The organism is Amycolatopsis sp. NPDC048633 (assembly GCF_040650695.1).
Classification (GTDB): domain Bacteria; phylum Actinomycetota; class Actinomycetes; order Mycobacteriales; family Pseudonocardiaceae; genus Amycolatopsis.
The window spans coordinates 168,252-224,589 of sequence record NZ_JBEZHS010000012.1 but is presented as its reverse complement, the minus strand read 5'-3'; the positions used below and the strand labels follow the sequence as shown (position 1 = coordinate 224,589).

The following is a 56,338-nucleotide window of genomic DNA, read 5'->3' as shown; positions in this document are numbered from 1 at the left end:
GCGCATTCGAGCCACCTGGAGGCGTTTTCGTCGGCGCCGGCGGGTCCGCTCGGCATGGTCGTCGAGCGGGCGGTGCACTGGTTCCACCCGTCGCCGCCGCGGCCGCCGTCCCTGGCCGGGACGGACTTTTCGGGGCTGGTGCCCGTGGTGGAATCCGGTCTGGACGACTCGGGCTCGGTGCTCTCGTATGTGGCCTCACAGCCGGGCGTGCGCGGAGTGGTGCTGGCGGCAACGGGCGCGGGTCACGTGTCGTCCGGCACGGCCGACGTGGTGGCGGGGCTGGTGCCGTCGATGCCGGTGGTCGTCGCTTCCCGGACCGGAGCGGGGCCGACGCTGCGGTCGACGTACGGCTTCCACGGCTCGGAGTCGAGCCTGATCGCGATGGGCGCGACGATGGCCGGCTGGCTCGACGCGCGCAAGTCCCGGATCCTGCTGCACACGCTGCTGGCGGGAGGCGCGGACCGGGAGACGATCGACCGCGAGTTCCGAGCCCGCGGCGACCTGGACTAGGCAGGGCCCCCAGCGCCCCAATGTGGCCTTGGTTGCGTCTCACGCACCGAAGGCCGCCTTGGGTGCGTCTGACGCACCGAAGGCCGCCTTGGGGCGCTGGCGACCTGACAACAGCGGAAGCCTGGTTCAGTCGAGGACCGGGCCGCCCAGCGGGTCCAGGTGGTACGAGCGCATCGCGCGCTCCGCGTCGCGGTAGACGTGGACCGAGATCGCCGGGTCCGGGCCGTCGTTGCGCACCTCGTGCACGTACCCCGGGCCGAACACCCGCGACTGCCCCGCCGAGAGCGTGTGCAGCTCGGTGACCGCGCGGCCGCCCGGCGCGCGGCGGGCCACCGCCTCCGTCAGGTGGCCGCTGACCAGCGTGAACGCGCCGCTGGCGACCGCGTGGTCGTGCAGGTCGGTGCGCTGGCCGGGCAACCAGCTCATCAGCCAGACCTCCTGCTGCTCGTCCTTCTCGACGAGCGTCGCGAAACGCTCGTCGGGGTCGTAGCGCAGCAGGTGCTTCCAGCGGTCGCGGTCGGCGGCGACCTCCAGCGCGACGCGCACGGGGTGGCGCAGCGCGGGGTTCTCGGGACGCAGCAGGGTGTTGTCCGGAACGGCGAACATGAGGGTCCTCACGGAAGAGAAGGGGTGTCGAGCTGGGCCGGGGCGGGGTTCACCGACAACAGCGACACGCGCACATGACGGCGCGAAGGCCGTGACGGCCCCGCAGCTCAGTCATCTCGCACGCGAACATGGCGCTCAGCGTTCCCTACCGCCTCGACCCGGTCAAGACGTCCCACCTGCCGGGAGGGTCAGGACCACTCGTGCTTCTGCGAGCGGCCCAGCAGCTCCGCGCCGGCCTGCCGCGGGTCGACACCCTCGTGGCACACGCGGTGCATCGCGTCGGTGATCGGCATGTCGACACCGACGCTCACGGCCAGCGCCCGGATCGACGAGCACGACATGACGCCCTCGGCGACCTGCCCGCCGGCCGCGGCCTGCGCCTGTTCGAGGGTCTCGCCGCGGCCGAGGCGCTCGCCGAACGTCCGGTTGCGCGAAAGCGGCGACGAGCACGTCGCGACCAGGTCGCCGACGCCGGCGAGCCCGGCGAACGTCAGCGGGTCGGCGCCAAGCTTCGCGCCGAGGCGGGCCATCTCGGCCAGACCGCGCGTGATGAGCGTCGCCATCGTGTTGGTGCCGAGGCCGAGGCCCGCGGCCATCCCGGTGCTGAGCGCGATCACGTTCTTGCAGGCGCCGCCGAGCTCGCAGCCGACGACGTCGGTGTTCGTGTAGGGGCGGAAGTAGGAGTTGGCGCAGGCACGCTGGACCGCGACGGCCCGCTCGTGGTCGGCGCAGGCGAGCACCGCCGCGGCCGGCTGCCCGGCGGCGATCTCCTTGGACAGGTTCGGCCCGGTGACGACGACGACGTCGCCCGGGTCGATCCCGACGATCTCGCCGATCACCTCGCTCATCCGCTTGAGCGTGCCGAGCTCGACACCCTTGGCGAGGCTGACGAGGATCGCGTCAGGCGGCAACAGGGGGCGCCACTCCGAGAGGTTCACGCGCAGGCTCTGGCTGGGCACCCCGAACACGACGGCCTGGGCGCCCTCGAGGGCCTTCGCCGGATCACTGGTGGCGGTGATGTTCTCCGGCAGGCCGACGCCGGGCAGGTACGCGCTGTTGACGTGCCGCTCGCGGATGTCCTCGGCGACCTGCTCGCGGCGCGCCCACATGGTGACGTCGCGGCCGGCGTCGCCGAGCACCTTCGCGAAGGCGGTTCCCCACGAGCCGGCCCCGAGCACGGTGACCCGCTGGACGTCGGCGCGCATCAGGCGGGGTCCCCCGGCTTGGCCGACGGCGGTTCCTCGTGGCGGACCTCGCCGAGCAGGCGGGTGACCTCGTCCATCATGACCTTGGTGACCTCGCGCAGCTTCGACGCGCTGCGCGCGCTGCCTTCGCGGTAGGCCGAGAGGTCGAGCGGGTCGCCGACCTTGTGGGTGATGGTCTTGCGGGGGAACGGCGTGAACTTCTTGGTGTAGCCGTTGAAGAGCTGGCTGGTGCCCCAGCGGGCGATGGGGATCACGGGGACGTCGTTCTGCAGCGCGAGCCGGGCGGCGCCGGTGAAGGACTCCTTGGGCCAGCCGGCCGGGTCCTTGGTGATGGTGCCCTCGGGGTAGATGACGACGATCTTGCCGTCCTGCAGGGCCTGGTGCGCGGCCTTGAGACTGTCCCCGGCGGCGGCCGAGCCGCGCGAAACCGGGATCTGCCCGGAGCCGACGAAGACCTTCCCGAAGATCGGGGTCCGGGTCAGGCTCTCCTTGCCGAGGAACCGGGGCACGCGCTTCATCCGGTGCACGAACACGGCGTCGACGATGGGATCGAGGTGCGAGACGTGGTTCAGCACGAGCAGGGCAGGCCCCTCCCGCGGAATCTTTTCGTCCCCGACGTAGACCCGCCGCGCGATTCCGGTGAGCGGGTAGAACACAGCGGCGGCCAACCCCACCCAGAAGCCGCCCTTCTCACGCCGGGCCACGATCTCCTCCTCCACGTGTCACGTCCGCCCCAGATCCTGCCGCGCCGGGGTAAGAGCAGTCCAGGGAGGGTGCCTTCGGCGAGGACGAGGGGCTGATCGGCGGCACGGGTGGGTGGCGCGGGAGCCGGCGTCCGGCTGCCGCGGCAGGCTCGACCACGTCCGTGCACAGTCCCTGCGCGGCACCCTGGCCGCCGGCCGAACGTCCGGCCGGTCCTGCTGCGCAGCAGCCCGCGAACGCCTCCACGCAGGGCCCACCCGCTCTGGGCAGGGCCCCGGCGAGCCGCGCAGGGTCGCCTCCGGTGCAGTCGGTCGAGGGGACCAATGCCGATTTTGGTGCGTTGAGCGCACCAAAATCGGCCTTGGCAGACGGTCGCCGGGGTTTCGGCCGATGGTCTGGACCGAGCCGCGACCCGGCCCCGCGGCAGCCGAACAGGCGACTTCGCCGGAAACCTGCCCGGGACGGGCCGGGATTCCGGCGACGTCGCCGGACCAGGGCTCGCTGCACCACCGATGACGTGCGCGGCTTCGATGAGGTCGCGAATGACTCATTCGGGGCCCCGGATGTCCCGAATGACTCATCGGGGACACCCACCGTTGGCAAGCCGGCCCCAGCAAGCCGCCCCCAGCAAGCCGCCCCCACGCAGAGCCCACCCCCCCCCCTGGGGGCCACCCCGTCTCGAGCGTATCGGCACCCCCGGACATCACCCCGCCCCGAAAGCACCCCAGCCCCCGACTTGTCCACAACACCCGTCGCCTGTGGACAACCCGCCCCTCCGGCCGACACCCACCCGCCGTTTCGGGTAAAGATGGACACGTGGACGTGGACCTGGTCGTGCCGATGAAACACCCCCGCGACGGCAAGTCGCGGCTGCGTGGTGCCGTCGAGGCCGAACACCATCCCGGCCTCGTCCTCGCCCTCGCCGCCGACACCCTCGCCGCCGTGACCTCGGGTGCGCACGTCCGGCGCGTGCTGCTCGTCGCCGCCGATCCCGCGGCCGTCGCCGAACTCGCCGAACTCGGGGTCGAGATCGTCGGAGAGCCCGCCGAACGCACCCTCAACGCCGCCTTCCGCCACGGTGAATCCCTGCTCCGGGCCGACGATCCGAACTCCGTCGTCGGCGCCCTCCAAGCCGACCTCCCCGCCCTGCGCGCCGGCGACCTGGCCGACGCCCTCGCCGAAGCGGCGGGAAAACGAGCCTTCGTCGCCGACCGCCAGGGCACCGGCACCACCCTCCTGCTCTCGGCCCCCGGCGCCCCCCTGGACCCGCATTTCGGCCCGGGCTCGGCGCGAAAACACGCCGCCTCCGGAGCGGTCCCGCTCCGGCAACCGCTCCCCAGCCTGCGCAGCGACGTCGACACCCCGGAAGACCTCGCCCACGTGCGCGGCCTGGGTGTCGGGAAACACACCGCGGAGCTGTTCACCTGACCTTCACCGCGGCCTGCGCAATTCCGCGTGGCTTAGTGAAGAATGGAAGCCGTGAGCACAGAAGACGGCGGCACGCCCGCACCGCGGAGGCGACGGAACCCGGCGAACGAACCCTCGGAGACGGCGAAGAAGTCCACTCCGCGGGCGAACGCCACGGCCAAGAAGGTCCCGTCGAAGTCCACCGCGCGCGACACCGCCGCCCGTGCCACCGCCGGCAAGGCGAGAACCCGCAAGACGACGTCGTCCGCGACGACCCCGGCGTCGAACCGGCGTCGCAGCGCCGCGCAGGGCAACCCGCGCGGCGCCGAGGAGTTCCGCGCCGTCCCGTCGGCGCCGCCCGCGGTCACCGCCACCGCCCCGACCGCCACCGAGACGCTGCCGGACGACCGGTACTTCAACCGCGAGCTCTCGTGGCAGGACTTCAACGCCCGCGTGCTCGCGCTGGCCGAGGACGAGTCGCAGCCGCTGCTCGAACGCACGAAGTTCCTGGCGATCTTCGCGTCCAATCTGGACGAGTTCTACATGGTCCGCGTCGCCGGCCTGAAGCGCCGCGACGAGACCGGCCTGCTGGTGCGCAGCGCGGACGGGCTCACCCCGCGCGAGCAGCTCGACTACATCGCCAAGCGCAACCAGGACCTGGTCGAGCGGCAGACCGGCGCGTTCGAGAAGCACCTGCGCCCGCAGCTGGCCGAGCACGACATCCTGATCGTCGGCTGGGCCGACCTCTCCGGCGCCGACCAGCTCCGGCTGTCCAGCTACTTCTCCGAGCAGATCTTCCCGGTGCTGACGCCGCTGGCCGTCGACCCGGCGCACCCGTTCCCGTACATTTCGGGCCTTTCGCTCAACCTCGCGGTCACGGTCCGCGACCCGGAAGGCGGCACCGAGCGCTTCGCCCGGGTGAAGGTGCCGAGCAACGTCCAGCGCTTGATGCGCGTCGAGACCGAACGGACCAGCCGGACGGCGACGTTCCTGCCCCTCGAAGAGCTCATCGCGGCGCACCTCGGCGAGCTGTTCACCGGCATGGACGTCACCGAGCACCACGTCTTCCGCGTCACCCGCAACGCCGACTTCGAGGTCGACGAAGACCGCGACGAAGACCTCCTGCAGGCCCTCGAGCGCGAGCTGGCGCAGCGCCGGTTCGGCCCGCCGGTGCGCCTCGAGGTCGCGCAGGACATGAGCGAGCACATGCTCGAGCTGCTGTTGCGCGAGCTGGACGTCGACCCGGCCGACGTCGTCGAGGTGCCCGGCCTGCTCGACCTGACCTGCCTGCACCAGCTGTCCGGAGTGGACCGCAAGGAGCTGAAGGACCGGCCGTTCGTGCCGGCGACGCACCCGGCGTTCGGCGAGCGCGAGACGCCGAAGAGCGTCTTCGCGACGCTGCGCGAGGGTGACGTGCTCGTGCACCACCCGTACGACTCCTTCTCCACGAGCGTGCAGCGGTTCATCGAGCAGGCGGCGGCCGACTCGAAGGTCCTCGCGATCAAGCAGACGCTGTACCGGACGTCGGGCGACTCCCCGATCGTCGACGCGCTGATCGACGCCGCGGAGGCGGGCAAGCAGGTCGTCGCGCTGGTCGAGATCAAGGCGCGGTTCGACGAGCAGGCGAACATCACCTGGGCGCGGACGCTGGAGCGCGCGGGCGTGCACGTCGTGTACGGCCTGGTCGGGCTGAAGACACACTGCAAGGTGTCGATGATCGTGCGCCAGGAGGGCTCGACCATCCGCCGCTACTGCCACATCGGCACCGGCAACTACAACCCGAAGACCGCGCGGCTCTACGAGGACATCGGCCTGTTCACCGCCGACCCGAGCATCGGCGCGGACGTCACGGACCTGTTCAACGTGCTGACCGGCTACTCGCGGCAGGACACCTACCGCACGATCCTGACGTCGCCGCACGGCATCCGCCGCGGCATCGTCCGCGCGATCGGCGAAGAGATCGAGCTGGCGCGGGCCGGGCAGAACGCCGGCATCCGGATCAAGTGCAACTCCCTCGTCGACGAGCAGGTCATCGACGCGCTCTACCACGCGTCGCAGGCCGGCGTCCCGGTCGAGATCGTGGTGCGCGGGATCTGCACGCTGAAGCCCGGCGTCGAAGGCCTTTCCGAGAACATCCACGTCCGGTCGATCCTCGGCCGGTTCCTGGAGCACTCGCGGATCTTCAACTTCCGCGCCGGCGGCACGCACTGGATCGGCAGCGCCGACATGATGCACCGCAACCTGGACCGGCGGATCGAAGCGCTGGTGCGCGTCAAGGACCCGAAGCTGACCGCGCAGCTCGACAACATCTTCGACTCGGCGCTCGACCCGGCGACGCGGTGCTGGGTGCTGACCGCGAGCGGCGAGTGGTCGCCGTTCCCGGCGGACGGCTCGCGGGTGCGCGACCACCAGCTGGAACTGGCGAAGCTGCACGGGGCCGCCGGATGACCCAGGAGGTACGGGCGGCCGGCGCGGTGCTGTGGCGCGGCGCCGGCAAGGCGACCGAGGTCGCCCTGGTGCACCGCCCGCGGTACGACGACTGGTCGTTGCCCAAGGGGAAGCTCGACCCCGGCGAGACGACCGCCGAGGCCGCCGTACGGGAAGTGAAGGAAGAGACCGGGTTCGACGCGGTCCTGGGCCGGTACCTGGCCCGGACGGCGTACCGGGTGCCCGCGCGCACCGGCTCCGGCACGGTCCCGAAGACGGTCGACTACTTCAGCGCCGAAGCGGTGTCCGGCGAGTTCGCCGCGAACGACGAGGTCGACGAGCTGCGCTGGCTCGACCCGGCGGCCGCGGAGAAGCTGCTGACACGGCCGGAGGACGTGCGGGTGTTGCGCGTTTTCTGCGAGGTGCCGGTGGGCCTGACGACGCTGGTGCTGGTGCGGCACGCGAAGGCGGGCAAGCGGGACGAGTGGACCGGCGACGACGACCTCCGGCCGTTGTCGGAGGCGGGCCTGCGGCAGGCGTCGGCGGTGCGGCGGGTGCTGGCGCTGTACGGGCCGGATCGGGTGCTGTCGGCACCGCGGCTGCGGTGCGTGCAGACGGTGCACGGGGTCGCCGACGACGTCGGGATCGAGGTGCGCCACGAGCCGCTGCTGTCGGAAGAGGGGTACTGGCCGGACCCGGTGCTGGGCGTCGCGCGGCTGCTGGCGGTCGCGGGCGACGGCGGGACACCGGTGGTGTGCAGCCAGGGCGGGGTGATCCCGGACCTGGTCAGCACCTTGGCCGACCGCGACGGCGTGGAGCTCCCGGCCGCCCGCGGCGGCGTGGTGCCGAGCAAGAAGGGCTCGTTCTGGGTGCTGTCGTTCCGCGCACCGACGGCGGAGGAAGGCCCGGTCCTGCTGGCGGCCGACTACCACCCGAGCGCCCTGCCGACCCCCTCCCCGACCCGCTCCTGACCTGGTTGTCCACACACCGGCCGTGATGTGGACAACCAGGCCTCGGCAGCGGCCTTTCCCGGCTTTTCGACCGACACCCCCGATACGCTGGACAAGGGCACGCCCCCCAGGGAGGGCGGGGGTCCGGATCGCGGTGGCGGCGGCAGCAGCCCGAACGTCATGAACGAGTCGTTCATGACGTCGGACGAGGTGAACGAGTCGTTCATGACACCGCCGAACATGCCCTCCGAACCGCGCAGGGGAACCCCACCGCCCCAAGACAGCGCCGTGACAGTCGATCTTGGTGTACTGGGTCCGGGTCCCGCTGGGCTGCGCCGGGCTAGGGGTACGGCGCATCCCGGGACGGGGGTCTGTCTGTCGGCACCGTCGCCAGCAGGGCCCGGATCTCCGGGATGCGGGGGTCGCCGAGGCGCTGGCAGACGGTCAGCGCCTCGGCCCAATGCTCCCGTGCCTCCCGGCCGCGGCCGGTGCGGAGCTTGAGGCGGCCGAGGGTGATCCGGACGTCGATGGTGCCGTAGTCGGCGTTCAGCTCCTTCAGCTCGGTGAGCGCTTCCAGGCCCGCCTTCTCCGCTTCATCCTGCCGCCCGGCCCCTTCGAGCGCTTCGGCGACGTTTCCCAGCGCCAGCGCCGCGTGGTAACGGTCGCCCAAGTCGGCGAAGGCCTGGTGCGCGGCCTGCGCGGCTTCGGCGGCGTTGTCGTAGTTGCGGAGGCCGATGCGGCTGGCGCTGACGTTCAGGAGGGCGTGCGGCACGAACGTTCGCTGGCCGTGGTCGCGGGCGAGCCGGACCGCCTGGAGGGCGTAGCGCTCGGCTTCGGCGTACTCGGCCCGGACGTAGTACGCGCCGGCGAGGTTGGAGAGGATCGCCACCGCCAGCGCGGTGCCGTCGCCGGCCTCGGACGCCGCGCGCGCTTCCTCCAGGGCTTCGAGGGCCTTGTCGGGCTGGAGGGTGCGCAGGTAGGCCGAGCCGAGGTTGTTGGCGCTGTACTGCAGGCCGGTGTTGTCGCCCGCGTCGCGGGTGGCGGTGACGGCCGTGCGGGCGGTCGTGATCCAGTCGTCGCGGTCGTGGCGTTCGGCGAAGAACCCGCGCAGCAGCCAGGCGAGCTTCCAGGCGTGGGCGATGAAGCCGTTCTCGGCGGCGACGCCGACCAGCGCGGTGAGGGCCGCGCGTTCGGTCGTGTACCAGGCGATCGTCTGTTCGTGCTGGGTGAACCGGATGGCGGGCACCGGCGCGGGGCCGAGCGTGATGTCGTCGGTGATCAGGTCGGGGCGGACGAGCTTGGTCCCTTCCGCGACGCTCGCGAGGTACCAGTCGAGGAGCCCGCGCCGCGCGCCCGCGCGTTCGGCCGCCGTCGTCTCGGTTTCGACGAGCTCGGCCGCGTAGACGCGCAGGAGGTCGTGGAACTGGTAGCGGTCGGTGCTGGGCTGGTTGAGCAGGTGCGCGGAGGCGAGCTGGTCGGCGAGCTCGCGGGCCTCCCGCAGGTCCGCGCCGGCCAGCGCGGCGGCCGAGGACAGGCTAAAGCCGTGGCCGGGGTGCAGGCCCAGCAGCCGGAAGAAGCGCGCGGCGGCCGGGCGCAACGCCTTGTACGACCACGAGAACGCGGCCCGCAGGTCGGTGCCGGCGTCCTGCGGGTCGCGCAGGGTGTCGAGCCGCAGCCGCTGGTCGCGCAGCTCTTCGACGATCCCCGCGAGCGAAACGCCGGAAAACCGCGACGCGCGTTCCCCGGCCAGCGCCAGTGCCAGCGGAAGACGGCCGCAGAGCTGGACGAGCTCGGCGACGGCGGCGGGTTCGGCGGCGAGGCGCTGCGGTCCGACGCTGCCGGCGAGCAGCGCGGTGGCGTCCTGGTCGTCGAAGGAGCGCAAGACGATCCGGCGGGCACCGTCGCGCGCGACGACGCCGCGCAGCTGGTTGCGGCTGGTCACGACGACGAGGTTGCCGGGGCCGGGCAGCAGCGGCCGGACCTGGTCGGCGTCGCGCGCGTTGTCGAGCAGCATGAGCGTGCGGCTGCCGGCCAGCCGGCTGCGCAGGAGTGCCGAGCGTTCCTCCACTGTGGAAGGCAGGGTCTCGGGCGGCTCGCCGAGGGCGCGGAGGAACCCGGCCAGGGCGGCGACCGGGGTGACGGGCGTGTCCGCGGAATGTCCGCGCAGGTCGAGGAACAGCTGACCGCCGGGGAAGCGGTCGCGGACGCGGTGCGACCAGTGCACGGCCAGCGACGTCTTCCCGACCCCGGCCGTCCCTTCGATGACGACGATGCCGGACGCGCCGCCGGGCGGCAGGCGGTCGAGTTCGGCGAGTTCGGAGCCGCGGCCGGTGAAGCCGGCGACGTCGAAGGGCAGCTGCCGCGGCACGGTGTGGCCGGTGGGTTCGGTGTCGGCGGCGAGCAGTTCGGCGTGCAGGCGGCGCAGGTCCTCCCCCGGCTCGACGCCCAGCTCGTCGGCCAGCAGCGAGCGAAGCCCGGCGTAGCGTGCGAGCGCTTCGGCGCGGCGGCCGGACCGGGCCAGGACGCGCACCAGCCGTTCCCACAACGACTCCCGCAGCGGGTGCTGGGCGACGAGGTCGGTGAGCTCGGCGACGAGCCGGGCGTCGGGGACGAGCCCGGCGTCGAGGTCGATGCGCTGCTCGACGGCGAAGAGGTACCGCTCGGTCAGCAGCGGGCCCCATTCCGCGGCCAGCGCGGGGGATCCGACGCCTTCGAGGGGCGCGCCACCCCAGGCGGCGAGCCCGGCGGTGAGCAGTCCCCGGCGACGCGCGGGTTCCGTCGCGGCGGCGGCCTGGTCGAGGGTGCGGAGGAAGCGCAGCGCGTCCACCCGGGACGGGTCGACGACCAGCCGGTACCCGTCCGGTTCGGTGACGACGGTTTCTTCGCCGCACAGCCGCCGCAGGCGCATGACGTAGGTCTGCAGGCTGCCGCGGATGTGCGCGGGTGGCTCTTCGCCCCAGACGCCGCGCGCGAGAGCGTCGATCGACACCAGGCGACCCGCGGACAAGGCCAGTGTCGCGAGCAGCGCGCGCTGCCGGGAACTGGTCAACACGACCGGCGAACCGCCGACGAGCGCCTGGAACGGGCCGAGCAGCCGGATGTCGATGGTGGTCGCCCCCAGGTTCGCACGCCGCCGGGCACCGCCGGACGCGGACCCCGAGGAGGGCAGCGTGGCATCACTCGGCCGGGCGCTCAAGCAACTTTGCGAAATTGGGCGGAACCGGTCCCGGGCCCGCCGGGTGGTCCGAGCGAGTGGTGCACGGGTCCCGTTCGGACGGCGGATCTTGGCAGCAGGTAACGCGGGTATGAGCCCGATTCCCCGGCCACACGAGCCGGATCGCGTACCTGGGAAGTCGGTTCGCGTACCTGGACAGTCGGCTCGCGTACCTGGCGGGTCGGCTCGCGTACCTGGGCAGTCGGTTCGCGAGTGCCCCTCCGAGTATTCGAAGCCGCTCCCCGAGCACGCGAGCTGGCCTTGCCGGCACACGAACCGACTCCCCGTGTACGCGAGCCGACTCCCTGGGTACGCGAGCCGACGCTCCAGGCACACAAGCCGACCCTCTGGGTACGTGAGCCGGATCGCTTCTCCCCCACCTGCCCCGGAAACGCGGTTGGGCCCCGCGAGGCACGCGGGGCCCTACCGGAAAAGTCACTGGCTCAGCGGGGGTAACCCCCTGGGGGACCCCCGATTTCACATTACCGCAGGGGTACGACAGTTTCGGGTGGTCAGCTCTTCTTCGCTGCCGTGGTCCGCCGGGCAGGAGCCTTGGCGGCCGTGGTCTTCCGGGCCGTGGTGGTCTTCGTGGCCGTCGCGGCCGGCTTCGCGGCCGTGGTCTTCCGCGTCGTCGTCGCAGGCTTGGCGGCCGTCGACCGGGCCGCGGTCGTCTTCGCCGCCGTCGTCTTCGGGGCTGCCTTGGCCCGGGTCGTGGTCGTCTTCGGGGCCGTCTTCGCCGCCGTCGCACGCGTTGTCGTCGCCGGCTTCGCCGCCGTCGCGCGAGTGCGCGTGGCCGTCGCGCGAGCGGCAGCCGGCTTGGCCGCGGCCGCGCGGGGCGTCGTCGCCCGCGCTGTCGTCGCCGCCCGGGTGCCGGCGGCGGCGCGCTTGGCGGGCGCGGCCTTGGCCAGCTTCTTCGCGCCGGAAATGACGTCCTTGAACGTGGTCCCCGCGCGGAACGCGGGCACGTTGGTCTTCTTGACCCGCACGGCCTCACCGGTGCGCGGGTTCCGGGCCGTCCGGGCCGCGCGAGCGCGCTTCTCGAACACCCCGAAGCCGGTGATGTTGACCTTTTCGCCCTTGTTGACCGTCCGGATGATGATGTCGACCAGACCGTCGACCGCCTCGGAAGCGGCCTTCTTGTCGCCCAGGCGCTCCGTCAGCGCCTCGATCAGCTGGGCCTTGTTGGCCATACCAGTCCTCCAAGAAGGAAGTACTCGTCCACGGCCGCGCAGGGCCGACTAGCGACACGGTATTACCAAGGCAGCACAAATTCCAGCCGGTCCACGGAAACTTTCCCTTGCCCGGGGGCGGGTTCCGCCGCGCGAAGCGGCCCTCGAAGGAACCGCGGGAGAGCCGTCCGGCCTAGACCGAAGAAGGCGGAATCCCTTGTTTGCAAAGGGATTCCGCCTCCGTCGGAGACTAGCTCGCGGCGACCGGCGTGGTCGTCGGCTTCCAGGACGGGCGGGCCGCCTCGAAGCCGTCGATCTCACCGGCATGGCGCAACGTCAGAGCGATGTCGTCGAGGCCTTCGAGCAGCCGCCAGCGGACGTAGTCGTCGATCTGGAACGGCGCGGTGAAGTCCTTGGCCCGCACGGTCTTGGTCTCGAGGTCGACCGTGACCTCGGTGCCGGGCTCGTTTTCGAGCAGCTTCCAGAGCAGTTCGACGTCGTGCTGCTCGCACTGCGCGGCCACCAGGCCGCCCTTGCCGGAGTTGCCGCGGAAGATGTCGGCGAACCGGGCGGAGATGACGGCCTTGAAGCCGTAGTCCATCAGCGCCCAGACGGCGTGCTCGCGGGACGAGCCGGTGCCGAAGTCCGGGCCCGCGACCAGCACGCTGCCGCTCTTGAACGGCTCGGTGTTGAGGATGAAGTCCTGGTCACCGCGCCAGGCGGCGAACAGGCCGTCCTCGAAGCCGGTCCGGGTCACCCGCTTGAGGTAGACCGCCGGGATGATCTGGTCGGTGTCCACGTTGGACCGGCGCAGCGGGACGCCGATGCCGGTGTGCTGGGTGAACGGTTCCATGGTGGGAGCTCCTCTCAGAGAGGTCGGCAGGAGGTCAGCGGGCGGCGGTCAGCAGGTCTTCCGGCGACGACAGCGTGCCCCGCACGGCCGTCGCGGCGGCCACGAGCGGCGAGACCAGGTGCGTCCGGCCGCCCTTGCCCTGCCGGCCCTCGAAGTTGCGGTTCGACGTCGACGCGCTCCGCTCGCCCGGCTTCAGCTGGTCCGGGTTCATGCCCAGGCACATCGAGCAGCCGGCCTGGCGCCACTCGGCGCCCGCGTCGGTGAAGACCGTGTCCAGGCCCTCCTCCTCGGCGGCCTTGCGGACGCGCATGGAGCCGGGAACCACCAGCATCCGGACCGAGTCCGCCACCTTCCGCCCGCGCAGCACCTCGGCGGCGGCCCGCAGGTCCTCGATCCGGCCGTTGGTGCAGGAGCCGAGGAAGACGGTGTCCACCGAGATCTCGCGCAGCGGCGTGCCGGGCTTCAGGTCCATGTAGGACAGGGCTTTTTCAGCGGCGATGCGGTCGTTCTCGTCCGGGATCTGCTCCGGGTCGGGCACGTCGGCGCCCAGCGGGAGGCCCTGGCCGGGGTTGGTGCCCCAGGTCACGAACGGCGTCAGCGCGCTCGCGTCGAGGTGCACCTCGGCATCGAACTCGGCACCGTCGTCGGTGCGCAGCTGCCGCCAGTTTTCGACCGCCGTGTCCCAGTCGGCGCCGCTCGGCGCGTGCGGGCGGCCCTTCAGGTACGCGAACGTCGTCTCGTCCGGGGCGATCATCCCGGCGCGGGCGCCGGCCTCGATCGACATGTTGCAGACGGTCATCCGGGCTTCCATCGAAAGCGCTTCGATGGCCTTGCCGCGGTACTCGAGGATGTAGCCCTGGCCGCCGCCGGTGCCGATCTTGGCGATCACCGCGAGGATGATGTCCTTCGCCGTGACGCCGGGACGCAGCTCGCCGTCGACCGTGATCGCCATCGTCTTGAAGGGACGCAGCGGCAGCGTCTGGGTGGCCATGACGTGCTCGACCTCGGACGTGCCGATGCCGAAGGCGATGCCGCCGAACGCGCCGTGCGTGGAGGTGTGGCTGTCGCCGCAGACCACGGTCATCCCGGGCTGGGTCAGGCCGAGCTGCGGGCCGATGACGTGCACGATGCCCTGCTCGGCGTCACCCATCGGGTGCAGCCGGACACCGAACTCCTTGCAGTTGCGGCGAAGGGTGTCGACCTGGGTGCGCGAGACCGGATCGGCGATGGGGAGGTCGATGTCGACGGTCGGGACGTTGTGGTCCTCGGTCGCGATGGTGAGGTCGGGGCGGCGCAGCGGCCGCCCGGCCAGCCGGAGGCCGTCGAAGGCCTGCGGGCTGGTCACTTCGTGCAGCAGGTGGAGGTCGATGTAGAGCAGATCCGGTTCGGCGCCTTCCCCTCGGCGCACGAGGTGGCTTTCCCACACCTTCTCCGCCAGTGTGCGGGCCTTGCCGGTCGGGCTGGTCATCTCCGGCTCCTTCCACGGTTCGACGTCGGAACTCGGGCGCGCACCGCAGGGGCGTGATGCGAGCCGCGAAGGAGGGGCGCAGCTCGAGTTCAGGGTTTTCCCAGATGCTGGACTTCCCAAAGTACGGGACGCTAGTATCGGGTCGTGGGACAGCATAGCGGTATCGGAGTACTGGACAAAGCAGTGGCCGTTCTGCAGGCGGTCGCGGACGACCCCTGCGGCCTCGCGGAACTGTGCACGCGGACGGGCCTGCCCCGGGCCACCGCGCACCGGCTCGCGGTCGGGCTCGAGGTGCACCGGCTGCTGCGCCGCGGTCCGGACGGCCGCTGGCGCCCCGGTACGGCACTGGCCGAACTGGCCGGCGGTTCGACGGACCCGCTGCTCGACGCGGCGGGCGTGGTGCTGCCGAAACTGCGGGACGTCACCGGGGAAAGCGTGCAGCTCTACCGCCGCGACGGCGTGCAGCGCGTGTGCGTCGCGACGGCGGAGCCGCCGAGCGGGCTGCGCGACACGGTCCCGGTGGGCTCGCGGCTGCCGATGACGGCCGGCTCGGGCGCGAAGGTGCTGGCTGCGTGGGCGGATCCGCACACGCAGCGCACGATCCTGGCGGACGCGGTCTTCGGCGAGCGGACGCTGCTGGAGGTGCGCCGCCGCGGCTGGGCGCAGAGCGTGGCCGAACGCGAACCGGGCGTGGCCAGCATTTCGGCGCCGGTCCGCGATTCGGCGGGCACGGTGGTGGCCGCGGTGTCGGTGTCGGGCCCGATCGAGCGCATCGGCCGCAAGCCGGGGGCGCGCTGGGCGGCGGACCTGCTCGCGGCGGCGGATGCGTTGCAGGAACGCCTGTAACTCCCGCCCCAGGAGTCACACGGGTGGTGCGGTGAAGTCAGGCCTGGCCGGTTTCGAAGCGCGCCACCTTGCCGTCGCGAACGGTGAACGCCCACCGCGTCCGCATCGCGCCCCACGTCGAGTTCGAGTAGTTCGCGACGAACTTCCGCCCTTCGTCCTCCGCGGTCTCCACCTCGAGGTGTCCCCGGCTGGAGAAGATCTCCCGCTCGGTCCAGTCCGCGAGGTCGCGGTCCGTCCCGTCGTCGGACATCGTCGCGTCCGGGGTGAGCGCGGCCTGGAACGCTGTGCGGTCGCCCGCGTTCAGTGCGTCGACGAACGCACGCACCGCCGGGTCGCCGATCGAATCCGTCATGAGGTCATGGTGCACCGTTCGGGGGAACCTCGCGAAAGCTGCGTATTCGGTGACGGCGGTCACGTCTCCTTCAGGACAGCACCACGGAGGGGGAAAGGCCATGTTGACCAGAAGGGCGCTGGCGATGCTGCGGGCCGTCGGCGCGGGGCGGGCCGAGCTGACCTGCAGCTGCGAGCCGGATCTACGGGTGGACGGGCTGCCGTGCTGCGACCAGGCGACGGCGCACGACCTGGCGCACGCCGGGCTGATCCGGCCGGCGCGGGGGCCGGTGGTGGCGGTCGGGCAGTGGACGCGCGCGGAGCTGACCGACGACGGCAGGCTCGCGCTGGGCGGGACGCTCGCCGCTTGAGGCAACCGCCGGGCCGCCTCGCGCGTGTATCCGCAAAGAGTCACCGCGAGGGGAAGTCATGAGGATCGTTCCGGGACTGCTCGGCGCCTGCCTGCTGCTGACCGCGTGTTCGGAGCCGGGCCCGCCCGCGCCGGCCGTGACGGTGACGGCCCCGACCACGGCGCCGTCGGTCGACCCGGCGACGCTCGACTGGCTGGACGGCTTCTGCTCCGCCATCCACGGCTACCGGAAGCGCACCAACGCGGAGGCGGCGCCGTCCGAGCCCGGTTCGGTGGTGGAAGTGCAGAAGGCGCTCAGCGAGCAGCTGGGCGGTATCGCGGACCGCACGGGCGAAGTGGTCGACCGGCTGACGGCGCTCCCGCCGGCCCCGGTGCCGCTGGCCGAAACGGTCCGGAAGGCGTTCCTCGCGAAGTACACGACGGCCCGCGACCGCGCCCGCGACGCGAAGACGGCGTTGGACCGCGCGAAGACGGGCGACGTGGCCTCGCAGGACCCGGCGATGAAGGCGCTGGAGCAGGCCCAGCAGGACGTCGACGGCACGTACGACCCGGTCGCGCCCCTGGTGGAGTCCCGGGAGCTGATGCTCGCGGCGGCGAGCGCACCGGGCTGCAAGGCCTGATCGCGGTCAGCGCCGCGCGAGCGGCGCCCGCAGCGGCAGCGACCGCGACGAGTCGCCCACCTGCACCGTGAACCCGCCCTTCACCGGCCGCCACGCGTGGCTGCCCGTGTCCCACACCGAAAAGTCGCGCGCGTCCAGCTCGATCGTCACCCGGCGGGCCTGTCCCGGCGCCAGCTCCACCCGCGAGAACCCCTTCAGCTGCCGCGGCGGCTCGCCCGCGGCCGCCGGGAAGCCCAGGTACAGCTGCGCCACCTCGGCGCCCGCCCGCTTGCCCGTGTTCCGGACCGTGAACGTCGCCGTCGCGCCGTCGCCGGTGGTGCGCACCGAAAGCCCGGAGAACGCGAACGTCGTGTACGACAAGCCGTGCCCGAAGGGGAACAGCGGCGCGCGGCCCTGCGCGTCGAACCACCGGTAGCCGACCTGCAGCCCTTCCGAGTACGCCGCGACGCCGTCGACGCCCGGGAACTGCGCGGCCGTGTTCGCCGGGGTGTCCGCATCCGCCGCGGGGAACGTGATCGGCAGCTTCGCCGACGGGTTGACGTCCCCGAACAGCACGCTCGCCACCGCGGCGCCGTCCTGCTGGCCCGGGTACCAGGCCTGCAGGATCGCCGGCACCGAAGACGCCCACGGCATCAGCACCGGCCCGCCGCTCTTCACCACGACCACGGTGTGCGGGTTCGCCGCGGCGACCGCCGCCACGAGGGCGTCCTGGTCACCGTCCAGCGCCAGGCTCGGCCGGTCCTTGCCCTCGGCCTCGTTGTCGCCGACCATCACGACGCTGACGTCCGCGGTCCGCGCCAGCTCGGCCGCGCGCGCCGGGTCGCTGCCGTCGTCGAGGGTCACCGCGGCGCCCGGAACCCGCTGCTGCAGCCCCGGCAACGGGTCCACTGTGGACGTCGGGATGACGGCGGAGCTGCCCCCGCCGCCGGTCTTGGCCTGGGGCGCGAACGGCCCGATCAGCGCGATCGACCGCACCGCACGGTCGTCGAGCGGCAGCTGGGCGTGTTCGTTGCGCAGCAGCACCATGCCGCGTTCGGCGAACTGCTTCGCGGCGGCGTCGTGCTGCGCGACCGGCAGCGGGGAGAGCACCGGCGGGTGGTCGAACTGCCCGAACGCGAACATCGTGCGGAACCGCGGCAGCAGCAGCTCGTCGACGCGCTGTTCGCTCACCTGCCCGGCGAGCACGGCCTGCTTCATCTTGTCGCCGTACCAGGTGCCGTCGATCATTTCGAGGTTCATGCCCGCGTTCGCCGACCCGACGGTGCTGTGCGCGGCACCCCAGTCGGACTGGATGAACCCCTTGAACCCCCAGTCGTCGCGCAGCTTGTCCTGCAGCAGGGCCGGGTTCTCGCACGTGAACACGCCGTTGATCTTCGGGTAGGCGCACATCACCGAGCCCGCGTGGCCTTCGGTGACCGCCTGCTCGAAGTGCGGCAGGTAGAGCTCGTTGAGGGTGCGTTCGTCGATGTGCTCGTCGATGCTCTGGCGCTGGGTCTCCTGGTTGTTCGCCGCGTAGTGCTTGACCTCGGCGATGGTCCCGTTCTCCTGGATGCCGCGGATGTCGGCGGCGCCCATGTCCCCGACGAGCACCGGGTCCTCCCCCATCCCCTCGAACGTCCGGCCGTTGCGCGGGACGCGGGCGATGTTGATGTCCGGGCCTTCGGACACGTTGTGCGCGAGCGCGCGGGTCTCGTCGCCGATCAGGCGGCCGTAGCGGCGCGCGAGGCCGGTGTCGAACGTCGACGCCAGCGCCATCGTGGCCGGCAATGCGGTCGCCGGCTTCTGCGGTTTGTCGTCGGCCGGGCCCATGCCCGCCGGGCCGTTGGCGATCCGGAAGCCGGGTACGCCCAGACGCGGGACGGGCGGCACGAACCGCTGGTGCTCGGCGTCGGGCTGCAGGTGCAGCTGGGAAATCTTCTCGTCGAGGGTCATCGCGGAGACGAGCTCCGCGGCGCGGCGGTCGGGCGACTGGCGGGCGTCGCGCCAGGGCTGCGCGTCCGCGGCCGCCGTGGCCGGCGCCGCCAGCGACAACCCCAGTACCGCAGCAAGAACGAGCCGGCCGTTGCGCATCGAGTCTCCCTCGCCACCGAACGGATCAACGGCGGCCAAGCTAACGCATACGTGACGGGGAAACATAGACTCGATAGTCGTTCACGTACTTGAACATTAGCGTGGCTCAACCGTTTTCCCGGCTCAAGCGTGGAAGAGACGAGCAGGAGAGGGGACTGATCATGCTGAAGAAAACACTGATCGGACTAATGGCCGCGGGGGCGGCGACACTCGCGCTGGCGGCACCGGCCGCGGCGGACCAAGCCGTCGTGTGGTCGCTGACCCAGCAGGTCGAGCCCGGCGGGCAGCTCCAGGCCGTCGTGTTCGCGGAGTGGGAAGTGGGCTGCACGCCGTCCGGGCCGGTCACTTCGAAGGGCTTCACCGCGCCGCTGAGCTGGACCGAGGGCGGCAACTGGGGCCGGCACGCCGGGTACACGAAGGCGGTCCGGCGGCCGGGCACGTACACGGCTTCGTTCCCGTGCACCGACGGCCGGAAGGCCACCGGTTCCTTCACCGTCACGGGCACCCCGCCGCCGACGAGCAGCTCGGCCGAGCCGAAGCCACCGACCACGACGAAGCCGAAGCCGCCGACAACGTCGAAGACCGCCAAGCCGGCGAAGCCGCAGGTCAGGGTGAAGCCGGCGGGCGCACCGCAGACGGGGGACGGCTCGCAGAGCTGATCCTCCACAAAGGACACCCCGGGACCGGCGTGGCCCCCAGGCCCGCCGCCCCGGGGCCGCCCACCCCCAGAGGGCGGATTCCGGCCCGGCGGAGCACCTCGCCCCGTCGGGCCGGTCTAAGCGAGGCAGTCGACGCGCGCTTCTTCAGGCGCGGTCGTGGAGCGTGACCTGGTAGCCGTCGGGGTCGGCGAAGGTGAACGTCCGACCGAAGGGGCCGTCGATCGGCGCGGAGACGATGGGGTGGCCGCCGGCGACGAGAGCGTCGTGAATGGCCTGGACGTCGGTGGCGTGGAGCCAGATCGCGGCGCCGATGCCGGGTTGGGCGACGGAGGCGAGGTCGGTGCCGGGAACGACGTCGCGGAGGGCGAACGCGATCGGCTTCGTCTCGAAGACGACGGCGTGCGGAGGTCCCGCCGGCGAGCGGACGAGGCCGAGGTACTGCTCGTAGAACGCCCGCGAAGCGTCGAGATCGCGCGCCTGGAGCGAGATGAAGTCGGGGCCGGTGACGGGCATGATGTTACTCCTTCATTCGTGTCAGTCTTCTGACACGGGTCAACCTATGTCAGAATACTGACATGAGTCAAGACGGTGTCGACCTGGACAAGTCCCTGGGCTATCTGCTGAAGGAGGCGTCCAGCGCCCTGCGCGCGGCCATGGAGGAGGTGCTGCGGCCGCTCGGGATGACCGTGACGCACTACTCCTGCCTCGAGCTGCTGGCTCAACGACCGGGCTTGTCGAACTCCGAGCTCGCGCGGGGCGCGTTCGTGACCCGGCAGTCGATGAACGTGCTGCTCCAGGCCCTGGAACGAGAGGGCGACGTGACCAGGCCCGCGGCGGCACCCGTCGGGAAGGTGCTTCCCACGCGGCTCACGCCTCGCGGACGGCGGAAGCTCGAGAAGGCGACCGCGGCGGTCCGGTCCGTCGAGGTCAGAATGCTGGCCGGCCTGACCGGGGCCGAGCAGTCAGGCGCGTTCCGGATCCTGCGGAGCATGGTCGATTCCCTGCGCGAGAGCGACGACAGTGCCTAGCGGGCCGCGGCCACCCGCAGCGCCCGGTACACGAACTGCTGATCCCCCAGCCGATGCCGCAGGTCACGCTCCAGCCCCGCGATCGGGTACAGGTTCTGCGGTGCCCGCGAGTCCTTGTACTCCACCGACGCGAACCGGCCCAGCAGCGACTGCGTGAGGTTCGCCAGCCCGGCCACCTCGTCGCGTCCGAGGTGCGGTGCCGCCTCCACGCGCACCACCCCCGACCACGGCGGCCCGCCGACCGACGGCAGGCGCAGGTACCAGGAGTGCCGGACCCACGTCGTGCCCATCAGGAACACCGGCGTGCGCTGGTGCGGGTCCAGCCGGCCGACCATCGCGTTGAGCTCGCCCGGCAGGTACGTCGTCTGGTGGCTCTTGATGAACCCGACGGCCCGGGGCAGGTGCGTGCGGCCGCTCAGCGGGCCGTCGACGACGAGCAGGTCACTGCGGACGTGGCCCGAGATCGCCTCCCGCGCGTCCATCGCCGTCTTCAGCTCGGTCTCGGCCAGCTGCTCCTGCAGCGCGGACGAGAGCACCACCGCCAGCGGCTTGTCGTCCTTGGCCGTCGCGCGGAACGCCTCGTACAGCCCGGCCGAGGTCGAGATCCCGGCGGCCTCCGAGGCGACCGTGAACAAGCCTCGCCGGACGTCGTTCGCGACGACGTGCGCGCGTCCCTCGCAGCAGCACACCACTCCGGCCGCGTAGGACGCGCAGAGCCCGATGGACGCCGAGTTCATCCCCGCGGCGTCGTCGATCCAGACGCGGGCGTCGATCCGGCGGACGCCGTCGACGAACAGCACCGCCTCGGGCGGCGACACCGGCGACGGGTCGATCGGCGCCCATTCTTCCGCCGGCACCTCGACGTCGAGCTCGACCTCGGCCCCGGACCGCGCCAGCTCCTCGGCCTCCATCGAGCTGCCGTAGCCCGGGTCCCACGAGTCGACGCTGAAGTTCATCCCGGCCACGGCGGTCATGCGCCCTCCCTGCTGATGTGCGAGCCGGTGCCGTCGCGGGTGACCTGGAACCGCACCGGCACGCGCTCGGCGAGCGCCGGCACGTGCGTGATCACCCCGACCATCCGCGAGCCGGTGGCCGACAGGTTCTCCAAAGTGGAAGCCACGACGTCGAGGGTGGCTTCGTCCAGCGTCCCGAAGCCCTCGTCGAGGAAGATCGACTCGAGCTTGGTCGCGCCGTCCGCCGCCATCGCCCCGAGCTGGGACGACAACGCGAGGGCCAGCGAAAGCGACGCCTGGAACGTCTCCCCGCCGGACAGCGTCTTCACCGGGCGGCGGGCGTCGGCCTCGTTGTGGTCCACCACCAGGAAGTCGCCCTTGTCGTGGGTCAGCTCGAACTGGCCGCCGGAAAGTTCGAGCAGCGACGCCGACGCCTCGGCGACGAGCGTGTCGAGCGCCCCGGCGATCAGCCAGCGCGGGAATTTGTCCGAGCGCAGGAGATCCGCGAGCAGCCGCGCGACCTGCGCTTCGGACTCCGCGGCCGTGATGTCGCCGTGCAGGCCCGCCACGCGCGCCACGCGCCGCTTCATCTCCGTGTGGTCGCCCTCGGCCCGCGCCCGCGCGGCGGCGACGGCCACCGGGACGCGGTCGCGCACCGCGCCGGTTTCGTCCAGGGAAACCCCGAGCGCGGTGACCTCGTCGACGACCGCGCGTTCGGCCACCCGCAGCCCTTCGGCGGCTTCGCCCTCGGCGGTGGCGGCGGCGGCCAGCCGGTCCCGGTGCTCGTTCGCCTGCCCGGCCGCCCAGTCCGTGAGTGCGGTCCAGGCACCGAGAAGACTGTCGCCGTCGATCGGCGGGGCGCCCAGGCCGACCAGCGGGTCGCGGGCCCGGGACAGCCGCTGCCGTTCGGCGGCGACCTGTTCGGCGATGCGCGCCTGGGCTTCCGCGGCTTGTTTCGCGGCCGCGCGGGCGGTCCGCAGGTCCGCGTCGGCCGTCTTCGCGGCTTGTTCGAGTTCAGTCACCTTCGCGAGCTGCTCGGCGACCACCTCGGCGGAGGGCGCTCCATCGAGAGTGTCGACCAGTTCGCCGTGCCGGCGCCGGGTGGTCGTCAGCGCGGTACTCGCCGACTGCTCGGCCAGTGCCGCCTCCGAAGCCCGCTTCCGCCGTTGCTCGGCGTTCCCCTCGGCGGTCTTGAGGTCCTCCGCCGCGACGACGGCATCCTTGCCCGCGGCTTCGGCGGCCGCTTCCAGCGAAGCCAAGGCCGTCCGACGCTCTTCCACCTCGGAAGCCGCCCACGCGGTGAGGCGTTGCCAGCCCGCCGGGACGTCGCCGTCGTCGACCGCGGGCGCGCCCAGCTCCACCAGGGGATCGCGGGCCGCCCGCAGCGCTTCCCGGGCCGCCGCGAAGGACTTCTCGACGACGTCGGCTTCGTGCTGCGCCGCCGTGCGGTCGGCGCGGGCCGCCGCCAGTTCCTTGTCCGCGGCCTTCGCGACCTCGGCGACGCGGGTGCGGCCATCGATGGTCGCGGACAGCCACTCGCCCCGCGCGCGCACGGCCGCGACGAGGTCCGCGAAGTCCTGCTCGGTGAAGGAAGCCTCGACCGGGCGCAACAGCACCGCCGACTCGGGCGGACCTTCGACGTCGGCCAGCACCGCGCGCAGTTCTTCCGCCTGCGCGGCCGCCGACGCGGCCGAGTCGGCGTCGCGGTCCGCGGCCCGCTCCAGCTTGCGCAGCGCGGACTCGGCGGTGGCGCGGCCCCGTTCGACCGCCTCGAGGCGTTCCCGCGCCTCGGCCAGGTGCGCGTGGCCGCCCGCATCGGGCAGCGTCGCGACTTCCTGCTCGCACACCGGGCACGGGTGCCCGACGGCGAGCCCGGCCCGGAGGCTCAGCGCCTGCCCGGCCCGTTCGGCTTCGGTCACCGCCGACTTCGCCGCGACGACGTCGGCATCCGCGCCGGCGAAGGCGGTTCGCGCCGCTTCCAGTTCTTTCCGGCGAGCCGACTGCTCCGGCGCGGCTTTCCGTTGCGCCTCGCACAACGCGTAGAGCGTGCGGGCGTCGGACCGTGCCGACGCCAACGGGGCGACGTCCGGCTGCGCGGCCAGCGCCGCGCGCGCTTCGGCGTCCGCGGCCTCGGCCGCACGCAGGCGCGCGTCGGTGTCCGCGGCACGCTTCGCCACGCGGGCCGAATCCGCCGACAGGTCCCCGAGATCCGCCGGCGGCTTCAGCCCGGCCAGCCGGTCGCGGTCCTGCCGGGCTCGCGCGGCTTCGGCGGCGGCGTCCTCGGCAGCCCTCGCCGTGGTGTCCCGGATCTTGCGGGCCGCGTCGACGGCGGACACCGCTTCGGCCACCGCCGCGGTCGCGGCCTCCTTCGCTTGCGACGCCGTCTTCGCGGCCTCTTCCAGGCTGGGGAGTGCCTTCTCGGCCTCGGCCAGCTCCGTGCGGGCAGAACGGATCCGTTCCAGTTCTCCGCGGGCGGGAGCGGCGGCGAGCGCGGCACGAGCCGCTTCGTCCGCGGTTTCGGCCGTCTCCAGCCCCGCGCGTGCCGTCGTGCCCGCGTCCGCCGCGGTGCGGCGCCGGGTCTCGAGGTCTTCGACGCCGTCCGGGCGTTCCAGCGCGTCGAGGACGCCCAGCTCCCGCGTCAGCGTCGCGACGAGCTGCCGCGCTTCGTCGTGCGCGCGAGTCGCTCCGGACAATCCCGGCAGCGCCGCGGTGACTCGGGAGTCCAGGTCCGCGAGCGCCGTCATCCGCGCGGAAAGCTCTTCGACGGCCTCTTCCGTCGCGTCGGCGTAGCTGCCGAGCTGTTCGGCGAGGACGGCGGCGCGCTGCTTCTGCTGCTCCGCCGTGAGGCCGGCCCGGCGGCCGATCCGCTCGTAGACCTCCAGGCCCAGCAGCTTGATGAGGATCTTCTGCCGGTCGGCGGCCTTGGCGTGCAGGAACTCCGCGAAGTCGCCCTGGGGCAGCGCCACGCAGGTGCAGAAGTGCTTGAACGTCAACCCGAGCAGGCGTTCGACGGCCGGGGTGACCTCGGAGTCCGCGGCGACCGGGTCGGCGTCGTCCTCGGCGCCGCCGAGCGCGGTGGGGTCGGCGAGCCGTTCCAGGCGGACGTTCTTCACGCTGACCGTGGGTTTCTTCCCGCCGCTGCGCCGGACTTCGCGCACGACGTGGTAGCGCGTGCCGCCGGCGTCGAAGACCAGCCGCACGGTGGCGCGGTTCGCCGTCGGGGCGAGCGCGGGCGCGACGAGCCCTTCGTGGTCCCAGCGCGCGACAGAGCCGTAGAGGGCGAAGGTGAGCGCGTCGATCACAGTGCTCTTGCCGGCGCCGGTCGGCCCGACGAGCGCGAAGTAGTCCGTGTCCTCGAAGCTGACTTCGGTCTTGTCGCGGAACGACGCGAAGCCGGTCATCTCCAGCAGCACAGGCCGCATGTCACACCCCGCTCGTCTCTTCGTCGTGCAGCCGCGCGAAGAGCGACTGGACACGCTTGTCCTCGACCGTCCGCTCCTCGCAGTAGGACGCGAACAGCTCCCCCGGCGAACGGTCCGCGATCGCGCGGTCGCCGCCCGCCGTCGTCACCGGTGCGGCGAACTCCGGGTCGATGCGGATTTCCAGGGCGTTCGGCAGGGCTTCCTGGATCTCCTCGCGCAGCCCGGCCCTGGTCGCTTCGCGGACATAGACGCGCAGGTAGTCCTCGCCGAACTCCGCCGCCCGGGCGACGAGCTCGGCCACCGTGCCGTGGACGGTCCGCAGCCGCCGTCCGGCCGTGATCGGGATTTCCGTGATCTTCGCCGGCGTCGTCGGCGTCACCTCCACGGCCAGGACCACGCTCTTGTTGTCCTGCTCGCCGAAGTCCACGGCGAACGGCGAACCGCTGTAGTGCACCGGGCAGGCGGCGGGCAGGGACTGGCGCCGGTGCAGGTGGCCGAGGGCGACGTAGTGCGGATCGGCGCCGAACGCCGTCGCGGGCACGTGGTACTCGAAGATGGACTGCGCCGCGCGCTCGCCGCCGCCCATCGTCCCGCCGGTCACCGTCAGGTGCGCCATGACGAGGTTCACCGCGCCGGCGGAGAACCCGGACTTGAGGTGCTCCAGGATGTCGCGCACGCGCTGGTCGTACTCGCCGACGTTGTCCGCCGGGGTCCCGGCGAGCAGCTCGGCCGCGCGGACCGCGTAGCGCTGGGAAAGGAAGGGCAGGACGGCGACGTTGACGCGCTCGCCGGTCGAGCGCGCGTCGAACGACACGACCCCGCCGTCGGCGACCGGCCGCGGGTTCCCGGTGAGGTGGATGCCCGCTTTCCGCAGGAGCGGCCGGTACGCCTCGAACGTCGCCGCGTGGTCGTGGTTCCCGGCGATCGCGACGACCTCGGCGCCGGTGTCGCGCAACGCCATCAGCGCCTGGACCACGAGCTCCTGCGCGGCGGCCGACGGCGCCGACGTCTCGTAGAGGTCACCCGCGACGAGGATCGCGTCGAAGGCCTCGTCGCGCGCGATCCGGACGATCTCGCCGAGCACGGCGCGCTGTTCGTCCAGGCGGTTGCGGCCCTTGAGCGTCTTGCCGACGTGCCAGTCGGAGGTGTGCAGGAACTTCACGCGGCGTCCTTGCTTCCGTGCGGACAGGAGTCGGTCAGAACGGCGGCGGGTCGTCGCCGAACGGGTCGCTGCTTCCCGTCGGCAGACCCGCGAAGGGATCGGACTTCTTCGACGCCACCGTGGTCGTCGGCACCTTCCCGGCCTCGGAAAGCCGCGTGGCCCAGGCCGGGAACGGGAAGCCGACGGCGATCGGCACCGGGATCTCCGGCTGGCTCACGAACATCGTGCCCGGGGTGGCGAGCGTCGCGCGGACCCGCTGGCTGGCCGGGAGGAAGCCGTACTCGGGGCGCGAAGCCTCCGCGGCGTCGAGGCGCCCGACGATCCGCACCGAGCTGTTGCTGACGATGCGGCGCTCGACCTCGCTGGCCGTCTGCTGCGCGCCGATGAGGATGACGCCGAGGGAGCGGCCGCGCTCGGCGATGTCCAGCAGCACCTCCTTGATGGGGCTGCTGCCTTCGCGCGGCGCGTACTTGTTCAGCTCGTCCAGCATGGTGAACAGGAGGCCGCCGGGGCCGGCCGCCTCCTTGCGCGCGGTCTCCGCGGCGAGCGTGACACCGACGACGAACCGCTGCGCGCGCTCGACGAGGTTGTGGATGTCCACGACGGTCACCTGCTGGTTCTCCGTCGACAGCTGACGTGCGGGGTGATCGGTGAGGTCGCCGCGGATGAGGCCGTTGAGCGCGCGCTGGCTGGAGCGCAGGCGCCGGATGAACGCGTTGACCGTGCCCGCACCGGTGACCGCACCCGCCCAGCTCGCGCGGGTTTCCTCGTCGGTGACGCGCTCGCAGATGACGTCGACGAGTTCGGCGTAGGTGCGGCAGAGCACGCCGTCGACGTTGGCGGCGCCGTCCTTGCCCGCCGGGGTGCTGTCCAGGCGCAGGCGGTTCGCGACCTGGTGGATGACCATCGTGTACTGGTTGCGCTCGTCCTCGGCGTCGGCGAAGACGTAGGGCAGCAGGTCCTTCGCGCAGAACTCGGCGATGGTCCACCAGAAGGCGCCGACGCCCGAGGTCCGCCCGGTGACGTAAGGCTTCCCCGTGGTGTCCGACGGCGTCGGCGGCGCGAAGAACCCGGTCGACGCGAAGGGCTCCGCGGGCAGGCCGAGCTTGGCGTACTCGGCCTTGAGCTTCTCGTCGAGGTGGATGTTCGGGGTGTCGAGGAACAGCAGGTCCTCGCCCTTCACGGAGAACACCAGGGCCTTGGCGTTGTGGGCGTTGGGCAGGGCGCCGCCGCGGAAGATCGAGTGCAGCAGGAACAACGCGAACGACGTCTTGGTGGCGACGCCCGAGACGCCGCTGATGCTGACGTGCGCGCCGCGCGTGCCGTCGAGGAAGTCCATGTTGAGGTAGACGGGTTCGCCGTCCCGGCCCAGGCCGACCGCCACCTGGCGGGTCATGTTGTCGAAGTACAGCGCCTGCGCGCGATCCTCCCCCACGGCGCGCTGGACGACGGCCCCCGGCCGCGGCGGCACGTAGCACTCGGGCTCGACGCGGGTGGTGGCGATCTCGGCGATCTCCTGCACCTGCGCGGGCAGGACGCCGTCGGAGATCAGGAAGACGTCGCTGCCGAAGCTAGCGCCCTCGTGCCTCGCGCTCACCTGCGTCACGACGCCGAAGGACGTGACTTCGCCCAGGCCGGGGAGTTCCCGCCGGGTGACCACGACGTCGTCGAGCTGCAGGTAGGCCTCGGGATCGATGGCCACGTGGAACTGAAGCGGCGTCGAGTCCTCGGTCCCGGCCACCCGGCCGACCACGGTCGTGAGCGTCTCCTGGTCCACGGTTCTCCCTGTCCGCCCGGCGCTTCCTCCGGCCGCAGACTAGCTCGCCGGGCCGACAGTCCCGCGCCCAACACGGCGTTGTGGCGGTGCCGTCCGGGGCCGGGCCCCTGGCGCGCCGACACGGAACGGAGTGGTCACGGCTGGGCCGAACGAGTGAGTTCACCCTACGGGGAAGATCTTTTCGGCACTGCCGGTGTTCCCGGCGCGGGCACACCGGTTGCGCCGCAACGGGCCTCGCCGCACCCCCGGGAGGTCGCTCGGGGCGGCCGGGGCGTTACTGCCTTGGCCCCACTGCGAAGCGGCGTCGCCGGGCCCCTCCCGGACGCCCCGGCGACCCCGGCGGCGGGCTCGCCGGCGGGCCCGGGATCCCCCGCCGCTGCGCGGGATCGGGCTCGGGTGGCCCCCGTCACCCGCCGGAAGGCCCCCCACCCGGCGTGTCGCGAAAAAAAGTCTCCGGAGGGGCCCTGGTCCTATATGGACGACCACTGTGGACGGCACTGTCACAGGGTTTTGCCTGCTCAGGGCCATGGTCGAGATCCGGGTCGCATTCCGGTGCGCTTCCGGAGAAGGTCGTTCAGGAGCCGGAACCAGCGGTCTCGCAAGGAAATATTTCGACCCCCGGTTGGATTTTGTGCGGTATTGGTAATACCGTGTGCAGTGTCGGCCGAGATGGGCCGTGACTAGTAGTTCCACTATGGAGGACTGGAATGACGAACAAGGCCCAGCTGATCGAGGCGCTGTCGGAGCGTCTGGGCGACAAGAAGGTGGCTTCGCAGGCCGTTGACGGTCTGGTGGACATCATCATCCGGACGGTCAACAAGGGCGAAAAGGTCAACATCACCGGCTTCGGGGTGTTCGAGAAGCGGGCCCGTGCGGCGCGTACCGCTCGTAACCCGCGCACCGGTGAGGCCGTCCGCGTCAAGAAGACGAACGTGCCCGCGTTCCGCGCCGGCACCACCTTCAAGGACGTCATCTCCGGCTCCAAGAAGCTGCCGAAGGCCACCCCGGTCAAGCGCGCCACCGCGGCGAGCACGACCACCCGTGCGGCCGTGGCCAAGGCGTCCGCGCCGGCCAAGACCACCAGCACGCGGGCCACCACGCCCCGCGCGGCCGCGGCCAAGCCGGCCACCGCCCGCGCGACGGCCACCCGGACCCGCGCCACCGCGGCGAAGCCGGCCGCCAAGGCCACCGCCACCAAGGCGGCCCCGAAGACCGCGGCCAAGGCTCCGGCCAAGGCGACCGCGGCCAAGGCCACCACCACGCGGGCGAAGGCCGCCGCCAAGCCGGCCGCGACCAAGACCGCCGCGGCGAAGAAGCCGGCCGCTGCCAAGGCCCCGGCCAAGCGCACGTCGGCTGCCAAGAAGAAGTAACCGGATTTCATCCCGGAAGGGCCCCGCACCAGCAGGTGCGGGGCCCTTCGGCATTTCCGGGCAAGCGCGAGGAAACAGCGTTCGCGCCGGGAGGGCACCACACCGGCAGGTGCGGTGCCCTCGGCGTTCCCAGGCAAGCGAGCGGAAACAGCATTGGCGCCAGGAGCACGGCAGGGCCTCACACCCGCCGACGCGGTGCCCTCCGCGTTTTCGTGGCGGCGCCGAGGTAAACAGCGTTCGCGCCAGGAGCGCGGAACCGGTCCCGGCCAGCCGTTCACCAACACCGCCGCGCCGGGAGAATTCGGGCACGGAGGACCGGGCGCCCGAGACCTTTCCGGCGCCGGGCATACGGACCACCCGGCCGGGTGGGCTGCCCCTGGGACCGCGTCACGCGCTTCAAGCCCGCGTGGGCGTGAGATCACCGCGGCAGCGGCGGTACGGCCGTCTGCGCCGCCCTCAGCGCCGGCCTCGGAATCGGTTTCCGGAATGCCGCACGAAAGAAACGATCACCGCCCCGACGGTTGCGCTCCCACCCCGGCGGGTAGCCGCAAGTGAGGAATTGTCCGAAGACCCCCGGCAAGGAGTGGTGATGGCCGCGAACGAGAAGCACGACGACCCCGACGCGGAGCTCGCCCGCTCCCGGCAGCACATCGAAGAGGCCAAGGAAGCCGCCGCGAAAGTGGACCTCGCGGACCCCGCCGATGAGGCGCCGGAGACGGATCCGCCCCACCACCAAGGCGAGCAGGGCTCGACGCCGTCCGGGACGTAGTCCGGGAAATGCCGGAAGGCTCCACAGTGGAGCCGCCGTGAAGCGTCCTTTCAGGACTACCGAATCGCGGGATGTGCCGGGGAAATTGCCGTACCGATCTCCGGGTGGATACACTCCACCCAAGAACGTCGGCCATTGTGCAACTTGTCACACGTCACGTTCCCCGGACGCACATCCAGCTTGAGGAGCATTCCCGTGGCCCAGAAAGTCCTCGTCGAGATCCTGGACGACATCGACGGCAGCACCGCCGCCCAGACCGTTCAGTTCGGCCTCGACGGCGTCACCTACGAAATCGACCTTTCGGACGGCAACGCCTCGGCCCTGCGCGACGAGCTCGCCCGCTACATCGCGGCCGGCCGGCGCATCGGCGGCCGCAAGGTGCGCGTCGCGACGGGCCAGTCGACCACGACGAGCACGACCGACCGCGAACGCAACCAGCAGATCCGCGCCTGGGCCAACGCGAACGGCTACGAGGTCTCCGAGCGCGGCCGCCTTTCGTCCGAGGTGATCTCGGCCTACGAGCAGGCCCAGGTGGCCGAGACCGAAGCCCCGGCGGCGCCGCGCAAGCGCACCCCGCGCAAGAAGGTCGCCGCCGCCAGGAAGTGACGGCGGTGGCGGGCAGATCACTGGGGAGAGATCGCGGCGCCCGGCCCGTCGGCGGCAAGGACGAACCGTCCTCGCCGCCGACGGAAGCCATTTCCCGCGGGTCCCTGTCCCGCGAAACATGAATCACCGGCGCGACCATTCGGGATCGCGCCCCACCGGGCGGTGCGCCCGATTCCGGGCCCCTCTGAGCTCAGCCCAGGCGGAAGCTGCCCACGCAGGGGTAACCCGGCAGGCCGGCCTTCGACGGCTTGCCCTCGTGCGGGTAGCCCAGCAACCACAGCTGCCCGGTCGCCGCCACGTTCGCGGACAACGAGATGTCGGCGACGAGCCGGAACCGCGTCTGCCGGCCGTCCGGGTGCAGCGCCCAGCCGCTCAGCCGGGCCACCCCGCGAGTACGCGGCACGAACGGCGCGTCGAGCGCGACCCGCAGCTCCACCCACGTGTCCTCGGTGATCGGCCGGCGGACCCGCAGGATGCTCACGCCCATCAGCAACCCCAGCAACAGGAACACCCCGCTCCCGCCGGCGATGCCGCCCACCGCGCCCGGGCCCGTGAAGCCGTCGGGGTCGAACTCCACGGTCGGCAGGACGGCGAACCCCGCCACGCCCAGCACCAGGAACGTCACCCCGGAGACGGCCATCCGCCGGACCTGGTACGCCCGGTGCGCGGCGAGCACCGGATCCTGCCGCGGCGGCGTCGGACGGCGCGAGATGAGCTCCACGGGCGTCGCCCCGGACGTCGCCGTGTCCTCGATCCGCCCGGCCCGCAACCACATCGCGCCGGGCGCGCGGACGAACACCTGCCGTCCGCCGCCGAGCACCCACAGCCGCCGCTCACCGGCCAGCTGCACCCTCGGCCCATCGGGGAGCCGGGTCCGCAGCCAGCGCCCGTCCGGCAGCCGCACGGACACCCGCGACCCCTTCGCGAGCAGCCCGTCCGGGGCGACGTCCAGCCGGCGGTACGGCTCCCCGGCCAGGCGCCGGACCCGCCGGTAGACGGTCAGGACGTAACTCCACAGCACGAATGAGCTGCCGAAGACGACGAAGTAGAAGTAGGGCAGCGTGCTCCCCAGCTGTTCGGTCAGCGCGAGCAGGACACCGAAGGCGAGGAGCAAGCCACTGAGCCCCATACGGAGGACGGTCGCCGAGGTCAGCTGCCGGATGTAACCGGCGAACAGCGGCTCGGCCCCCGACGGCAGGTTCGGCACGGGTTCTTGGACGCGGACTCTGCCCGCGTCGGAAGCGATGTCCATGGTTCGTCGTCCCCAGTCGGTGCGTGTGCTCGGCCGGAAGCGTACCCGGCCGTGGCGAAGGGAAAGTCCCGGAGACATCGGCGACCTGCTAGTACGCGACCGTTCCCGTCGCGGCGGGCTTCCGCGCGATCCTTTGGCGGGTCATGGTGATCGGCGCGCCCTGCAGGTGACGGAACGCCGAAGGGCCCCGCACCTGCTGGTGCGGGGCCCTTCCGGGATGAACTCGAGTTACTTCTTCTTGGCGGCCGACGTGCGCTTGGCCGGGGCCTTGGCAGCAGCGGTGGTCGTCTTCTTCGCCGCGGCGGTCTTGGTCGCGGCCGGCTTGGCGGCAACGGCCTTCGCCCGCGTGGTGGTGGCCTTGGCCGCGGTCGCCTTGGCCGGAGCCTTGGCGGCGGTCTTCGGGGCCGCCTTGGTGGCGGTGGCCTTCGTGGCCGGCTTCGCCGCGGCCGCACGGGTCCGCGTGGTCGTCGCCCGCGTGGTGGCCGGCTTCGCGGCGGCGGCCCGCGTGGTGCGGGTCGTCGTCGCCTTGGCCGGAGCGGCCGCAGCCGCGGTCTTGGTGGCGGTCGCGCGGGTCGCCGTGGCGGTCGCGCGCTTGACCGGGGTGGCCTTCGGCAGCTTCTTCGAGCCGGAGATGACGTCCTTGAAGGTGGTGCCGGCGCGGAAGGCGGGCACGTTGGTCTTCTTGACCTTCACGGCCTCACCGGTGCGCGGGTTGCGCGCGGTGCGAGCGGCGCGGGCGCGCTTCTCGAAGACACCGAAGCCGGTGATGTTGACCTTTTCGCCCTTGTTGACCGTCCGGATGATGATGTCCACCAGACCGTCGACGGCCTGCGAAGCCACCTTCTTGTCATCGCCCAGGCGCTCCGACAGCGCCTCGATCAGCTGGGCCTTGTTCGTCATTCCAGTCCTCCATAGTGGAACTAGCAGTCAGGCCCATCTCGGCCGACATCACACAGAGTATTACCAGGACGGCCGAAAAACCAAACAGGGGTGTCCGAGAACTCTGTTGTGTCGCCGAAGAAGTCTGGTCCCGACGGCGCCCGGCCAAGCCCGCCCGCTCAGCACGGACAGTCAATGATCGGACGCTGACCTGCGAACATGCCGGAAAAGCGAGCGCCTTGTCCATATAGGACATGGTCCCCACGGGGCCGCGCAGTCGCTCAGCTGTTCGACCCGAAGTCGCGAGAAAACCCAAACGGCTCAACGAGTCCGGATAGGACACTTCACCGGCAGGCGGCCCCGCGGGATCGCGGCGAAGGCCGGGTCGGCGCCGTAGGAGGCCTTGCGCGTCCCACCCGGCCGTCGAGGTCAGGAGTGTGAAGACGGCGAAGCGGTGCAGGTTCTCCCCACCGGGTCGCCGGGACGTAGGAGATGTGCCCGTCGCAGTAGGGACTTCGGAAGGGCCGGAACCACAGGTTCATCAGGAACCCGAACAAGTAGGCCACCACGATCCTGTACCCGCGAGCATCGCGATCTCGGCCTGGCCCCCACCGGCGGATCCGCGTCACGAGACCGCCGCCCCGACCTCGGCGACGGTCAGCCATCCGTCGCCGAGGATCTTGGCGACCTGGGTGGCGAACGCCGGACGCTTTGGCCATGCCGCCGTCGGCGACGATCTCGCCTTCGGCCACGACCACGACCCGGTCGGCGACCGTCGCGACGAACTCGACGTCGTGCGTGGCCACGACGACCGCACATCCCTCGGCGACCAGAGCAGGTCGCTCGCGATCTGCGGAACGAGCCCGACGACCTTGCGCGCCTTCGCACTCGGCAGCTCCCCCGGCGGTGCGAACCTTCCCGCCGTGGCGCGGGCCGGAACCCTGCAGCGCCCACAGCAACGACGACTTCCCGACCCCGTTGCGGCCCATCATCGCGACTACCCGGCCCGGGTGCAGGCCGACGCCGCGGACCGCGACCACCGGCCCGTACCGCACGAGCACGCCGGACACGGTCAGCACCGGCTCACCGGGCGAAGCGGCCGGCGCGGGCATCGCGGGGCCGAGACTTTCCCGCAGCGGCCGGGCGACGCGCACGGACAACGGACATCGGCAGCGGCTCCCACCCGGCCGGCCGCCCGAGCCGGACGATCGGCGGCGCGATCGTGTGCTGTGCAGGACCTCCGCCGGGGCTCCGCGCGAGGGTGGCGAGGACCTCTTCCGCCGCGATCGGGTCGAGCGCCGAGGTCGGCGACGTGCTGCTGCCCGCCCGAAAGCGTCCTCAGTGGACGGCGGCGCAGCTCGGCGATGCCCAGCAGGTCCAGGGTCTCTTCAACGCGGCGGCGCATCACCTGCGGCGCCAGACCGAGCTGTTCCATCCCGTACACCAGCTTGTCCTCGACGACGTCGGTGACGAACCCGGTCAGGGATCCTGTGCGGCCGGTGAAGTGCGGGACGAGACCGTTGAACGTCCCGAGCAGCGTCGTCCCGGCGGTCCGGAACCCGATCAGGCCGCGCACCAGTCCGGCCACGAGGAATGGCGTGGCGAGGAACCACGGTGTCGAGCAGTGACCATCAAGATCCCGGTGAGCAGCCGGGCCCGGACGCGCACGACACCGCCCGCCCGTAGCCGTCGAGTGCGTCCTCCAGCACCGGGATGACCACGGCGTGCGCGCGGCCGTGTACTCGGCCGGGTGTAGGCGATCGCGCCAACCTGGTCCCGCAAGGTGTTCCCGGCGTCGGCTGCGGTCGTGACCTGCGCGGACTTCAGGAACGCGCGGCCACGGGCGACTTCGGCGTCCGCGAGCGCCTGCACGACCAAGCCCGTGCTGTTGGGTGCCTCGCCGCAGCCACCACTGCCGGCCTGGTGGGTTTCAGCCACGCCACGGTCTTCGCGATGGGCTGGTCGAGCCTGCTTGCCCCGGCCGTGCGGGCGACGAGCATCGTCGAGAGCGCGAGTTCGGTGGTGTCGCCGTAGTCCCGGCTGTCTGGCGTCGTAGCCGAAGAATCGCGTCGAGGGCGTTGTTGCTGACGAAGTCGGCGTAGTCCGGGTTCTTCGCATAGTCGCTGCCCCGCCCGGTGTCGCAGCCTGTGCGCCGCCGAAGGCACGGGGGTCGCGTCCGGCCGCGGTTCTGCAGGGTCCCCTCCGGCCAGCCAGCCGGCCATGGCCGTGAAACAGCTGCCGGCCAGGTTGTCCACCTTTCCCCACCGGCTTCGACGGCGAATACCGGTTCCTCCGTCGCGGACTTTGTCCGGCACCCGCGGCCGTCCGCCCGAGCGGAAAGTAATTCTCCGAGCAGATCCGGCACGGCCTGGGTTACTGCTCCGAACAGACCAGAACCGAAACCGATTCCGAGCACGAGCGCCGCACATGCAACTTGCAGATCCGCGGGTATTTGCTCCGAACCGGGGCAGATATCTCCGCAAACCGACCGGTATGGATATACTCCACAGTGGAGCACCACATTCGTACCTCGCGCACCCGCCACATAACTGGTATATACCGCTTCAAGGAGCAGGAATGGCCCAGAAGGTCCTCGTCGAGATGCTCGACGACATCGACGGCACCACCGCCGCCCACACCGTCCCGTTCTCCCTCGACGGTGTCATGTACGAGATCGACCTCTCCGACGACAACGCCGCCGCCCTGCGCGACGAGCTCGCCCGGTACATCGCCGCCGGCCGTCGCACCGGGGGCCGCAAGGTCCGCGTCGCGACCGGGCAGTCGACGACGACCAGCACGACCGACCGCGAGCGCAACCAGCAGATCCGCGCCTGGGCCAACGCGAACGGTTACGAGGTTTCCGAGCGGGGACGCCTGTCCTCCGAGGTGATCGCCGCTTACGAATCGGCTCAGGCGGCGGAGGCCGCGGCGCCGGTGGCCGCGGCGCGCAAGCGCGCTCCGCGCAAGAAGGTCGCCGCTGCCAAGAGGTAACCATGATGACGGCCGATCACTGGGGAGAGATCACCGCAGTCATTCCGTCGATTCCATCGATTCCGTCGATTCCGTCGGCGGCGAGGACACGTCACCCTCGTCGCCGACGGACGCTTCTCCCCCGGATAAGCCGGCTCGTTCCCCCGGAAAGTGCGGCTGCTGCCGGAATGAGCGTGAGACAGAAGCACGCGCGGACATTCCGTCCGGGCCTCACGCACGAATCACGACCGTCTCCGCACGAGAAGTCCACGAAGGACGAGCAAGCCGCCCCTCGGGCCGGCCGGAGTCCAGAGGCAGGCAAGGCCACCCCGGCGGGTTCTCCGGGAGCCTGAGGCTGCGACGCGAAGCCGGGACCAAGCCCGCGCGAGCTGCCGGACGAAGAGGATCTCCGAGCGCCGGCGCCGGAAACCAAAAAGCCCGCCTGACCTGGGTCAGACGAGCTTCGGGTGGTACCCCCGATGGGATTCGAACCCACGCTACCGGCGTGAGAGGCCGGCGTCCTAGGCCGCTAGACGACGGGGGCTTAGGATCTTTCCCTGGTCTCCCAGGGGCTTTTCTGTTTTTCTTGCTGGAGAGAACTTACCAGAGGCGATTTCTCGCTCTGCAGGGGGGTCACTCTCCGCAGCTGGGGTACCAGGACTCGAACCTAGACTAACTGGACCAGAACCAGTCGTGCTGCCAATTACACCATACCCCAGTGAGGTACCGCTCCGGTCAGGCCGGTTCAGCACCGCACGAAGAGAAATACTAGAGCACGCCGTTCCGGACGGTGAACGCGGGGGTGCCACTTCCGCGCGGGGCGGGGACGCCGATCGTCGCGTACTCCGAAACCAGCAGCTCAGGCAGCTCGGCGAGGCCGGCGACCGTGTGGACGCCCTCGGGGGCGCGCTCACCGATGGCGTCGCGGTCGAGCCAGACCGCGCCCAGGCCCGCGTCGCGGGCGCCGATCGCGTCCGTGTCCAGTTTGTCGCCGACGTGAACGGCCTGGGCGGGAGAACAGCCCAGGCCGAGGCACACCGTGTGGAACATCACCGGATCGGGTTTCGCCACCCCCAGCTCACCGGCGATGGCGACGTGGTCGAAGAACGGCGCCAGTCCCAGGTCGGCGATCTTCTTGCGCTGGTGGACGCCCGAGGCGTTCGTCACGGCGGCCAGCATCAGGCCGGCGGCGCGCAGCCACTCCAGGCAGTCGAGGACGTCGTCGAAGAGCTGCCACGAGTGGTCGAGCAGCTCTCTTCGGCGACGCTCGAACGAGCTCACCTGCTCGTCGTCGGCGAGGATGCCGATCTCCGCGAGGAAGCAGTCGGTGCGCCGCTGGTGCATCGTCGCGTAGTCGATCTCGCCGGCGACGACGAGCGCGACGTGCTCTTCGGTGATCAGGTCCCACAACGGCCACAGGTCGCCCCGGCCGGTCAGGATGTGGAGGCTTCGGCGGATCGCGGCGGTGCAGTCGATCAAGGTGTCATCGATGTCGAGGCACACCAACCGCAGCTCCGGCGGCGCCCAGGGCTCGGACGCCGCCTCGGCGGGGACGGTTCGCGACGGGGTCCGAGGTGCCAAAGCGAAATCCACTCAGTGAGGCTAGGGCAACCGCAGCGTTCGCGACGCTGCCAAAGAGGTGATTGCCGGTGCCCCGTTCCGGCGCACCGGCTCTACTCCCAGTTGGCGAACCGTCTTCTTTCGGTTATCCGACCAATGCGCGGCGAAGACGTCCCAGTGAGACATCACGGCCGAGCAGTTCCATCGACTCGTACAGCGGCGGGGAAACGGTCCGTCCGGTCACGGCGACGCGAACCGGCGCGAAAGCCTTGCGGGGCTTGAGACCCAGACCGTCCACAAGGGCGTCCTTGAGCGCCTGCTCGATGGCCTCGGTCTCCCAGGACGGCAGCGCCTCGAGCGCCGCAACCGCCGCGGTGAGCACCGGCTGCGCGGCTTCGCCGAGGTTCTTCGCCGCGGCGTCTTCTTCCGGCGCGAAAGCGTCCTCTTCGGTGAAGAGGAAACGCACCATCGCGGACGCGTCCGAAAGCACCGTGACGCGTTCCTGCACCAGCGGCGCGATCGCGTTCAGCCGGGACAGCTGCGCTTCGCTCGGCGATTCCGGAAGGACACCCGCGGTGACGAGGTAAGGCGTGACGCGCTTCACGAACTCGGCCGCGGGCAGGGCCCGCACGTGGGTGCCGTTGATCGCTTCGGCCTTCTTGAGGTCGAACCGCGCCGGGTTGGCGCTGACCTTGGTGACGTCGAAGGCGGCGACCATTTCTTCGACGCTGAAGACGTCGCGGTCGTCGGCGATCGACCAGCCGAGCAGGGCCAGGTAGTTGAGCAGGCCTTCGCGGATGAAGCCGCGGTCGCGGTAGTTGAAGAGGTTCGACGAAGGGTCGCGTTTGGACAGTTTCTTGTTTCCCTCGCCCATGACGTACGGCAAATGGCCGAACTGCGGCGTGAACTCCGCGACCCCGACGCGCTCCAGCGCTGCGTAAAGCGCCAGCTGGCGGGGCGTCGAAGGCAGCAGGTCCTCGCCGCGCAGCACGTGCGTGATCTTCATCAGCGCGTCGTCGACCGGGTTGGTCAGTGTGTAGAGCGGCTCGCCGTTGCCGCGCACCAGCACCGGGTCCGGGATCGTGCCGGCCGGGAAGCTGATGTCGCCGCGGACCAGGTCGGTCCACGCGAGGTCGATCTCGGGCATGCGCAGGCGCAGCACCGGCGCGCGCCCCTCGGTGCGGTAGGCGGCGCGCTGCTCCTCGGTGAGGTCGCGGTCGAAGTTGTCGTAGCCCAGCTTCGGGTCCAGGCCGGCCGCCTTGCGCCGCGCCTCGACCTCCTCGTTGGTGGAGAACGCCTCGTACAGCTCCCCCGCTTCCAGGAGCTTCGCGGCGACGTCGGCGTAGATCGCGCGACGCTCGCTCTGGCGGTACGGCCCGTACTCGCCGCCGGCCTCGGGGCCCTCGTCCCAGTCGATGCCGAGCCAGCGCAGCCCGTCGAGCAGCTGCTCGTAGGACTCCTGCGAGTCGCGGGCGGCGTCGGTGTCCTCGATCCGGAACACCAGCTGACCCTGGTTGTGCCGGGCGAAGGCCCAGTTGAACAGCGCCGTGCGGATCAGCCCGACGTGCGGGGTGCCGGTCGGCGAAGGACAGAAGCGCGCGCGAACCACCGATGTCTCACTCATAGCCCGATCAGCGTATCCGTCGCCACATCGCTTGACGCCGGGGACCGGCGGGTGCATCCTCAGTTTATTCAACAAGCGATGAATAGATGGGGAGATGGTGGAGATGACCGAGCGCACGGGCTGCGTCGTCATCGGCGGCGGACCGGCCGGGATGGTCACGGGGCTCCTGCTGGCCCGGGCCGGCGTCGAGGTGACAGTGCTGGAGAAGCACGCCGACTTCCTGCGTGACTTCCGCGGCGACACCGTCCACCCGTCGACGCTCACGCTGCTGGACGAGCTGGGCCTCGGCGAGAAGTTCCACGCGCTGCCGCACAGCGAGCTGACGGCGGCCGGGTTCCCCCAGGAAAACGGCGAGATGATGAAGCTGGCCGACTTCACCCGGTTGAAGGTCGCGCACCCCTACATCGCGATGGTGCCGCAGTGGGACTTCCTCGACCTGCTCGCCGAGAGCGCCCGCAAGGAGCCGACGTTCGTCCAGCGGATGGAGACCGAGTGCACCGGCCTGGTCCGCGAGCACGGCCGGGTCGCCGGCGTCACCTACCGCACGACGGCCGGGGAGACCGGGGAAATCCGCGCCGACCTGGTGATCGCCGCTGACGGCCGCTGGTCGCTGGCCCGCCGCGAGGCCGGCCTGGTGCCGCACGAGTACGACTGCCCGTTCGACGTCTGGTGGTTCCGGCTGTCGCGGAAGGAGGGCGACGTGGCCACGATGCTCCTGCCGAAGATGCGGGACCGCCGCTTCGCGGTGCCGCTCCCCCGGCCCGACTTCTTCCAGGTCGCCTACCTCGGCCCGAAGGGTGACGACCTGCGCGAGCAGGGCATCGAAGCGTTCCGCAACAACGTCACGCAGATCTGCCCGGAGTTCACCGACCGGGTGCACGAGCTCGAGACGATGGACGACGTCAAGTTCCTCGACGTGCGGCTCAACCTGCTGCGCAAGTGGCACGTCGACGGGCTGCTCTGCCTCGGCGACGCGGCGCACGCGATGTCCCCGATCGGCGGCGTGGGCATCAACCTCGCGGTGCAGGACGCGGTCGCGGCGGCGACGCTGCTGGCCGAGCCGCTGCGCCGGGGCCGGGTCACGCCGACGGACCTCGCGAAGGTGCGTTCCCGGCGGCTCGCGCCGACGCTGCTGGTGCAGGGGCTGCAACGCCTCCTGCACCGGGGCGTGATGCGCGCGGTGATGGCGGGCAAGCGCAACGGCCCGCCCGCGCCGATGATCAAGCTGTTCGCCCGGTTCCCGGTGCTGTCGTACATCCCGGCCCGGCTGCTGGGCCTGGGCCTGCGCCCGGAGCACGCCCCGGCCTACGCCCGCCGGCCGATGGAGCCGGTGCAGCGCTGAAAAGCCGTGAAGGCCTCCCTACCGGCCATAAGAGCCGGTAAGGAGGCCTTCACGGACTTCAGATGTTTTCGACCGGGTTGGTCAGGGTGCCGATGCCTTCGATGGTGATCGAGACGCTCTGGCCGCCCTCGATCGGGCCGACGCCCTCGGGAGTGCCGGTGAGGATGATGTCGCCGGGCAGCAGCGTCATCACGCCGGAGACGAACTCGACCAGCTCGGGGATCTTGTGGACGAGGTCGGACGTGCGGCCGTCCTGCTTGAGCTCGCCATCGACCTCGGCCCGCAGCGACAGGTCGGACGCGTCGAGCGACGTCTCGATCCACGGCCCGAGCGGGCAGAACGAGTCGAAGCCCTTGGCGCGGCCCCACTGGCCGTCGGACTTCTGCAGGTCGCGGGCGCTGACGTCGTTGGCGACGGTGTAACCGAGGATCGCGCTCGCGGCGCGGGCGGCCGGCACGTTCTTCACCGGCTGGCCGATCACGATGGCCAGCTCGCCCTCGAAGTCGACGCGGCCGACGCCGGACGGGCGGCGGATGGCCGCGTTCGGGCCGATGACCGTGGTCGACGGCTTGATGAACAACATCGGGGCGGTGGGCACCTCGTTGCCGAACTCGGCCGCGTGCTTGGCGTAGTTCCGGCCGACGGCGATCACCTTCGACGGCAGGATCGGCGCGAGCAGCCGGACGTCGGCCAGCGGCCACCGCTTGCCGGTGAAGTTGGGCTGGCCGAACGGGTGCTCGGCGATCTCCAGGACCTGGGCGTCGTCACCGTCCCCTTCGACCGAAGCGAACGCGACTCCACCGGGATGAGCAATACGGGCTAGGCGCACGTTGGTCAGTCTACGTGCGCCTAGCGCGTGACTCAGGCCACGGTCGTGGACTTGTGGACCAGCGCGTCGCAGAGGGCCAGCCAGCTGGCCTCGACGATGTTCCCGTGCACCCCGACCGTGGTCCATTCGCGTTCGCCGTCGGTGCTCTCGACCAGCACGCGTGTCACCGCGTCGGTGCCCGGGTGGCCCTGGAGGATCCGCACCTTGTAGTCGGCGAGCTCCACACTGTCCAACCAGGACAGGTGCGGCGACAGCGCCTTCCGCAGCGCGGCGTCGAGCGCGTGCACCGGGCCGATGCCCTCGGCGGTGGCGATGACGCGCTGGCCGCCGACGTGCACCTTGACCGTCGCCTCGGACACGACCTCGGCATCGGCGCGGTGGTCGAGCACGACCCGGTAGGACTCGAGCTCGAACGGCGACTCGACGGGGACGTCGGCCTCCTGGCGGAGCAGCAGCTCCAGCGAGGCGTCGGCGGCTTCGAAGGACCAGCCTTCCGCTTCGAGGCGCTTGACCTTCGTGATCGCGCTCGTCAGCGCTTCGGGCCGGCCGGCAAGGTCGACCCCGAGCTCACGTCCCTTGAGCTCGAGGCTGGCCCTGCCGGCCATCTCGGTGACCAGTACCCGCATGTCGTTGCCGACGGAAGACGGATCGATGTGGTTGTACAACAACGGATCCACCTTGATCGCGCTCGCGTGCAGTCCCGCCTTGTGAGCGAAAGCCGACGCCCCTACGTAAGCCTGGTGGGTGTAGGGGGCGAGGTTGGCGATTTCGGCAAGGGCATGGGAGACCCGGGTCAGCTCGGCCGCTCCTCCGGTCGGGAGGACGTCCATGCCGAGCTTGGTCACCAGGTTTCCCGTCACGGCGAAGAGGTCGGCGTTGCCGGCCCGCTCCCCGTAACCGTTGGCGGTGCACTGGACGTGCGTCGCGCCGGCCTGCACCGCGGCGACGGAGTTCGCCACGGCGCAGGAAGTGTCGTCCTGACAGTGGATCCCGAGCCGGAATCCCGTCTTTTCCTTGATGGTCTTGACCGTCTCCGCGAGGCCCAGCGGCAGCTGTCCGCCGTTGGTGTCGCAGAGGACGAGGACGTCGGCGCCCGCGTTCCCGGCGGCGTCGAGGATCCTCAGCGAAGTCTCGGGTGAGTACGCGTAGCCGTCGAAGAAGTGCTCGGCGTCGAGGAAGACCCTTCGGCCTTCTTTGACGAGGAATTCGACGGTGTCGCGCACCATCGCGCAGGCTTCGTCGACGTCGACCCGGAGAGCGCGTTCGATGTGCCGCAGATCGGACTTCGCGACGAGCGTGATGACCGGCGCTTCGCTGTCGAGCAGCGCGCGAACCTGCGGATCGACGTCGGCGGTGGTGCCGGCCTTGCGCGTGGCCCCGAAAGCGACGAGAGCCGCGTGCTTCAGCGCGAGTTCGCCTTTCGCGGCGCGGGCGAAGAACTCCGTGTCCTTGGGAAGAGCCCCCGGCCAGCCGCCTTCGATGAACCCGACACCGAGCTCGTCCAGCAGCCGCGCGACGGCCAGCTTGTCCTGGACGGAGTAGGAGATGCCCTCGCGCTGCGCGCCGTCGCGCAGGGTCGTGTCGTAGAGGTGGAAGGCGTCGCCGAGGGGGGTATCGGCGGGCTCCTTGCGGGTCACGGTCATCTCCTGGGGCAGCGGTTCGGGCGTTTCGGGCAACAAAAAAACCTCCCGCATGGGTGCGAGAGGTTGCGCGCCGGGAGCTCTTGTGGAGCTATCGTCCGGCGCGCTCGATGATAATGATCGCGAAGCTGGTCACGGTCGCATCATGCCACAGGGTTTCGGCGGAAGTCCACAACCTGGGTCAAGCTCCCACCATCCGGGAACGCGGGGCACGAACACCTCGCCTTTCCCTGGCGGGCTTGCAGGTCATGAAAGACCCTTTCACCTCGTCGGACGAGGTGAAAGGGTCTTTCATGACGTCCGGGCCACCGCGACCCGGCGCACGAAAAAGCCCCGCACCACCAGGGTGCGGGGCTCCTCCGTCAAGCAACAGGCAAGCCTCAGCCGGTGCGCACGTTGGACGACACGAGCGCCGCCAGCCGGTCACCGATCGCCGTCGTCGCGCCCGGGGACGCCTGGTCGCGCGTAGCCAGATCGAAAGCGACCGAAGCCTCGATGCGCCGGGCGGCTTCCTTCTTGCCCAGGTGGTCCAGCAGCAGGGCCACCGACAGCACCGCGGCCGTCGGGTCGGCGAGGCCCTGGCCCGCGATGTCCGGCGCCGAACCGTGGACCGGCTCGAACATGCTCGGGTTGCGGCGGGTCATGTCCAGGTTGCCGCTCGCCGCGAGGCCGATGCCGCCCGTCACCGCCGCCGCGAGGTCGGTGAGGATGTCGCCGAACAGGTTGTCGGTGACGATCACGTCGAACCGGGACGGGTCGGTCACCAGGTGGATGGTCGCCGCGTCCACATGGGAGTAGGCGACCGTCACGTCCGGGTGCTCCAGCGAGACCTCTTCGACGATCCGCGACCACAGCGACCCGGCGAACGAGAGCACGTTGGTCTTGTGCACCAGCGTCAGGTGCTTGCGCGGGCGGGCCTCGGCGCGGCTGAACGCGTCCGCGACCACGCGCCGGACACCGTACGCCGTGTTGGTGCTGACCTCCGTCGCGATCTCGTGCTCGGTGTCCTTGCGGATCAGGCCACCAGTGCCCGCGTACGGGCCTTCGGTCCCTTCGCGCACGACGACCATGTCGACGTCGCCGGCGTCGGCCAGCGGCCCCCGGACACCCGGGTACAGCCGCGCCGGGCGCAGGTTGACGTGGTGGTCCATTTCGAACCGCAGGCGCAGCAGCAGGCCGCGCTCGAGGATGCCGCTCGGCACCGACGGATCACCGACCGCGCCGAGCAGGATCGCGTCGTGCTGGCGGAGCTCGCCCAGCACCGACTCCGGGAGCAGCTCACCGGTCGCGTGCCACCGCGCGGCGCCGAGGTCGTAGTTCGTGATCTCCGCCGTCGGTACTACTTCGCCGAGCACCTTCAGCGCCTCGGAGACCACCTCGGGCCCGATCCCGTCTCCTGGGATCACCGCGAGCCGCATCCACACACCTCCGTCGACGAGGCCACCGGATGCACCGATGGCCCACCGCAACAAAACGCCAGCAGCCGGAAGGTTACCGGCCGTAGACAAACGGCCGTAGCCGCACCACCCTTATGCCGCATCCTCCCGCAGGGTGAGACACCCGATCGGGTGAACGAGAGCGGGGCGCCCCCGGCGGAAACCGCCGGGAACGCCCCTGCTTCCTGCATCGATCGATCTTGTCCCGGACTAGCGGTGACCAGCCCCGATCGGCTGACGGTCGCTGCCCGGCCGGGCGCCCTGGGCGGCGTCCACCTTGACCACGTTCGCCCGGTTGCCCGCGGCGTTGTGGTGCTCGATGGCGAACAAACCGAGAGCGTTGTCCGCCGCGGCCGAGGCCGCGTTCCGGTTCACGACCAGCGCCGTTCCCGGCTTCGCGACGTAGCCCAGCGCGGCGTCGCCGCCGCCCTGCACCGAGTAGCCCGGCGCGAGCGCGTCGAACGAAAGCGGCGTGCCGACGTAGTCGATCAGCCCGTTCGTCGTGCCCGGCGCGACGTAGAAACCGCTCACGCCCACCGTGTAGGAAATGCGGTGGCTGTCGGCGTCGGCGTCGATGCCCAGCGCCGCCAGGGAAACCGGCAGCGTCAGCACGTTCGTGTCGAACACGTTCGTGTCGACGTCGCCGAGCTGGCCGTTGACGGCCTGGACGTCCACCTGCGGGAAGCCCGGGGTCAGCGCGACCGTGACGGCCAGCAGGACGTCGGTCGCCGTCGCCTTGGTCACGTAGGTCTCGAAGTCCGGCGTCCCGTCCCCGGTGGTGTCGATGTCGACGAACGGCGAGGTGTTGCTGCCGATGTTCGCCCAGTCGCCCCAGGTGGACAGACCGAACGCGAGGATCGCGTTCTCCGGCTCACCCTGTTCCTTCGCCAGCGGCGCGGTGGAAGCCGCACCGATGTAGCGGAGGTCGCCGCCCTTGGCCGTCTTGTTCACCGTGCAGTCGGTGACCACGTCCGCGTCGCACTCGGGCAACTGCGGGGACTCCGCCTGCAGCTCGAGCACGCTGATCAGCGAGCGGTACTTCTGCGCGCCGGAGCCCTGGTCGACGCCCTTGCCGCTCAGGTTCAGCACGGCCTGGGTCGCGTCCGGGGCGAACTTCACCGACTGCGGCGTCGAAATCGTCGAAACCGGCTTGGGTGCCGCGTAGACCGAAACCCGCAGCGGCACCTTCGCCCCGCTCTTCGGGGTGAAGGCGACGCGGCCCGAAGCGTCGGCGACGAACTGCCGCGCCAGGCCGGCCTGGGTGGCCTGCATGGTCGGGTCCATGACCTTGCGCAGGGCCTTCGGGTCGGTGATCTTCAGCGTCACCTTGACCTTGGCGGTGCCGCGCGGCGAGAGCTTCACCGACGGCGTGTCCACTGTGTACTCGACGCCCGGCAGGGCGTTGACCGCCTGGTAGGCCACGGAGTACTCGGCGGGCGTGACGCCCTTGTTGACCAGCTTGATCGTCTTCGACAGCGTGACGGGGCCGCCGGCCTCGACCGTGCCGAAGCTGACGCTCACCGCGCCCGGGTCGTCCTGGACGTAGGCGAGCACCTGGTTGTCCAGCGCCGCCTTGGCGTCGATCCGGCCGCTGCCGACGCGCTGCGGCGCGTAGGTGTGGCCCGCGCCGTCGCCGACGTCGTGGCCGGCGGTGTCGATGACCGAGGCCTTGACCTCCTCGACCGACCAGTCCGGGTGGGACTGGCGGACCAGCGCGGTGATGCCCGCGGTGTGCGGGGCGGCCATCGACGTGCCCGAGAGGACGGTCCGGCCGTTGCCGCTGCCGCGGAACGCCGAGGTGATCGTGTCACCGGGTGCGGCGACGTCCGGCTTCAGGGCCGGGCCGCGGGTGCCGCGCGAGGTGAACGAGCTCGGGGTGTCCACGATCGTCTTGTCGTAGGTCTGGACCGAGGCGCGCCCGGCGCCGTAGAGCCGGATCTGCAGCGTGCCCGCGGTCACCGCCGCGCGCAGCGTCTTCGTCGCGGAGCCGGTGAACTGGAACATCGGGATCGCCGCGTTGCCCGCGATGCCCGCGCTGAAGTGCTCCAAAGTGGACGACAGCAGCGCCCCCTTCGCCCCGGCCGCCTGGGCGTTGTTCGCCCGGACCGCCGAACCGCAGGCGCGGGTCGAGTCGTTGTCGTCCCACTCCAGCCAGACGAACTTGCCGGCGGCCTTCGCCTTGTCCGCGGCGGAGTACGGCGCGCAGCCCGCGCTGTTGGCCGCCGACAACGCGACGACCGGCGCGGTCAGGTTCAGCGTGTCGTAGCCGGTGTAGCTCTGGCTGTACTGCCCGGTCTTCTGGCCCTTGGCCGTCGTCGGCGCGGTGGCTTCGGCGGCGTCACGCAGGATGCCCGCGTCCCGCGTGCTGGCCACGGTGAGCGCCTCGGGGGTGTTGCCCGGCGAACCGGCGATGTCGTTGATGTCCCCGCCGTTGCCCGCGGAGATCACCGGCAGCACGTTGTTCGCGGCGAGCTTGCGCACGAACAGCGAGTCCGGGTCGTCCGGCGCGCCGAAGTCGGAGCCCAGCGACAGGTTGACGATGTCGAGGTGGTCGGTGAAGTCGCCGTCGCCGTCCGGGTCGAGCGCCCAGTCGAGTGCCTGCGAGGTGACGTTCGTCGAGCCCGCGCAGCCGAACACCTTGATGGCGTAGAGGAGCGACTTCGGCGCCGTGCCCGGGCCGATCTGCATCGCGTCGACCTTCTTGGCGTCGAGCTTCTTGTAGTCGCCCTTGAAGGTCTTGCCGTCGGCGGTGACGCCGAAGCCGCCGATGGTGCCGGCGACGTGCGTGCCGTGCTCACCGCAGGCCAGCGGGTTCGGGTCCGGCGCCGGGGTGGTCTTGCCGGGCGTCGCGGCGTCGTAGTCGTTGCCGACGAGGTCGGTGCCGCCGACCACCTTGGCGCTCGGGAACAGCGGGGTCGGCTTGGTGCTGTCGACGCTCTTGTAGGCCGCCGGCGTGCCGGGGCCGCCGAAGTCGGCGTGGGTGTAGTCGATGCCGTCGTCGATGACGCCGACGCGGACGCCGTCGCCGAACTTGCCGGTCTGCTGCCACGCGGCGAGGGTGTTGGTCAGCTGCTCGGCGCTGGCGTTGGTGCGGGTCTTCGGCACGACCGTGCGCACCGAAACGACGTCCGCGCGCTTGGCGACCTCACGCAGCTTCGCGGCGTCGGCCGTGACGACCACGCCGGGGACCGCGTTGGCGGTCTGGGTGACGACCTGCGGCTTGGCGTCGGCCGAACGCAGCTGGCCGAGGACCGAGGTCACCGCGGCGGCGGTGTCGTCCTTGGCCGCGCGGGCCGCCCGCTTGGCGGATTCCTTGCCCTGGGGCTGCGCGGCGGTGAACGCGTCGACGGCCGGCTTCTTGGCCAGCTCGACGAACGCGGTGACCCGGCCCTGCGCGGCGGCCAGGCGCGGCGCGACCTTGCCCTGCAGCTTCGCGTCGTCGATCTTCGCCGGCGTCACGCCGTCGGCGAGCGGCGCGTCGGCGGCGGTGGCGACCGGCGCCCCGAGCGCGGCCGCCAGCACGATGGCGAAGAACGCCGTCGTGACGCGAGCGGGTAAGCGGGATCTGCTCATGAGTCGGCCCCTTACTCGAGGTCTGGACCCGAACCTGCCTGCCGCTCCTAGCACCCCCGACGGTGAAGCACGGCGACCGCGCCGTGCCCTCGACGGCGCGTGGTTCGACCTCGCGGAGAGAACCTAATGCCCCAAAACACCTACTTCCGTAGGCAAAGGACTCCGTTATTCGAATGTGATTGCCCGCTCCGGACGCACGAAAGCCCCTCACCGCACGGGTGAGGGGCTTTCGTGGATCGCGTCAGCTGAAGTCGACGGCGCGGATCGTGTGCGCCCCGACCGAAGCGCCGATCGGCTCCAGCAGGTGGGCGTCGATGTGGCGGTCGACGCGCAGCAGCATCACCGCGTCGGAGCCGTCCGTCGTCTGGCTGATCTGCGCGGCCTCGATGTTGATGCCGGCCTCACCGAGCAGCGTTCCGACGCGGCCCATCACGCCCGGGCGGTCGCCGTACTCGACGAGCAGGACGGTGCCTTCGGCCCGCAGGTCGAAGCCGCGGCCGTTGACCTCGACCAGCTTCTCGACCTCGTCCTTGCCGGTGACCGAACCGGACACGCTCAGCACCGCGCCGTCGGCGTGCACCGCGCGGACGGTGACCAGGCTGCGGAACTTCGGGCTCTCCGTCTCGGTCTCCAGCTCGACCTGCACGCCCAGCTTCTCCGCCAGCTGCGGCGCGTTGACGAAGGTGACCTGGTCCTCGACCACGCCGGTGAACACCCCGCGCAGCGCGGCCAGCTGCAGCACGCCGGTGTCCTCGCTGGCCACCTCGCCCTTGACCTGCACGGTCACCGAAGCCGGCGCCGTCGGGTTCAAGGCGGTGAGCAGCTGACCGAGCTTCTGCGTCAGCGTCAGGTACGGGCGGACGTGCTCGCCCACCGCGCCGCCGCCGGAGACGTTCACCGCGTCCGGCACGAAGTCGCCGCGCAGGGCCAGCAGCGTCGACTTCGCGACGTCGGTGCCCGCGCGGTCCTGCGCCTCGGCGGTGGACGCGCCCAGGTGCGGGGTGACGACGACGTTGTCCAGCTCGAACAGCGGGCTGGACGTGGTCGGCTCGGTGACGAAGACGTCGATGCCGGCGCCGCCGACGTGACCCGAGCGCAGCGCGTCGGCCAGGTCCTCCTCGACGATCAGCCCGCCGCGGGCGGCGTTCACGATGATGACGCCCGGCTTGGTCTTCTTCAGCGCCTCGGCGTCGATGAGGCCCTTGGTCTCCGGGGTCTTCGGCAGGTGGATGGAGATGGCGTCGGCGCGCGACAGGAGCTCGTCGAGGGTGACGAGCTCGATGCCGAGCTGGCCCGCGCGCGCGGCCGAGACGTAGGGGTCGTAGGCGATGATCTTGGTGTCGAACGCGGCGAGGCGCTGGGCGAACAGCTGGCCGATCTTGCCGAGGCCGACCACGCCGACGGTCTTGCCCTGCAGCTCCACACCCGAGAACGAGCTGCGCTTCCACTCGCCGCCGCGCAGGCTCTGGCTGGCGGCCGGGACCCGGCGCGCGACCGCCAGCAGCAGGGCGACGGCGTGCTCGGCGGCGGAGACGATGTTGGACGTCGGCGCGTTGACGACCAGGACCCCGCGCTCGGTGGCGGCGGGCACCTCGACGTTGTCCAGGCCGACGCCGGCGCGGGCGACGACCTTCAGCTGCGTCGTGGCGGCGAAGACCTCGGCGTCGACCTTGGTGGCGGAGCGGACCAGCAGCGCGTCGGCGCTCTTCACCGCCTCGAGCAGCGCGGATCGGTCCGTGCCGTCGACGTGCCGGACCTCCACCTCGTCACCGAAGACGCTCAGCACGGAGGGGGCGAGCTTCTCCGCGATGAGGACGACGGGTTTGCTGGGCTTGCTCACGATGCGGCTCCCACTATCTGGTCACTTCCAGGACGCTTTGGGTCGACAAAAGGTCTCAGCACGCCATTGTGCCCCGGTCGAAGCGGAGTTTAACCCGCAGGACCACCTGCTGGCTTCTCACGGTGTTAACTCGCCCGCAATCCCTCGAAAACAAGAGCCAGGAGGCGCTGCATGCCTCCCGGGCCGGGCAGGTGCCCACCCGCCCAGGATGCCGCGTGCAGCAGGAGAAGAAGCTCGTTCGTGGTGACGTCGGGGCGGAGCTCGCCTTCCCGCTGCGCACGTTCCACTAGATGGGAACCGGCCTCGCGCATTTCGTGGCACGACGCGTACAAACGGGACGATTCGTCGCTGAGCGCGTCGGCGGTGAGTTCGACCAGGCCGCGGAAGGTGCCGGTGGCGTCGCCGAGCCCGGCCAGCCAGGTCTGCAGCGCGGCCAAGGGCTCGGCGTGGGTGAGCAGGTCGCGCGCCCGGTCGGCCTGGGCGTCGAACCGGGCGCGCAGCAGCGTTTCGAGCAGCGCCTCGCGGGTCGGGAAGTGCCGGTAGAGCGTGCCGATGCCGACCCCGGCCCGGCGCGCGATGTCTTCCAGCGACGCCTCGACGCCGTGCTCGGCGAAGGCGCGCTGCGCCTCTTCCAGGAGGCGCTCGTAGTTGCGGCGGGCGTCCGCGCGCATCGGCTTGACTTCGGTCATCGCCCTTCCGACCTTACCGGGTAGCCAATCGGAGGCTACCTCCGTATATTAACCGGAGGCAGCCTCACATTACTGGAGGGAACGAGGATGACCCTGGTCGAAGACATGCGGGCCCGGCTCGGCGCGATCGGCGCCTGGTTGCCGAGCGCGCCCCTGCAACCACCCCCGGACGTCGAGCGCGCGGCCACCCGCCGGCTCGCCGACGCCGGCTACCGCTCGGTGTGGAGCGGCGAAGGACCCGGCACCCGCGAGGTGTTCGCCCACTTCGGCGACCTGCTCGCTTCGGTGCCGGACGTCGTGCTCGGCACCGGCATCGCGAACACCTGGCTGCGGCGCGGGGTGACCACCGAGAAGGGCGGCGCCACGCTCGCCCACGCCCACCCCGGCCGGTTCGTGCTCGGCGTCGGCATCGGGCACGCTTTCCAGGCCACGAAGCTCGGCGAGGAGTACCGGCCGATCGACCGCATGCGCGCGTATCTGTCCGAAATGGACGCTGCAGCCGCCGAGAACCCTTCTCCGGTCGCGTTTCCGCGCGTACTGGCCGCCGTCGGGCCACGGATGCTGGAGCTGGCCCGTGACCAGGCCGACGGTGCGCACCCGTTCGCCCAGCCGGTCTCGCACACGCCGTACGCCCGCGGAATCCTCGGGCCGGACAAGCTGCTGATCCCCCAGCAGACCGTGCTGCTCGGCAGCCGCGAGGACGCCCGGGAGAGCGTGCGGCGCCGGGTCGCGCAGTCGCGCGAATACTCCGTCACGGTCTACCTCGCGGGCTGGAAACGGCTCGGCTACACCGAGGCCGACATCGCCGGACCGAGCGACCGGTTCGTCGACGACCTCGTCCTCTGGGGTGACGCCGCGACCATCGCGAAACGCCTCGGCGAGCTGCTCGACGCGGGCGCGGACCACGTGCTGCTGACGCCGTCCGCGGCCACGTTCGAGTCCACTGTGGACCTTCTGCTGGAGCTGGCCCCGGAGGTGGTCCGATGAGCGTCGGGATCTGGCGGTTCTTCGACGGCGACCCGGTCGGCGTCCTGCGCGAGACGGCCGCCGAAGTCGAGGAGCTGGGCTTCGACGCGATCTGGTTCGGCGAATACGCCGGCCGGGAGGCGTTCACGCAGGCGGCGTTGCTGCTGGCGGCGACGTCGAAGCTGACGATCGCCACCGGGGTCGCGCGGTTCGACCAGCGTTCCCCGCTCGCGGCGGAAGGCGCCGTCCGCGCGTTGGGCGAGGCCTATCCGGGCCGGTTCATCGCCGGGCTGGGCGGGCACCGGCCGGGCGCGCGGCCGCTGACGGCGTTGCGCGAATACCTCGACGGGATGGACGAGGCCGAACTGCCGGGCCTGCCCCAGCCGGCTCCACGGCCGCTTCGCGTGCTCGCCGCGCTGGGCCCGAAGCTGCTGGACCTGGCGGCCGAACGCGCCGACGGCGCCCACCCGTACTTCGTCCCGCCGGAACACACGGCGATGGCGCGGGAACGGCTCGGGCCGGGCAAGTACCTCGCGGTCGAGCAGGCCGTGCTCCTGGACGCGGCCCCCGAGGTCGCCCGCGAGCACGTCGACGGGTACGTCCGGTTCGCCCGGCACCACCAGGAGAACCTGCGCCGGCTCGGCTTCACCGACGCCGACCTCGCCGACGGCGGCAGCGACCGCCTGGTCGACGCCATCGTCGCCAGCGGCGAACAGGCGGTGGCGGACCGGATCCAGGCCCACCTCGACGCGGGCGCGGACCACGTCTGCGTCCAGGTCCTGGCCCGCACGGAAAAGTCCTACCGCCGCCTGGCCGATCTCCTCCCGTAACTCACGTGATCAGGACCGGATCTCGTGTGATTGGGGCCGGAACTCGCGAGTTCCGGCTTCAATCACGCGAGTTCCGTCGGTGATCACGCGAGTTCCGGGTTCGAGGTAGGGTGGCGGGACGCGGTGAGGGCCGCGTCCCGTCCGCGGAAAGGGCCGAGCCCACCCCCGCAGCACCGCACCACCAGCTCCGCACCTTCTTTCCTGCCCGGTGCCGGCGGACCACGGGCGACGAGGAAGGAAGGCACCATGGGCACGTTGCCCGCCAAACCCAGCCTGGACCAGCTGCGCAAACGCGCGAAGGACCTCGCACGCGCCGAAGGCGTCAAACTCTCCGAGGCGCAGTTCCGGATCGCTCGCGACCACGGTTTCCCGAGCTGGCCGAAACTGCAGGCCTACGTCCGGCGCGTCACCGAGCACGGCGAAACGCTGCAGCACCCCTATCACCAAGACGTCCACTACTACGCCGAGCGCGCGCTCGGCCTGCTCGCGTCCGCCGAGGACGAGACGCCCGGCGCGCGCGAGCCGTTCGAGCGCTGGGAGCAGCCGCTCACCCAGGCCGGCGCCCTCATGGTCGTCGCCCGCGAGCACGGTTTTGTTTCCTGGCGCGCACTCCGCGAGCACGTCAAGTCGCTTGTGGACAGTGGAGAGCCGTTCGCGCGGGCGTACCGGGCGGTCGAAGCCCGCGATCTCGAGACGCTGGAATCGCTCCTGACGGAGTTCCCGGGGCTCGTCACCGCCCGCGGCACCAACGGCAACGACCTGCTCGGCATGGCCGGCGCGACCTGCGACGAGCGGCTCAGCCGGATCCTGCTCGACCACGGCGCCGACCCGGCGCGCGGCAACGTCCACGGCTGGACCCCGCTGCACCAAGCCGCGTACAAGAACCTGCCGCTCCTGCTCGACCAGCTGCTCGACGCCGGCGCGCCGGTCGACGTCTCCGCGCGAGGTGACGGCGGCACTCCCCTGGTCGTCGCGCTGTTCTGGGGTCACCGCGAAGCCGCGGAGAAACTGGCGCCGCACAGCCGGGCGCCGGGAAACCTGCGCGTCGCGGCCGGGCTCGGCGACGCGGACCTGCTCGACGAGCTCCTCGAACCGGGTCACCCGGCTGCCGGCGCGCACCGCGGGTTCTACCGGCCGCACAGCGGGTTCCCGGCCTGGCGACCGCAGGACGACCCCGTCGAAGTCAAGAACGAAGCCCTGGCCTGGGCCGCACGCAACAACCGCGCCGTCGCCCTGCGCACGCTGGTCGCGCGGGGCGCCGACATCGACGCCGACGTCTACCGCGGCACAGCCTTGGCCTGGGCGGCGGCGACCGGGCGCGTCGAAGCGATCCGGACGCTCCTCGACCTCGGCGCCGACGTGAACCACGTCGGCACGTTCGGTGGCCCGAACCACGGCCAAGGCATCACAGCCCTGCACATGGCCGCGCAGTCCGGGCACCTGGACGCGGTCCGCCTCCTGGTGGAGGGCGGCGCCGACCTCGACGCGCGCGACGGGATCTGGGGCAGCACCCCGGAAAGCTGGGCCGACGTGTGCGAGCAGCCGGCCGCACGGGACCTCCTCCGAACCCTGTAGACAACCGGAGTCTGTAGTCCGTATCGTCAGAGACGGACTACAGACTCCGTTTTGCCACTGGGAGGATTCATGACCACACCCCGCGACGTGTTCGCCGCTCTGTCCGACGGCATCAGCGAAGGACGCTTCGGCGAGCTTTCCGCGCTCTACGCCGAAGACGCCGTCGTCGACCACCCCCAGGCCGTGCCACGGCCGACGCGCCTGCACGGCCGCGCGGCCGTCCACGAGCGGTTCACCGGCGTCCTCGCCGGGGCAGTGCGGCTCAAGCGCAAGAACGTGGTCGTCCACGAGACCACGGACCCCGAGGTGATCGTCGCCGAATACGACTACGACGCCGAGTCGGTGGAAACCGGCAAGACCGCCGTGACGGCCAACATCCAGGTACTGCGCGTCCGCGACGGCCTGATCGTCCATTCGCGGGACTACCACGACTACCTGCGGCTCGCGGCGATCCGCGACGGCCTCGACCAGCTGCCGAAGGCCTACGAGCAGGCGCCGCCACGCGAACTCTCCCCGGTCACCCCGGAAAGCGCGGGCAGTGTGTTCGAACGGCTCGTCCACGGCGTCGCGGGCGGCCGGTGGGACGAGCTACCGGAGCTGTACGCCGAGGAAACCCACGTGACGCACCCGTTCCTGCCCGGCTCGGGCGTGGTCCGGACGCGCGACGAGCTGCGCGAGCACTTCGCGGCGGGCAAGGCGCTCAACCCCGGCTTTTCGGTGGCGGACCTGGTCACCCACCGGGGAACCGACCCGGAGGTGCTGATCGGTGAGTTCGCCTACCAGGGCGAGTACGGCGGCCATCCGGTGCGGATCGCGAACATCTTCTCGATGCGCGTGCGCGACGGCCTGATCGTCGAATCCCGCGACTACGGCGACCACCTCGGCATCGCCGGCGACACCGGGCAGATCCCCGAGCTGGCGGCGAAGCTTTAGGCCTGCGCGAGGTCCTCGGGCAGGTCGAACTCGCCGTCGCGGACGCCCTTGACGAACGCGTCCCATTCGGAGGGGGTGAAGACGAGGACCACGCCCTCCGGGTCGGTCGACTTCCGCATCGCGGTGTAGACGACGCCGTCGGTGTGCGGGATGTGCGCGTATTCGACGACCTCTTCGAGCGTGACGCCCTCCGGCTCGGCCCGGACCCACTCCGCCTTCGAGAGGTCCAGGTGGTGCCGGATGTGCGCCTTGTCATCGCTCATGCGGCCAGCGTAGCGAAACGACCACCGAACGCACTGAAGGGGACGCCCGGTGCGGGCGTCCCCTTCAGCGTCCTGGAAAAAAGACTCAGGCGGTCTCGGTGATCGGCCGGTCCACCCACGACATCAGGTCGCGCAGCTTCTTGCCGGTCGCCTCGATCGGGTGCTGGTTGCCCTGCTCCTCGAGCTTGGTGAAGTTCGGCCGGCCGGCCTCGTCCTCGGCGACCCATTCGCGGGCGAACGTGCCGTCCTGGATCTCGCCGAGGATCTTCTTCATCTCTTCCTTGACCGCCGGCGAGATGACGCGCGGGCCGCGGGTCAGGTCGCCGTACTCGGCGGTGTCGGAGATCGAGTAGCGCTGACGCGCGATGCCGCCCTCGTACATGAGGTCGACGATCAGCTTCAGCTCGTGCAGCACCTCGAAGTAGGCGATCTCCGGGGCGTAGCCGGCCTCGGTGAGCACCTCGAACCCGGTCTGCACGAGCGCGGACGCGCCACCGCAGAGCACGGCCTGCTCGCCGAAGAGGTCGGTCTCGGTCTCCTCGGTGAAGGTCGTCTTGATGACGCCCGCACGAGCGCCACCGATGGCGGCCGCGTAGGAGAGGGCGAGCGCCTGCGCGTTGCCGGTGGCGTCCTGCTCGACCGCGATGAGCGCCGGGACGCCCTTGCCGTCGACGAACTGGCGGCGCACGAGGTGGCCCGGGCCCTTCGGGGCGACCATGGCGACGTCGACGTTCGACGGCGGCTTGATCAGGTCGTAGCGGATGTTGAAGCCGTGCCCGAAGAAGATCGCGTCGCCGTCCTTGAGGTTCGGCGCGATGTCCTGCTCGTAGATGAAGCGCTGCTTCGTGTCCGGCGCCAGGATCATGATCAGGTCGGCTTCGGCCGACGCCTCGGCCGGGGTGAGCACACGCAGGCCCTGCTCCTCGGCCTTCGCCCGCGACTTGGACCCCTCGGGCAGGCCGATGCGGACGTCGACGCCGGAGTCGCGCAGGCTCAGCGAGTGGGCGTGGCCCTGGCTGCCGTAGCCGATGACAGCGACCTTGCGCCCCTGGATGATCGAGAGGTCGGCGTCGTCGTCGTAGAAGATTTCCACTGCCATGGGGGTTACTGCTTCCTTTCGAGACTTACTTCTTAACGCGGTGATGTGGCGGTGATGGAACGGGCGCCCCGCCCCACCGCGACCATGCCTGACTGCACCAGCTCGCGGATGCCATACGGCTCCAGCATCCGCAGCAGGGCACCGATCTTGTCGGACGTCCCCGTGGCTTCGACGGTGAGCGCCTCCGGGGAGACGTCCACCACCTTCGCCCGGAAGAGCTGGACGGTTTCGAGGACCTGGCTGCGCACGGTGTTGTCGGCGCGAACCTTCACGAGCAGCAGTTCGCGCTGCACGGCGGTCGACTGCTCCAGCTCGACGATCTTGATCACGTTGACCAGCTTGTTGAGCTGTTTGGTCACCTGTTCGAGCGGTAGCTCTTCGACGGCGACCACGATCGTCATGCGGGACACCTCGGGGTTCTCCGTGGGCCCGACGGCGAGGGACTCGATGTTGAAACCGCGGCGGGAGAACAGGCCCGAAACGCGCGCGAGCACACCCGGCTTGTTCTCGACCAGGACACTCAGCGTGTGGACGCTCATCTCAGC

The 56,338-nt window shown here is 71.1% G+C and carries 49 protein-coding genes and 2 tRNA genes (2 of these 51 only partly in view); 19 read left to right on the top strand and 32 right to left on the bottom strand.

The annotated features are described in order from the left end of the window. Positions 1-510 carry the 3' portion of an asparaginase gene (locus AB0C38_RS23150; protein WP_360676749.1) on the top strand. 474 nt of this gene lie to the left of the window's left edge, so 510 of the gene's 984 nt are visible here — the last part of the coding sequence; its start codon lies off the left edge, out of view; the stop codon is at positions 508-510. A gap of 126 nt (positions 511-636) precedes the next feature. Here AB0C38_RS23150 and AB0C38_RS23145 read toward each other — a convergent pair whose 3' ends face one another. The 3 genes from AB0C38_RS23145 to AB0C38_RS23135 all read right to left on the bottom strand — a co-directional run bounded on the left by AB0C38_RS23145 (position 637) and on the right by AB0C38_RS23135 (position 3,040). After that, on the bottom strand, positions 637-1,116 hold the full coding sequence (locus AB0C38_RS23145; protein ID WP_360676747.1) for a cysteine dioxygenase family protein: 480 nt from the start codon (positions 1,114-1,116) through the stop codon (positions 637-639). 188 nt (positions 1,117-1,304) lie between these two features. Further along, the gene (locus tag AB0C38_RS23140; RefSeq protein ID WP_360676745.1) at positions 1,305-2,321 is read right to left on the bottom strand and encodes an NAD(P)H-dependent glycerol-3-phosphate dehydrogenase; all 1,017 of its coding nucleotides are present in this window, start codon (positions 2,319-2,321) and stop codon (positions 1,305-1,307) included. Continuing rightward, positions 2,321-3,040, bottom strand: a complete 720-nt coding sequence (locus tag AB0C38_RS23135; protein WP_360676743.1) for a lysophospholipid acyltransferase family protein — start codon at positions 3,038-3,040, stop codon at positions 2,321-2,323. Before AB0C38_RS23135 ends, AB0C38_RS23140 begins: the two co-directional genes overlap by 1 nt. Positions 3,041-3,839: 799 nt before the next feature. Between AB0C38_RS23135 and cofC the strand changes: the two genes are divergently transcribed. The 3 genes from cofC to AB0C38_RS23120 are packed head-to-tail and all read left to right on the top strand — an operon-like array spanning position 3,840 to position 7,828. Beyond that, entirely contained in the window at positions 3,840-4,451 is a 612-nt protein-coding gene (gene cofC, locus AB0C38_RS23130) for a 2-phospho-L-lactate guanylyltransferase (protein ID WP_360676741.1), read from the top strand. A 42-nt stretch (positions 4,452-4,493) separates the two neighbouring features. Next, positions 4,494-6,878, top strand: coding sequence for an RNA degradosome polyphosphate kinase (locus AB0C38_RS23125; protein ID WP_360676739.1), 2,385 nt, complete (start codon positions 4,494-4,496; stop codon positions 6,876-6,878). Beyond that, positions 6,875-7,828, top strand: coding sequence for an NUDIX hydrolase (locus AB0C38_RS23120; RefSeq protein ID WP_360676737.1), 954 nt, complete (start codon positions 6,875-6,877; stop codon positions 7,826-7,828). Before AB0C38_RS23125 ends, AB0C38_RS23120 begins: the two co-directional genes overlap by 4 nt. Before the next feature lie 319 nt (positions 7,829-8,147). Here AB0C38_RS23120 and AB0C38_RS23115 read toward each other — a convergent pair whose 3' ends face one another. From AB0C38_RS23115 to leuC, 4 genes are all read right to left on the bottom strand, one after another. Continuing rightward, positions 8,148-11,003, bottom strand: a complete 2,856-nt coding sequence (locus tag AB0C38_RS23115; protein WP_360676735.1) for a BTAD domain-containing putative transcriptional regulator — start codon at positions 11,001-11,003, stop codon at positions 8,148-8,150. 530 nt (positions 11,004-11,533) lie between these two features. Next, on the bottom strand, positions 11,534-12,211 hold the full coding sequence (locus tag AB0C38_RS23110; RefSeq protein WP_360676733.1) for an HU family DNA-binding protein: 678 nt from the start codon (positions 12,209-12,211) through the stop codon (positions 11,534-11,536). Positions 12,212-12,440: 229 nt separating this feature from the next. Continuing rightward, entirely contained in the window at positions 12,441-13,043 is a 603-nt protein-coding gene (gene leuD, locus AB0C38_RS23105; RefSeq protein WP_360676731.1) for a 3-isopropylmalate dehydratase small subunit, read from the bottom strand. 34 nt (positions 13,044-13,077) lie between these two features. After that, positions 13,078-14,511: a 3-isopropylmalate dehydratase large subunit gene (gene leuC / locus AB0C38_RS23100; RefSeq protein ID WP_360676729.1), complete on the bottom strand. Its 1,434-nt coding sequence runs from the start codon at positions 14,509-14,511 to the stop codon at positions 13,078-13,080. A gap of 144 nt (positions 14,512-14,655) precedes the next feature. Here leuC and AB0C38_RS23095 point away from each other — a divergent pair, with 144 nt between their 5' ends. Then, positions 14,656-15,357, top strand: a complete 702-nt coding sequence (locus AB0C38_RS23095; protein ID WP_051183801.1) for an IclR family transcriptional regulator — start codon at positions 14,656-14,658, stop codon at positions 15,355-15,357. A 37-nt stretch (positions 15,358-15,394) separates the two neighbouring features. Here AB0C38_RS23095 and AB0C38_RS23090 read toward each other — a convergent pair whose 3' ends face one another. Further along, positions 15,395-15,709 (bottom strand): nuclear transport factor 2 family protein, encoded by a 315-nt coding sequence (locus AB0C38_RS23090; protein WP_360676727.1) that lies wholly within the window; start codon positions 15,707-15,709, stop codon positions 15,395-15,397. A gap of 100 nt (positions 15,710-15,809) precedes the next feature. Here AB0C38_RS23090 and AB0C38_RS23085 point away from each other — a divergent pair, with 100 nt between their 5' ends. Continuing rightward, entirely contained in the window at positions 15,810-16,058 is a 249-nt protein-coding gene (locus tag AB0C38_RS23085) for a hypothetical protein (RefSeq protein WP_360676725.1), read from the top strand. Between the two features lie 58 nt (positions 16,059-16,116). Further along, positions 16,117-16,677 (top strand): hypothetical protein, encoded by a 561-nt coding sequence (locus AB0C38_RS23080; RefSeq protein ID WP_360676723.1) that lies wholly within the window; start codon positions 16,117-16,119, stop codon positions 16,675-16,677. Between the two features lie 6 nt (positions 16,678-16,683). On the opposite strand, the gene AB0C38_RS23075 is transcribed toward AB0C38_RS23080, so the two are convergent. After that, a complete protein-coding gene (locus tag AB0C38_RS23075) occupies positions 16,684-18,747 on the bottom strand; it encodes a glycoside hydrolase family 3 C-terminal domain-containing protein (protein ID WP_360676721.1) in 2,064 nt (687 codons plus the stop codon). A gap of 161 nt (positions 18,748-18,908) precedes the next feature. Between AB0C38_RS23075 and AB0C38_RS23070 the strand changes: the two genes are divergently transcribed. Beyond that, positions 18,909-19,406 carry a hypothetical protein gene (locus AB0C38_RS23070; RefSeq protein ID WP_360676719.1) on the top strand — a complete coding sequence of 166 codons (498 nt, stop codon included), beginning with the start codon at positions 18,909-18,911 and terminating at the stop codon, positions 19,404-19,406. A 144-nt stretch (positions 19,407-19,550) separates the two neighbouring features. Here the strand turns inward: AB0C38_RS23070 and AB0C38_RS23065 are convergent, their stop codons facing one another. Continuing rightward, the gene (locus AB0C38_RS23065) at positions 19,551-19,919 is read right to left on the bottom strand and encodes a VOC family protein (RefSeq protein WP_360676717.1); all 369 of its coding nucleotides are present in this window, start codon (positions 19,917-19,919) and stop codon (positions 19,551-19,553) included. A gap of 62 nt (positions 19,920-19,981) precedes the next feature. Here AB0C38_RS23065 and AB0C38_RS23060 point away from each other — a divergent pair, with 62 nt between their 5' ends. Continuing rightward, entirely contained in the window at positions 19,982-20,434 is a 453-nt protein-coding gene (locus AB0C38_RS23060; RefSeq protein WP_360676715.1) for a MarR family transcriptional regulator, read from the top strand. Here AB0C38_RS23060 and AB0C38_RS23055 read toward each other — a convergent pair. The 4 genes from AB0C38_RS23055 to AB0C38_RS23040 are packed head-to-tail and all read right to left on the bottom strand — an operon-like array spanning position 20,431 to position 27,748. Continuing rightward, on the bottom strand, positions 20,431-21,408 hold the full coding sequence (locus tag AB0C38_RS23055; protein ID WP_360676713.1) for a hypothetical protein: 978 nt from the start codon (positions 21,406-21,408) through the stop codon (positions 20,431-20,433). The two genes, AB0C38_RS23060 and AB0C38_RS23055, sit on opposite strands and share 4 nt — an antisense overlap. Further along, positions 21,405-24,809, bottom strand: a complete 3,405-nt coding sequence (locus tag AB0C38_RS23050; RefSeq protein ID WP_360676711.1) for an SMC family ATPase — start codon at positions 24,807-24,809, stop codon at positions 21,405-21,407. Before AB0C38_RS23050 ends, AB0C38_RS23055 begins: the two co-directional genes overlap by 4 nt. 1 nt (position 24,810) lies before the next feature. After that, complete coding sequence (locus AB0C38_RS23045; RefSeq protein ID WP_360676709.1) at positions 24,811-25,971, bottom strand: exonuclease SbcCD subunit D; 1,161 nt, start codon at positions 25,969-25,971, stop codon at positions 24,811-24,813. 34 nt (positions 25,972-26,005) lie between these two features. Then, complete coding sequence (locus AB0C38_RS23040) at positions 26,006-27,748, bottom strand: ATP-binding protein (protein WP_360676707.1); 1,743 nt, start codon at positions 27,746-27,748, stop codon at positions 26,006-26,008. Between the two features lie 707 nt (positions 27,749-28,455). Here AB0C38_RS23040 and AB0C38_RS23035 point away from each other — a divergent pair. From AB0C38_RS23035 to AB0C38_RS23025, 3 genes are all read left to right on the top strand, one after another. After that, positions 28,456-29,118 (top strand): HU family DNA-binding protein, encoded by a 663-nt coding sequence (locus AB0C38_RS23035; RefSeq protein WP_360676705.1) that lies wholly within the window; start codon positions 28,456-28,458, stop codon positions 29,116-29,118. 589 nt (positions 29,119-29,707) lie between these two features. Further along, the gene (locus AB0C38_RS23030) at positions 29,708-29,887 is read left to right on the top strand and encodes a hypothetical protein (RefSeq protein ID WP_360676703.1); all 180 of its coding nucleotides are present in this window, start codon (positions 29,708-29,710) and stop codon (positions 29,885-29,887) included. Positions 29,888-30,082: 195 nt separating this feature from the next. Continuing rightward, positions 30,083-30,493 (top strand): Lsr2 family protein, encoded by a 411-nt coding sequence (locus AB0C38_RS23025; protein WP_360676701.1) that lies wholly within the window; start codon positions 30,083-30,085, stop codon positions 30,491-30,493. A 190-nt stretch (positions 30,494-30,683) separates the two neighbouring features. On the opposite strand, the gene AB0C38_RS23020 is transcribed toward AB0C38_RS23025, so the two are convergent. The 4 genes from AB0C38_RS23020 to AB0C38_RS23005 form a co-directional block, all read right to left on the bottom strand. Then, positions 30,684-31,745, bottom strand: coding sequence for a hypothetical protein (locus tag AB0C38_RS23020; protein WP_360676699.1), 1,062 nt, complete (start codon positions 31,743-31,745; stop codon positions 30,684-30,686). Between the two features lie 228 nt (positions 31,746-31,973). Then, positions 31,974-32,645, bottom strand: coding sequence for an HU family DNA-binding protein (locus AB0C38_RS23015; RefSeq protein ID WP_360676697.1), 672 nt, complete (start codon positions 32,643-32,645; stop codon positions 31,974-31,976). Positions 32,646-32,968: 323 nt separating this feature from the next. Next, a complete protein-coding gene (locus AB0C38_RS23010; RefSeq protein ID WP_360676781.1) occupies positions 32,969-33,613 on the bottom strand; it encodes a hypothetical protein in 645 nt (214 codons plus the stop codon). Positions 33,614-33,696: 83 nt separating this feature from the next. Next, entirely contained in the window at positions 33,697-34,212 is a 516-nt protein-coding gene (locus tag AB0C38_RS23005) for a hypothetical protein (RefSeq protein ID WP_360676785.1), read from the bottom strand. A 125-nt stretch (positions 34,213-34,337) separates the two neighbouring features. Here AB0C38_RS23005 and AB0C38_RS23000 point away from each other — a divergent pair, with 125 nt between their 5' ends. Together AB0C38_RS23000 and AB0C38_RS22995 are read left to right on the top strand one after the other, a co-directional pair. Next, positions 34,338-34,658 (top strand): hypothetical protein, encoded by a 321-nt coding sequence (locus AB0C38_RS23000; protein ID WP_360676695.1) that lies wholly within the window; start codon positions 34,338-34,340, stop codon positions 34,656-34,658. A 543-nt stretch (positions 34,659-35,201) separates the two neighbouring features. Next, complete coding sequence (locus AB0C38_RS22995) at positions 35,202-35,615, top strand: Lsr2 family protein (RefSeq protein ID WP_360676693.1); 414 nt, start codon at positions 35,202-35,204, stop codon at positions 35,613-35,615. A 447-nt stretch (positions 35,616-36,062) separates the two neighbouring features. On the opposite strand, the gene AB0C38_RS22990 is transcribed toward AB0C38_RS22995, so the two are convergent. The 4 genes from AB0C38_RS22990 to gltX form a co-directional block, all read right to left on the bottom strand. Next, positions 36,063-36,138 (bottom strand) — tRNA-Glu (locus AB0C38_RS22990). 102 nt (positions 36,139-36,240) lie between these two features. Continuing rightward, a tRNA-Gln gene (locus AB0C38_RS22985) sits at positions 36,241-36,312 on the bottom strand. Between the two features lie 50 nt (positions 36,313-36,362). Next, positions 36,363-37,187, bottom strand: a complete 825-nt coding sequence (locus AB0C38_RS22980) for an HAD family hydrolase (RefSeq protein ID WP_360676691.1) — start codon at positions 37,185-37,187, stop codon at positions 36,363-36,365. 112 nt (positions 37,188-37,299) lie between these two features. Continuing rightward, a complete protein-coding gene (gene gltX, locus AB0C38_RS22975) occupies positions 37,300-38,778 on the bottom strand; it encodes a glutamate--tRNA ligase (protein ID WP_360676689.1) in 1,479 nt (492 codons plus the stop codon). Between the two features lie 94 nt (positions 38,779-38,872). Here gltX and AB0C38_RS22970 point away from each other — a divergent pair, with 94 nt between their 5' ends. Then, positions 38,873-40,120 (top strand): FAD-dependent oxidoreductase, encoded by a 1,248-nt coding sequence (locus tag AB0C38_RS22970; RefSeq protein ID WP_360676687.1) that lies wholly within the window; start codon positions 38,873-38,875, stop codon positions 40,118-40,120. Between the two features lie 58 nt (positions 40,121-40,178). Here AB0C38_RS22970 and AB0C38_RS22965 read toward each other — a convergent pair whose 3' ends face one another. From AB0C38_RS22965 to AB0C38_RS22940, 6 genes are all read right to left on the bottom strand, one after another. Further along, the gene (locus tag AB0C38_RS22965) at positions 40,179-40,949 is read right to left on the bottom strand and encodes a fumarylacetoacetate hydrolase family protein (RefSeq protein WP_360676685.1); all 771 of its coding nucleotides are present in this window, start codon (positions 40,947-40,949) and stop codon (positions 40,179-40,181) included. A gap of 32 nt (positions 40,950-40,981) precedes the next feature. Beyond that, entirely contained in the window at positions 40,982-42,586 is a 1,605-nt protein-coding gene (gene cimA / locus AB0C38_RS22960) for a citramalate synthase (RefSeq protein ID WP_360676683.1), read from the bottom strand. Positions 42,587-42,969: 383 nt separating this feature from the next. Next, entirely contained in the window at positions 42,970-44,007 is a 1,038-nt protein-coding gene (locus tag AB0C38_RS22955; protein ID WP_360676681.1) for a 3-isopropylmalate dehydrogenase, read from the bottom strand. A gap of 228 nt (positions 44,008-44,235) precedes the next feature. Then, entirely contained in the window at positions 44,236-47,598 is a 3,363-nt protein-coding gene (locus AB0C38_RS22950) for a S8 family serine peptidase (protein WP_360676679.1), read from the bottom strand. A gap of 241 nt (positions 47,599-47,839) precedes the next feature. Beyond that, complete coding sequence (gene serA, locus AB0C38_RS22945; RefSeq protein ID WP_360676677.1) at positions 47,840-49,438, bottom strand: phosphoglycerate dehydrogenase; 1,599 nt, start codon at positions 49,436-49,438, stop codon at positions 47,840-47,842. A gap of 125 nt (positions 49,439-49,563) precedes the next feature. Then, complete coding sequence (locus AB0C38_RS22940) at positions 49,564-50,127, bottom strand: helix-turn-helix domain-containing protein (RefSeq protein WP_360676674.1); 564 nt, start codon at positions 50,125-50,127, stop codon at positions 49,564-49,566. An 87-nt stretch (positions 50,128-50,214) separates the two neighbouring features. Between AB0C38_RS22940 and AB0C38_RS22935 the strand changes: the two genes are divergently transcribed. The 4 genes from AB0C38_RS22935 to AB0C38_RS22920 all read left to right on the top strand — a co-directional run bounded on the left by AB0C38_RS22935 (position 50,215) and on the right by AB0C38_RS22920 (position 54,431). Then, complete coding sequence (locus AB0C38_RS22935) at positions 50,215-51,114, top strand: TIGR03620 family F420-dependent LLM class oxidoreductase (RefSeq protein WP_360676671.1); 900 nt, start codon at positions 50,215-50,217, stop codon at positions 51,112-51,114. Next, positions 51,111-51,923 carry a TIGR03620 family F420-dependent LLM class oxidoreductase gene (locus tag AB0C38_RS22930; protein ID WP_360676669.1) on the top strand — a complete coding sequence of 271 codons (813 nt, stop codon included), beginning with the start codon at positions 51,111-51,113 and terminating at the stop codon, positions 51,921-51,923. The genes AB0C38_RS22935 and AB0C38_RS22930 overlap by 4 nt, the downstream gene beginning before the upstream one ends. Before the next feature lie 246 nt (positions 51,924-52,169). Beyond that, a complete protein-coding gene (locus AB0C38_RS22925) occupies positions 52,170-53,498 on the top strand; it encodes an ankyrin repeat domain-containing protein (RefSeq protein ID WP_360676666.1) in 1,329 nt (442 codons plus the stop codon). Between the two features lie 69 nt (positions 53,499-53,567). Continuing rightward, positions 53,568-54,431: a nuclear transport factor 2 family protein gene (locus AB0C38_RS22920; protein ID WP_360676663.1), complete on the top strand. Its 864-nt coding sequence runs from the start codon at positions 53,568-53,570 to the stop codon at positions 54,429-54,431. Here AB0C38_RS22920 and AB0C38_RS22915 read toward each other — a convergent pair. From AB0C38_RS22915 to AB0C38_RS22900, 4 genes are all read right to left on the bottom strand, one after another. Continuing rightward, on the bottom strand, positions 54,428-54,694 hold the full coding sequence (locus AB0C38_RS22915; RefSeq protein ID WP_360676660.1) for a DUF397 domain-containing protein: 267 nt from the start codon (positions 54,692-54,694) through the stop codon (positions 54,428-54,430). The genes AB0C38_RS22920 and AB0C38_RS22915 overlap by 4 nt on opposite strands. Before the next feature lie 85 nt (positions 54,695-54,779). Further along, a complete protein-coding gene (ilvC, locus tag AB0C38_RS22910) occupies positions 54,780-55,793 on the bottom strand; it encodes a ketol-acid reductoisomerase (protein ID WP_308670322.1) in 1,014 nt (337 codons plus the stop codon). A 32-nt stretch (positions 55,794-55,825) separates the two neighbouring features. After that, a complete protein-coding gene (gene ilvN, locus AB0C38_RS22905; RefSeq protein ID WP_003080760.1) occupies positions 55,826-56,332 on the bottom strand; it encodes an acetolactate synthase small subunit in 507 nt (168 codons plus the stop codon). Position 56,333: 1 nt separating this feature from the next. Next, on the bottom strand, positions 56,334-56,338 hold the 3' portion of the coding sequence (locus AB0C38_RS22900) for an acetolactate synthase large subunit (protein WP_360676655.1). The gene runs 1,888 nt beyond the window's last position; 5 of the gene's 1,893 nt are visible here — the last part of the coding sequence; its start codon lies off the right edge, out of view; its stop codon occupies positions 56,334-56,336.

What these genes read in the sequence shown, in the direction of transcription:
- AB0C38_RS23145 (WP_360676747.1), bottom strand. Translation starts at nt 1,116, where the DNA reads ATGTTCGCCGTTCCGGACAACACCCTGCTGCGTCCCGAGAACCCCGCG.
- AB0C38_RS23140 (WP_360676745.1), bottom strand. Translation starts at nt 2,321, where the DNA reads ATGCGCGCCGACGTCCAGCGGGTCACCGTGCTCGGGGCCGGCTCGTGG.
- AB0C38_RS23125 (WP_360676739.1), top strand. Translation starts at nt 4,494, where the DNA reads ATGGAAGCCGTGAGCACAGAAGACGGCGGCACGCCCGCACCGCGGAGG.
- AB0C38_RS23120 (WP_360676737.1), top strand. Translation starts at nt 6,875, where the DNA reads ATGACCCAGGAGGTACGGGCGGCCGGCGCGGTGCTGTGGCGCGGCGCC.
- AB0C38_RS23110 (WP_360676733.1), bottom strand. Translation starts at nt 12,211, where the DNA reads ATGGCCAACAAGGCCCAGCTGATCGAGGCGCTGACGGAGCGCCTGGGC.
- leuD (WP_360676731.1), bottom strand. Translation starts at nt 13,043, where the DNA reads ATGGAACCGTTCACCCAGCACACCGGCATCGGCGTCCCGCTGCGCCGG.
- leuC (WP_360676729.1), bottom strand. Translation starts at nt 14,511, where the DNA reads ATGACCAGCCCGACCGGCAAGGCCCGCACACTGGCGGAGAAGGTGTGG.
- AB0C38_RS23090 (WP_360676727.1), bottom strand. Translation starts at nt 15,709, where the DNA reads ATGACGGATTCGATCGGCGACCCGGCGGTGCGTGCGTTCGTCGACGCA.
- AB0C38_RS23085 (WP_360676725.1), top strand. Translation starts at nt 15,810, where the DNA reads ATGTTGACCAGAAGGGCGCTGGCGATGCTGCGGGCCGTCGGCGCGGGG.
- AB0C38_RS23080 (WP_360676723.1), top strand. Translation starts at nt 16,117, where the DNA reads ATGAGGATCGTTCCGGGACTGCTCGGCGCCTGCCTGCTGCTGACCGCG.
- AB0C38_RS23075 (WP_360676721.1), bottom strand. Translation starts at nt 18,747, where the DNA reads ATGCGCAACGGCCGGCTCGTTCTTGCTGCGGTACTGGGGTTGTCGCTG.
- AB0C38_RS23070 (WP_360676719.1), top strand. Translation starts at nt 18,909, where the DNA reads ATGCTGAAGAAAACACTGATCGGACTAATGGCCGCGGGGGCGGCGACA.
- AB0C38_RS23065 (WP_360676717.1), bottom strand. Translation starts at nt 19,919, where the DNA reads ATGCCCGTCACCGGCCCCGACTTCATCTCGCTCCAGGCGCGCGATCTC.
- AB0C38_RS23060 (WP_360676715.1), top strand. Translation starts at nt 19,982, where the DNA reads ATGAGTCAAGACGGTGTCGACCTGGACAAGTCCCTGGGCTATCTGCTG.
- AB0C38_RS23055 (WP_360676713.1), bottom strand. Translation starts at nt 21,408, where the DNA reads ATGACCGCCGTGGCCGGGATGAACTTCAGCGTCGACTCGTGGGACCCG.
- AB0C38_RS23050 (WP_360676711.1), bottom strand. Translation starts at nt 24,809, where the DNA reads ATGCGGCCTGTGCTGCTGGAGATGACCGGCTTCGCGTCGTTCCGCGAC.
- AB0C38_RS23035 (WP_360676705.1), top strand. Translation starts at nt 28,456, where the DNA reads ATGACGAACAAGGCCCAGCTGATCGAGGCGCTGTCGGAGCGTCTGGGC.
- AB0C38_RS23030 (WP_360676703.1), top strand. Translation starts at nt 29,708, where the DNA reads ATGGCCGCGAACGAGAAGCACGACGACCCCGACGCGGAGCTCGCCCGC.
- AB0C38_RS23020 (WP_360676699.1), bottom strand. Translation starts at nt 31,745, where the DNA reads ATGGACATCGCTTCCGACGCGGGCAGAGTCCGCGTCCAAGAACCCGTG.
- AB0C38_RS23015 (WP_360676697.1), bottom strand. Translation starts at nt 32,645, where the DNA reads ATGACGAACAAGGCCCAGCTGATCGAGGCGCTGTCGGAGCGCCTGGGC.
- AB0C38_RS23010 (WP_360676781.1), bottom strand. Translation starts at nt 33,613, where the DNA reads ATGGGCCGCAACGGGGTCGGGAAGTCGTCGTTGCTGTGGGCGCTGCAG.
- AB0C38_RS23000 (WP_360676695.1), top strand. Translation starts at nt 34,338, where the DNA reads ATGACCACGGCGTGCGCGCGGCCGTGTACTCGGCCGGGTGTAGGCGAT.
- AB0C38_RS22995 (WP_360676693.1), top strand. Translation starts at nt 35,202, where the DNA reads ATGGCCCAGAAGGTCCTCGTCGAGATGCTCGACGACATCGACGGCACC.
- gltX (WP_360676689.1), bottom strand. Translation starts at nt 38,778, where the DNA reads ATGAGTGAGACATCGGTGGTTCGCGCGCGCTTCTGTCCTTCGCCGACC.
- AB0C38_RS22970 (WP_360676687.1), top strand. Translation starts at nt 38,873, where the DNA reads ATGGTGGAGATGACCGAGCGCACGGGCTGCGTCGTCATCGGCGGCGGA.
- AB0C38_RS22955 (WP_360676681.1), bottom strand. Translation starts at nt 44,007, where the DNA reads ATGCGGCTCGCGGTGATCCCAGGAGACGGGATCGGGCCCGAGGTGGTC.
- AB0C38_RS22950 (WP_360676679.1), bottom strand. Translation starts at nt 47,598, where the DNA reads ATGAGCAGATCCCGCTTACCCGCTCGCGTCACGACGGCGTTCTTCGCC.
- AB0C38_RS22940 (WP_360676674.1), bottom strand. Translation starts at nt 50,127, where the DNA reads ATGACCGAAGTCAAGCCGATGCGCGCGGACGCCCGCCGCAACTACGAG.
- AB0C38_RS22935 (WP_360676671.1), top strand. Translation starts at nt 50,215, where the DNA reads ATGACCCTGGTCGAAGACATGCGGGCCCGGCTCGGCGCGATCGGCGCC.
- AB0C38_RS22930 (WP_360676669.1), top strand. Translation starts at nt 51,111, where the DNA reads ATGAGCGTCGGGATCTGGCGGTTCTTCGACGGCGACCCGGTCGGCGTC.
- AB0C38_RS22925 (WP_360676666.1), top strand. Translation starts at nt 52,170, where the DNA reads ATGGGCACGTTGCCCGCCAAACCCAGCCTGGACCAGCTGCGCAAACGC.
- AB0C38_RS22920 (WP_360676663.1), top strand. Translation starts at nt 53,568, where the DNA reads ATGACCACACCCCGCGACGTGTTCGCCGCTCTGTCCGACGGCATCAGC.
- AB0C38_RS22915 (WP_360676660.1), bottom strand. Translation starts at nt 54,694, where the DNA reads ATGAGCGATGACAAGGCGCACATCCGGCACCACCTGGACCTCTCGAAG.
- ilvC (WP_308670322.1), bottom strand. Translation starts at nt 55,793, where the DNA reads ATGGCAGTGGAAATCTTCTACGACGACGACGCCGACCTCTCGATCATC.
- ilvN (WP_003080760.1), bottom strand. Translation starts at nt 56,332, where the DNA reads ATGAGCGTCCACACGCTGAGTGTCCTGGTCGAGAACAAGCCGGGTGTG.